Annotated in this window: 56 protein-coding genes, 1 tRNA gene and 1 other RNA gene (2 of these 58 only partly in view); 19 read left to right on the forward strand and 39 right to left on the reverse strand. The window is 63.6% G+C overall.

The genetic code is table 11. The features are described from left to right. The 3 genes from Q0844_RS19100 to Q0844_RS19110 all read left to right on the forward strand — a co-directional run. Positions 1 to 186, forward strand: partial view of a TauD/TfdA family dioxygenase gene (locus Q0844_RS19100; protein WP_299048344.1) — the 3' portion only. 690 nt of this gene lie to the left of the window's left edge; the window shows 186 of its 876 coding nt (coding positions 691-876); its start codon lies off the left edge, out of view; its stop codon occupies positions 184 to 186. Positions 187 to 317: 131 nt separating this feature from the next. Continuing rightward, entirely contained in the window at positions 318 to 1,976 is a 1,659-nt protein-coding gene (locus tag Q0844_RS19105) for an ABC transporter substrate-binding protein (RefSeq protein WP_299048345.1), read from the forward strand. Between the two features lie 83 nt (positions 1,977 to 2,059). After that, positions 2,060 to 2,545 (forward strand): DUF2165 domain-containing protein, encoded by a 486-nt coding sequence (locus Q0844_RS19110; protein ID WP_299048348.1) that lies wholly within the window; start codon positions 2,060 to 2,062, stop codon positions 2,543 to 2,545. A gap of 33 nt (positions 2,546 to 2,578) precedes the next feature. On the opposite strand, the gene Q0844_RS19115 is transcribed toward Q0844_RS19110, so the two are convergent. The 17 genes from Q0844_RS19115 to Q0844_RS19195 form a co-directional block, all read right to left on the reverse strand. Beyond that, positions 2,579 to 3,046 (reverse strand): 3-hydroxyacyl-CoA dehydrogenase family protein, encoded by a 468-nt coding sequence (locus Q0844_RS19115; RefSeq protein ID WP_299048349.1) that lies wholly within the window; start codon positions 3,044 to 3,046, stop codon positions 2,579 to 2,581. After that, positions 3,043 to 3,933, reverse strand: coding sequence for a helix-turn-helix transcriptional regulator (locus tag Q0844_RS19120; RefSeq protein WP_299048350.1), 891 nt, complete (start codon positions 3,931 to 3,933; stop codon positions 3,043 to 3,045). Before Q0844_RS19120 ends, Q0844_RS19115 begins: the two co-directional genes overlap by 4 nt. A 59-nt stretch (positions 3,934 to 3,992) precedes the next feature. Further along, a complete protein-coding gene (locus tag Q0844_RS19125) occupies positions 3,993 to 4,415 on the reverse strand; it encodes a thioesterase family protein (RefSeq protein WP_299048352.1) in 423 nt (140 codons plus the stop codon). Then, entirely contained in the window at positions 4,412 to 4,873 is a 462-nt protein-coding gene (locus Q0844_RS19130; protein ID WP_299048355.1) for a flavodoxin family protein, read from the reverse strand. Before Q0844_RS19130 ends, Q0844_RS19125 begins: the two co-directional genes overlap by 4 nt. Positions 4,874 to 4,883: 10 nt before the next feature. Beyond that, the gene (locus Q0844_RS19135) at positions 4,884 to 5,057 is read right to left on the reverse strand and encodes a hypothetical protein (protein WP_299048358.1); all 174 of its coding nucleotides are present in this window, start codon (positions 5,055 to 5,057) and stop codon (positions 4,884 to 4,886) included. An 11-nt stretch (positions 5,058 to 5,068) separates the two neighbouring features. Continuing rightward, positions 5,069 to 6,517, reverse strand: coding sequence for a benzoyl-CoA 2,3-epoxidase subunit BoxB (gene boxB, locus Q0844_RS19140; RefSeq protein ID WP_299048359.1), 1,449 nt, complete (start codon positions 6,515 to 6,517; stop codon positions 5,069 to 5,071). 112 nt (positions 6,518 to 6,629) lie between these two features. Beyond that, positions 6,630 to 8,288: a 2,3-epoxybenzoyl-CoA dihydrolase gene (gene boxC, locus Q0844_RS19145; RefSeq protein WP_299048361.1), complete on the reverse strand. Its 1,659-nt coding sequence runs from the start codon at positions 8,286 to 8,288 to the stop codon at positions 6,630 to 6,632. Between the two features lie 99 nt (positions 8,289 to 8,387). Next, positions 8,388 to 9,197: an alpha/beta hydrolase gene (locus tag Q0844_RS19150; protein ID WP_299048364.1), complete on the reverse strand. Its 810-nt coding sequence runs from the start codon at positions 9,195 to 9,197 to the stop codon at positions 8,388 to 8,390. Continuing rightward, the gene (locus tag Q0844_RS19155) at positions 9,197 to 10,723 is read right to left on the reverse strand and encodes a benzoate-CoA ligase family protein (RefSeq protein ID WP_299048365.1); all 1,527 of its coding nucleotides are present in this window, start codon (positions 10,721 to 10,723) and stop codon (positions 9,197 to 9,199) included. Before Q0844_RS19155 ends, Q0844_RS19150 begins: the two co-directional genes overlap by 1 nt. A gap of 85 nt (positions 10,724 to 10,808) precedes the next feature. Next, positions 10,809 to 11,681 (reverse strand): amidohydrolase family protein, encoded by an 873-nt coding sequence (locus Q0844_RS19160; RefSeq protein WP_299048367.1) that lies wholly within the window; start codon positions 11,679 to 11,681, stop codon positions 10,809 to 10,811. Next, entirely contained in the window at positions 11,678 to 13,450 is a 1,773-nt protein-coding gene (locus Q0844_RS19165) for a feruloyl-CoA synthase (RefSeq protein WP_299048369.1), read from the reverse strand. Before Q0844_RS19165 ends, Q0844_RS19160 begins: the two co-directional genes overlap by 4 nt. After that, positions 13,447 to 13,908, reverse strand: a complete 462-nt coding sequence (locus Q0844_RS19170; RefSeq protein WP_299048371.1) for a MarR family transcriptional regulator — start codon at positions 13,906 to 13,908, stop codon at positions 13,447 to 13,449. The genes Q0844_RS19165 and Q0844_RS19170 overlap by 4 nt, the downstream gene beginning before the upstream one ends. Continuing rightward, positions 13,905 to 14,666, reverse strand: coding sequence for a crotonase/enoyl-CoA hydratase family protein (locus tag Q0844_RS19175; RefSeq protein WP_299048373.1), 762 nt, complete (start codon positions 14,664 to 14,666; stop codon positions 13,905 to 13,907). Before Q0844_RS19175 ends, Q0844_RS19170 begins: the two co-directional genes overlap by 4 nt. Positions 14,667 to 14,915: 249 nt before the next feature. Further along, entirely contained in the window at positions 14,916 to 16,232 is a 1,317-nt protein-coding gene (locus Q0844_RS19180) for a TRAP transporter large permease (RefSeq protein ID WP_299048601.1), read from the reverse strand. Positions 16,233 to 16,274: 42 nt separating this feature from the next. After that, positions 16,275 to 16,832, reverse strand: a complete 558-nt coding sequence (locus tag Q0844_RS19185; protein WP_299048376.1) for a TRAP transporter small permease — start codon at positions 16,830 to 16,832, stop codon at positions 16,275 to 16,277. A gap of 75 nt (positions 16,833 to 16,907) precedes the next feature. Next, positions 16,908 to 17,915 (reverse strand): TRAP transporter substrate-binding protein, encoded by a 1,008-nt coding sequence (locus tag Q0844_RS19190; RefSeq protein WP_299048604.1) that lies wholly within the window; start codon positions 17,913 to 17,915, stop codon positions 16,908 to 16,910. A 156-nt stretch (positions 17,916 to 18,071) separates the two neighbouring features. Next, entirely contained in the window at positions 18,072 to 20,486 is a 2,415-nt protein-coding gene (locus tag Q0844_RS19195; RefSeq protein WP_299048379.1) for an FAD-dependent oxidoreductase, read from the reverse strand. Between the two features lie 161 nt (positions 20,487 to 20,647). Here Q0844_RS19195 and Q0844_RS19200 point away from each other — a divergent pair, with 161 nt between their 5' ends. Continuing rightward, positions 20,648 to 22,171 carry a trimethylamine methyltransferase family protein gene (locus Q0844_RS19200; protein ID WP_299048382.1) on the forward strand — a complete coding sequence of 508 codons (1,524 nt, stop codon included), beginning with the start codon at positions 20,648 to 20,650 and terminating at the stop codon, positions 22,169 to 22,171. Between the two features lie 9 nt (positions 22,172 to 22,180). After that, on the forward strand, positions 22,181 to 22,534 hold the full coding sequence (locus tag Q0844_RS19205) for an ACT domain-containing protein (RefSeq protein WP_299048385.1): 354 nt from the start codon (positions 22,181 to 22,183) through the stop codon (positions 22,532 to 22,534). Positions 22,535 to 22,779: 245 nt separating this feature from the next. Here the strand turns inward: Q0844_RS19205 and Q0844_RS19210 are convergent. Together Q0844_RS19210 and hemE are read right to left on the reverse strand one after the other, a co-directional pair. Next, positions 22,780 to 22,856 (reverse strand) — tRNA-Met (locus Q0844_RS19210). A 47-nt stretch (positions 22,857 to 22,903) separates the two neighbouring features. Then, a complete protein-coding gene (gene hemE / locus Q0844_RS19215; protein ID WP_299048388.1) occupies positions 22,904 to 23,953 on the reverse strand; it encodes a uroporphyrinogen decarboxylase in 1,050 nt (349 codons plus the stop codon). 65 nt (positions 23,954 to 24,018) lie between these two features. Here hemE and hemC point away from each other — a divergent pair, with 65 nt between their 5' ends. Both hemC and Q0844_RS19225 read left to right on the forward strand, forming a co-directional pair. Beyond that, on the forward strand, positions 24,019 to 24,975 hold the full coding sequence (gene hemC, locus Q0844_RS19220; protein ID WP_299048393.1) for a hydroxymethylbilane synthase: 957 nt from the start codon (positions 24,019 to 24,021) through the stop codon (positions 24,973 to 24,975). Between the two features lie 177 nt (positions 24,976 to 25,152). Then, on the forward strand, positions 25,153 to 26,733 hold the full coding sequence (locus tag Q0844_RS19225; RefSeq protein WP_299048396.1) for an acyl-CoA dehydrogenase family protein: 1,581 nt from the start codon (positions 25,153 to 25,155) through the stop codon (positions 26,731 to 26,733). Positions 26,734 to 26,805: 72 nt separating this feature from the next. Here Q0844_RS19225 and hemF read toward each other — a convergent pair whose 3' ends face one another. From hemF to clpS, 4 genes are all read right to left on the reverse strand, one after another. Then, positions 26,806 to 27,699 carry an oxygen-dependent coproporphyrinogen oxidase gene (gene hemF, locus Q0844_RS19230; RefSeq protein ID WP_299048398.1) on the reverse strand — a complete coding sequence of 298 codons (894 nt, stop codon included), beginning with the start codon at positions 27,697 to 27,699 and terminating at the stop codon, positions 26,806 to 26,808. 82 nt (positions 27,700 to 27,781) lie between these two features. Next, entirely contained in the window at positions 27,782 to 28,585 is an 804-nt protein-coding gene (locus Q0844_RS19235; RefSeq protein ID WP_299048400.1) for an SDR family oxidoreductase, read from the reverse strand. 3 nt (positions 28,586 to 28,588) lie between these two features. Continuing rightward, the gene (locus Q0844_RS19240) at positions 28,589 to 29,536 is read right to left on the reverse strand and encodes a methyltransferase (RefSeq protein ID WP_299048606.1); all 948 of its coding nucleotides are present in this window, start codon (positions 29,534 to 29,536) and stop codon (positions 28,589 to 28,591) included. 36 nt (positions 29,537 to 29,572) lie between these two features. Then, positions 29,573 to 29,914: an ATP-dependent Clp protease adapter ClpS gene (gene clpS / locus Q0844_RS19245; RefSeq protein WP_299048401.1), complete on the reverse strand. Its 342-nt coding sequence runs from the start codon at positions 29,912 to 29,914 to the stop codon at positions 29,573 to 29,575. A gap of 111 nt (positions 29,915 to 30,025) precedes the next feature. Here clpS and Q0844_RS19250 point away from each other — a divergent pair, with 111 nt between their 5' ends. Together Q0844_RS19250 and Q0844_RS19255 are read left to right on the forward strand one after the other, a co-directional pair. After that, positions 30,026 to 30,724, forward strand: a complete 699-nt coding sequence (locus tag Q0844_RS19250) for an HAD family hydrolase (RefSeq protein WP_299048404.1) — start codon at positions 30,026 to 30,028, stop codon at positions 30,722 to 30,724. A gap of 266 nt (positions 30,725 to 30,990) precedes the next feature. Continuing rightward, complete coding sequence (locus Q0844_RS19255; protein WP_299048406.1) at positions 30,991 to 32,373, forward strand: D-alanyl-D-alanine carboxypeptidase family protein; 1,383 nt, start codon at positions 30,991 to 30,993, stop codon at positions 32,371 to 32,373. An 11-nt stretch (positions 32,374 to 32,384) separates the two neighbouring features. Here the strand turns inward: Q0844_RS19255 and Q0844_RS19260 are convergent, their stop codons facing one another. Both Q0844_RS19260 and Q0844_RS19265 read right to left on the reverse strand, forming a co-directional pair. Beyond that, on the reverse strand, positions 32,385 to 33,194 hold the full coding sequence (locus tag Q0844_RS19260) for a M90 family metallopeptidase (protein WP_299048409.1): 810 nt from the start codon (positions 33,192 to 33,194) through the stop codon (positions 32,385 to 32,387). Next, positions 33,191 to 34,066, reverse strand: coding sequence for a LysR family transcriptional regulator (locus tag Q0844_RS19265; RefSeq protein ID WP_299048412.1), 876 nt, complete (start codon positions 34,064 to 34,066; stop codon positions 33,191 to 33,193). The genes Q0844_RS19260 and Q0844_RS19265 overlap by 4 nt, the downstream gene beginning before the upstream one ends. A gap of 224 nt (positions 34,067 to 34,290) precedes the next feature. On the opposite strand from Q0844_RS19265, the gene Q0844_RS19270 reads away from it, so the two are divergent. Next, on the forward strand, positions 34,291 to 34,530 hold the full coding sequence (locus tag Q0844_RS19270) for a DUF6552 family protein (RefSeq protein WP_299048414.1): 240 nt from the start codon (positions 34,291 to 34,293) through the stop codon (positions 34,528 to 34,530). Here Q0844_RS19270 and Q0844_RS19275 read toward each other — a convergent pair. The 6 genes from Q0844_RS19275 to Q0844_RS19300 all read right to left on the reverse strand — a co-directional run bounded on the left by Q0844_RS19275 (position 34,513) and on the right by Q0844_RS19300 (position 42,013). Then, the gene (locus Q0844_RS19275; protein WP_299048417.1) at positions 34,513 to 35,481 is read right to left on the reverse strand and encodes an ABC transporter ATP-binding protein; all 969 of its coding nucleotides are present in this window, start codon (positions 35,479 to 35,481) and stop codon (positions 34,513 to 34,515) included. The genes Q0844_RS19270 and Q0844_RS19275 overlap by 18 nt on opposite strands. A gap of 31 nt (positions 35,482 to 35,512) precedes the next feature. Next, a complete protein-coding gene (locus Q0844_RS19280) occupies positions 35,513 to 37,090 on the reverse strand; it encodes an ABC transporter ATP-binding protein (RefSeq protein WP_299048419.1) in 1,578 nt (525 codons plus the stop codon). After that, positions 37,090 to 38,268, reverse strand: a complete 1,179-nt coding sequence (locus tag Q0844_RS19285; protein ID WP_299048421.1) for an ABC transporter permease — start codon at positions 38,266 to 38,268, stop codon at positions 37,090 to 37,092. The genes Q0844_RS19280 and Q0844_RS19285 overlap by 1 nt, the downstream gene beginning before the upstream one ends. After that, positions 38,268 to 39,359, reverse strand: coding sequence for a microcin C ABC transporter permease YejB (locus Q0844_RS19290; protein ID WP_299048422.1), 1,092 nt, complete (start codon positions 39,357 to 39,359; stop codon positions 38,268 to 38,270). The genes Q0844_RS19285 and Q0844_RS19290 overlap by 1 nt, the downstream gene beginning before the upstream one ends. A 4-nt stretch (positions 39,360 to 39,363) precedes the next feature. Beyond that, on the reverse strand, positions 39,364 to 41,316 hold the full coding sequence (locus Q0844_RS19295) for an extracellular solute-binding protein (RefSeq protein ID WP_299048423.1): 1,953 nt from the start codon (positions 41,314 to 41,316) through the stop codon (positions 39,364 to 39,366). Positions 41,317 to 41,506: 190 nt separating this feature from the next. Then, on the reverse strand, positions 41,507 to 42,013 hold the full coding sequence (locus tag Q0844_RS19300) for a c-type cytochrome (RefSeq protein WP_299048425.1): 507 nt from the start codon (positions 42,011 to 42,013) through the stop codon (positions 41,507 to 41,509). Positions 42,014 to 42,150: 137 nt separating this feature from the next. Between Q0844_RS19300 and Q0844_RS19305 the strand changes: the two genes are divergently transcribed. Then, the gene (locus Q0844_RS19305) at positions 42,151 to 42,981 is read left to right on the forward strand and encodes a prephenate dehydratase (RefSeq protein WP_299048427.1); all 831 of its coding nucleotides are present in this window, start codon (positions 42,151 to 42,153) and stop codon (positions 42,979 to 42,981) included. Between the two features lie 4 nt (positions 42,982 to 42,985). Here Q0844_RS19305 and Q0844_RS19310 read toward each other — a convergent pair whose 3' ends face one another. Together Q0844_RS19310 and nudC are read right to left on the reverse strand one after the other, a co-directional pair. Beyond that, positions 42,986 to 43,453, reverse strand: a complete 468-nt coding sequence (locus Q0844_RS19310) for an SRPBCC family protein (protein ID WP_299048429.1) — start codon at positions 43,451 to 43,453, stop codon at positions 42,986 to 42,988. Positions 43,454 to 43,491: 38 nt separating this feature from the next. Then, the gene (gene nudC, locus Q0844_RS19315) at positions 43,492 to 44,463 is read right to left on the reverse strand and encodes an NAD(+) diphosphatase (RefSeq protein ID WP_299048430.1); all 972 of its coding nucleotides are present in this window, start codon (positions 44,461 to 44,463) and stop codon (positions 43,492 to 43,494) included. A gap of 138 nt (positions 44,464 to 44,601) precedes the next feature. Between nudC and Q0844_RS19320 the strand changes: the two genes are divergently transcribed. Then, entirely contained in the window at positions 44,602 to 46,410 is a 1,809-nt protein-coding gene (locus Q0844_RS19320; protein ID WP_299048433.1) for a 5'-nucleotidase C-terminal domain-containing protein, read from the forward strand. A 41-nt stretch (positions 46,411 to 46,451) separates the two neighbouring features. Continuing rightward, an RNA gene (ffs, locus tag Q0844_RS19325) (signal recognition particle sRNA small type) lies at positions 46,452 to 46,549 on the forward strand. Between the two features lie 108 nt (positions 46,550 to 46,657). Here the strand turns inward: ffs and Q0844_RS19330 are convergent. Next, complete coding sequence (locus tag Q0844_RS19330) at positions 46,658 to 47,521, reverse strand: alpha/beta fold hydrolase (protein WP_299048434.1); 864 nt, start codon at positions 47,519 to 47,521, stop codon at positions 46,658 to 46,660. An 84-nt stretch (positions 47,522 to 47,605) separates the two neighbouring features. Here Q0844_RS19330 and Q0844_RS19335 point away from each other — a divergent pair, with 84 nt between their 5' ends. From Q0844_RS19335 to Q0844_RS19355, 5 genes are read left to right on the forward strand one after another with little or no spacing between them, the layout of a single operon-like run. Beyond that, a complete protein-coding gene (locus Q0844_RS19335; protein ID WP_299048435.1) occupies positions 47,606 to 48,154 on the forward strand; it encodes a TetR/AcrR family transcriptional regulator in 549 nt (182 codons plus the stop codon). 47 nt (positions 48,155 to 48,201) lie between these two features. After that, the gene (locus Q0844_RS19340; protein ID WP_299048438.1) at positions 48,202 to 48,564 is read left to right on the forward strand and encodes a DUF202 domain-containing protein; all 363 of its coding nucleotides are present in this window, start codon (positions 48,202 to 48,204) and stop codon (positions 48,562 to 48,564) included. A 41-nt stretch (positions 48,565 to 48,605) separates the two neighbouring features. Further along, positions 48,606 to 50,390, forward strand: coding sequence for a DNA polymerase III subunit gamma/tau (locus tag Q0844_RS19345; RefSeq protein ID WP_299048441.1), 1,785 nt, complete (start codon positions 48,606 to 48,608; stop codon positions 50,388 to 50,390). Then, positions 50,390 to 50,827: a hypothetical protein gene (locus tag Q0844_RS19350; protein ID WP_299048443.1), complete on the forward strand. Its 438-nt coding sequence runs from the start codon at positions 50,390 to 50,392 to the stop codon at positions 50,825 to 50,827. The genes Q0844_RS19345 and Q0844_RS19350 overlap by 1 nt, the downstream gene beginning before the upstream one ends. Then, positions 50,828 to 51,172 carry a YbaB/EbfC family nucleoid-associated protein gene (locus tag Q0844_RS19355; protein WP_299048446.1) on the forward strand — a complete coding sequence of 115 codons (345 nt, stop codon included), beginning with the start codon at positions 50,828 to 50,830 and terminating at the stop codon, positions 51,170 to 51,172. Here the strand turns inward: Q0844_RS19355 and Q0844_RS19360 are convergent. Beyond that, complete coding sequence (locus tag Q0844_RS19360; RefSeq protein WP_299048449.1) at positions 51,169 to 51,768, reverse strand: hypothetical protein; 600 nt, start codon at positions 51,766 to 51,768, stop codon at positions 51,169 to 51,171. The two genes, Q0844_RS19355 and Q0844_RS19360, sit on opposite strands and share 4 nt — an antisense overlap. A 113-nt stretch (positions 51,769 to 51,881) precedes the next feature. Between Q0844_RS19360 and recR the strand changes: the two genes are divergently transcribed. Further along, positions 51,882 to 52,475 carry a recombination mediator RecR gene (gene recR / locus Q0844_RS19365; protein WP_299048454.1) on the forward strand — a complete coding sequence of 198 codons (594 nt, stop codon included), beginning with the start codon at positions 51,882 to 51,884 and terminating at the stop codon, positions 52,473 to 52,475. On the opposite strand, the gene ltaE is transcribed toward recR, so the two are convergent. The 4 genes in view from ltaE to Q0844_RS19385 are tightly spaced (at most 42 nt apart) and all read right to left on the reverse strand, a layout consistent with a single transcriptional unit that may run on beyond the window. Continuing rightward, the gene (gene ltaE, locus Q0844_RS19370; RefSeq protein ID WP_299048457.1) at positions 52,476 to 53,519 is read right to left on the reverse strand and encodes a low-specificity L-threonine aldolase; all 1,044 of its coding nucleotides are present in this window, start codon (positions 53,517 to 53,519) and stop codon (positions 52,476 to 52,478) included. Positions 53,520 to 53,548: 29 nt separating this feature from the next. Further along, positions 53,549 to 54,904, reverse strand: a complete 1,356-nt coding sequence (locus tag Q0844_RS19375; protein WP_299048460.1) for a trehalose-6-phosphate synthase — start codon at positions 54,902 to 54,904, stop codon at positions 53,549 to 53,551. A gap of 16 nt (positions 54,905 to 54,920) precedes the next feature. Beyond that, a complete protein-coding gene (otsB, locus tag Q0844_RS19380; protein ID WP_299048463.1) occupies positions 54,921 to 55,661 on the reverse strand; it encodes a trehalose-phosphatase in 741 nt (246 codons plus the stop codon). A 42-nt stretch (positions 55,662 to 55,703) separates the two neighbouring features. Next, positions 55,704 to 55,925 carry the 3' portion of a DUF1013 domain-containing protein gene (locus tag Q0844_RS19385; protein ID WP_299048465.1) on the reverse strand. It continues 531 nt past the right edge of the window, so 222 of the gene's 753 nt are visible here — the last part of the coding sequence; the start codon falls outside the window, past its right edge; the stop codon is at positions 55,704 to 55,706.

The raw sequence follows: 55,925 nt of genomic DNA on the forward strand, positions 1-55,925 counted from the left end.
TTCGTGACGCAGCCTGACTATGTCTATTCCCATAAATGGCAGGTCGGAGACGTGCTGATCTGGGATCAAAGGGCGGTTTTGCACCGGGGAACGGCGTGGAATCACAAAGAACCGCGTGTTTTGTCTAGTATTTGTGTATCTGCAACCCCGGATGACGGGGTTGACGCCATGCGCCTGATCGTTTGAACTCCGGGCGTCTCCCGCCACGGGATGGCGATAAAACGCAGGTTAACTGCAACACCAAAAAAGGTCGGGCACTCACCCCGGCCGCATAAGGGCGCAAACCGATGTTTGCGACGCCAACAGAGAGGAAGAACATGACCTTCACAACCCGTTCCGGCAAGCCGCTGCCGCAGTCCATCGTGGATTCGGCCGGCAAAGTCGGCACCGATCCGATCAACCGCCGCGAGTTCCTGGCCACGGCCAGCAGCTTTGGTGCCTCGGCCGCCGTCGCCTACGGCATGCTTGGCCTGACCGCACCTGCAGCACAGGCCGCTGCCCACAAGCAAGGCGGCACCGTCCGCATCCAGCAGGAAGTCCGCGCCCTCAAGGACCCCCGCACCTATGACTGGTCGCAGATTGCGAACGTGTCGCGCGGTTGGCTGGAATATCTGGTCACCTATGAAAACGACGGCACCTTCCAGCCTTCGCTGCTGGAAAGCTGGGAAATCAATGACGACGCGACGCAATACACCCTCAAGGTGCGTCAGGGCGTCAAGTGGAACAACGGCGACGACTTTACCGCCGAAGACGTGGCACGCAACATCACCGCATGGTGCGACAAGGACGTCGAGGGCAATTCGATGGCCGGTCGTTTCGCGACCCTGATCGACGCCGACACAAACAAGGCCATCGACGGCGCCATCGTCGTCGTGGACGCAAGCACCGTGCAACTGAACCTGCCCGCATCGGACATCACGCTGATCGCCGGTATGGCCGACTATCCTGCGGCCATCACGCACCCCGACACGTCGATCGACAGCATCGACAGCCCCATCGGCACCGGCCCCTACCTGCCGGAAACGCTGGAAGTCGGCGTGAAGGCCGTTCTGGTCCGCAACGAGGACCACGCATGGTGGAACGCGGGCAACGGCGCCTATCTCGACCGGATCGAGTTTATCGACTACGGCACCGACCCGTCGGCATTTGTCGCCGCCGCCGAAGCCGAAGAGATCGACATGACCTACTCGATCGAGGGCGATTTCATCGACATCTTCGACACGCTGGACGGCTGGCAGCGCAACGAAATCGCCACCGCGGCGACCATCGTGATCCGCCCCAACCAACTGGCCGAAGTTGACGGCAAACAACCCTACGCCGACCCACGCGTGCGTCAGGCCCTGACCATGGCCGTCGACAACGAAGTGCTGCTGGAACTGGGCTATGCCGGTCGCGGTATTCCCGCTGAAAACCACCACGTTGGTCCGATGCACCCCGAATACGCGGAACTGCCCCCCCGCAAGGTGGACCCCGCAGCGGCCAAGGCCCTGATGGACGAAGCCGGCATGGGCGACTTCGAGCACGAGCTGATCTCGATCGACGACGCGTGGCGCAAGGACACCACCGACGCGGTGGCGGCCCAGCTGCGTGACGCGGGCATCAACGTCAAGCGGACCATCCTGCCCGGGTCGACCTTCTGGAACGACTGGGCGAAATATCCGTTCAGCTCGACCAACTGGAACCACCGTCCGCTGGGCGTGCAGATCTGGGCGCTGGCCTACCGGTCGGGCGAGGCGTGGAACGAGTTCGGTTACGCGAACCCGGAATTCGACGCCCTGCTGGAAAAGACGCTGGCCACAGCCGACGTCGAGGCGCGCCGCGCCCTGATGGCCGAGGGTCAGGCCATGATCCAGAACGACGGAGTCACGATCCAGCCCTATTGGCGGTCGCTCTACAACCACACCAAGGAAGGTCTGGTGGGCGGTGCGCACCACATCTCGTTCGAGATCCGCCCGGCCGAACTGGCCTGGACCTGATCCGACCAGGAACCGATCTGAAAGGGGCCGCCATCGCGCGGCCCCTTTTTTATGGAACGCCCTGAAACGCCAAAGGACACAAGATGGACCAGATGCTGATCGCCGCCCAAGCCCTTGCCACCGGACTTGTCGCGTCGTGGCTGACGCTTGGCGTGCGCGACAACATCCTGCATCCGTCCGTGAACGAAACCTACACCGCCGAGGTCATGGAGATGTCGCGCATGAGGGCGGAATACCCCGAGGCCTTTGCCCATGTGGCGCACCGCGCCGTCACCAACCGCCGCCAGCAACACTTGGCCTTTCGGATCGTGGTTGCGGCGGAACTGGTTGCCACGCTTGTGCTGTGGGCCGGGGTGATCGGGCTGGGCATGGCCCTGTTCGGCTTCGGCAGCGCCGAGACGGGGCGCAGTATCGCGCTGGCTGGCGCGATGCTGTTTACCGCCGTCTGGGGCGGCTTTCTGGTGGTTGGAAACCACTTTTGCTATTGGTTCTGCCATGAAGGGGCGCAGAACACGCATTATCAGATGACGCTGTGGGGCGTGGGCACGATGATCTTTCTGGCGCTTTGACGGGACGGTACGCGGCGCGTCCGGTCAACGGCCTCAGATCAGCGCCAGACGCTCTTTCGGAACGTGCAAAAGCGCCATGGCTGCTGACGGATCGGCCCGCAGGTGCGCCCCCATTTCGTCATGCAAACGTGCAACCAAGGTGTCAGCGCGCACCTCTGTGCGCGTCACCTTGGCAAACCATGCCTCTTCACTGATCAGATCCTCGATCAGCGGGTCGATCACCGCGCCACCCCCACCGGGATAGCGGTAATACCCCCAGCCGTACCGTTTGCCCAATCGCCCTTCGGCCACCATGCGGGCCAGAACGGGGCTGACCTGATCCGCACGTCGCGCGGTCAGCACGGTGTCCAATCCGACAAGGTCCTGCGCCTCGAACGGGCCAAGGCCATAGCCCCAGGCCACAAGCGCCTCGTCCAGCTCCCACGGCGTCGAATGCAGATAAACCAACCGCTCGCACACACGCCAAAACAGGTCCTGCAACGGGGCAACCGCCAGCGTCACGGCCCAAGGCCCTCGAGAAAGCGATGCTTGGCAATGATGGCCAGCAGGTCATTCAGCGAGGTGGACACAGGCTTGGCCGCGGTGTCGACCTGCGCCAGCGCCCGTTCATAGGACGGGGTGCGCTGGTCCAGCAGCGCCTTCAACTGCTCCATCGCGGCCGGATTGCCCTCCATCGGGCGCAGATCGCCCTGCGCGCGCACACGGGCCATGTGTTCACCGGGGCTGGTGCGCACCCAGACGGTGTGGAACCTTTCCAGCACGATGTCAAAGGCGGCGTCATCGCCCACGATACCCCCCGCCACCGCAAGAATCAGCTTGTCATGCTTGTCCACGATCCGCGCCACCGCCTCGGCCTCAAGCGCGCGGTATCCGTCGTGGCCATACAGTGCCATCACCTCGGACAACGGCATGCCCGCCTCGGCTTCGACCTCGTGGTTCAGTTCGATGAAGGGCACTTTCAGCTTGTCCGCGGCCATCCGTCCCAATGTCGATTTGCCCGCGCCGCGCAAGCCCACCAGGCAAATGCGCTGCGCCCGCAGCGCCACCGGGTTCTGCGGCGCCAAGAGCGCCCGAACGCGCCCCTGCACCTGCGCAGGCGCGACCTGGTACAGACGGGCCACACGGGCCACGTCTCCGGCCATCGGGGGCGTTTCGGACAACAGGTCTTCGATGCGGACATTCAACGCGGCGGCAACACGGTCCAGCAGAATGACGGAAATGTTGCCCTCGCCCGCCTCCAACTGCGCGAGATAGCGGGGCGACACGCCTGAGCGTTCCGACAACTCACGCCGCGGCAAACCCAATGCTTCGCGGGCGGCGCGAACGCGGGTGGCAAGGCGTGCAATCATCGGGATTGCGCCGTCAGGGATTGGTTTTGGTGATGTCATGCGCACATTGTCTGGTATTATCAACTTGTTGTAGGGCGCATCACGCGCCGATCAACGGATCAAATGTCGCAGATGTGGGCGGCCAGAAGGGCGCGCAACTCTGGCGGCGCAGGCTGGCTTTTGAACTGGTCCGCAATGATGAACACACAGGTGAACGTGCCTTCGAAACACAACACCCCGTCCTGGTGCCCATCGACCCGAAAGGTGACGGATGTGTCGCCCAGACGGGAGGGCCACACCGCGCAGATCAGCCGATGGCGGGGCGTAACGGGTGACCGGAAGTCCATGCTCATATGCACAAACGGCGTGCCGATATTGCGGTCCAGTTCCAGCTGATACCAGCCGTCACCGCCCAGATGCGCCTCCCACCAGGCGTTGATAGCATCCAGCGCAAACCACGGCAGGCGGGCGGTATAGGCGATGCGCGCCGGGTCGCAGTCGCCCCACGTCACCCGGATTTCATGTTTGAAACGGTCGCTCAAGCGGCCTTGTCCGCCTGCATCAGACCCATGATCCCCTGCACCCACGGCAGTGCGATGTCCTCGGGCATGTCGAAACCGGACGCATCATGAATGCCGCGCTCGCCCACTTGCGTGGCCCCCTGGGCCTTCATCATGTCGGCCAGCTTCATCGACCCATGGGCAAAGGTTTCGGCAAACACCATGTCGCCCAGACCGAAGATGGCAAACCGGATCCCGTTGAGGTCCGGCTTGCCCTCCGTCAGCGCCTCTTCGAACGGCAGCGCGGTCGAGGGCAAGTCGCCATTCCCGTAGGTCGACGTCACGATGATATAGAAGACGTCCTTCTCCATCGCGGCGGGGTCCACGTCCGCAAGGCTCTGGATATCGCAGTCGAACCCGTCGCCCAGTTCCGCCTCGATATCCTCGCACAGCATCTCGGAATTGCCGGTCTCGGACCCGTAGTAAATACCAACTTTCATCACATACTCCTCAATGCACGCGGGGGTCCGCGCCCGCCCTGTAACGGCGGCACATCTCGTCCTGTTCGTCCCGGTTCAGCATCATGTAGAGCGCAAGGCACATTCCGGTACATCCATCGCATTCCAGCGCGCAAAACGGGCGCTGGGGGGCGGTGTCGGTCAGGGCTGTTCTGTTGATCTGCATGGGTGCCTCCCTCAGGCCATGTGCAGTTTCACATATTCGAAATCGCCCGGCTTGTTGTCGATCCCGACCTTGGGCGGTGCGATCCAGCTGGCGTATTTGCCGGGCTCATAGCACGGCTTCATCAACGACTGGATAAACGCGCCATCTTCCTTGGTCGGCAACCACTCGGTCTGCCGCGCATCCCAATCCGACTGGCTGATAAACTCGCCCTCCGGCGTGATTGGCTGGTTCGCGAACACGCCGATCTTGCGGTGAAACCCCTCATGCGGCAGCTTCAGTTCAAAGTCGATACCGGTGCGCGAAATCTGCTTGTTCCAGCGGCGCAGACCGCCGGACGCATCGCGCACATAATCATCGCGCAAACGCATGTTGATGGCCGTCAGCGCAGGCACATCCTGCGTGACAATCTTGCCGTCCACGATGCTGGCGACGGCATAGGTGTCGTTCGTCAGCTTGTGGTCGTCATCAATCCGCTGCTCCATATACCGGCCCTTGATGCCGGCGTTGAACGCGTTGGCGGCATTGGTCGAAACCTCCTGCCCGAACAGGTCCAGTGACAGGGTATAGTGCAGGTTCAGCTTCTTCTGGATCGTCGGCAGGTCGATGACCCCCAGATCGCGGATCTTGCCGATGTCATAGGGATCGTCGATCCCATGCTCCTGCATCGCGGCCAGCGTCGCCTGAATCGTGCGCGTCACGCCCGTTTCGCCCACGAACATGTGGTGCGCTTCCTCGGTCAGCATGAAGCGGCAGGTGCGCGACAGCGGGTCAAAACCGGATTGCGCCAGCGATTCAAGCTGCATCTTGCCATCGCGGTCGGTGAAGTACGTGAACATGAAGAAGGACAGCCAATCCGGCGTCTCCTCGTTGAAGGCCCCCAGCATCCGCGGCGCATCCTCGTTCCCCGAGGACCGGACCAGCATGTCATCCGCTTCCTCGCGCCCGTCCTTGCCGAAGTATTTTTGAAGCAGATACACCATCGCCCACAGGTGCCGCCCTTCCTCGACATTCACCTGGAACAGGTTGCGCATGTCATAGAGGCTCGGTGCCGTCAGGCCCAGGAACCGCTGCTGCTCGACCGACCCCGGCTCCGTATCGCCCTGAATGACGATCAAGCGTTTCAGCATGTTGCGATACTCGCCCGGCACTTCCTGCCAGGCAGGTTCACCATAATGCTCGCCCATCGGAATGCGCCGGTCCTCCACGGCGGGGGCCAGCAGAACGCCCCAGCGATATTCCGGCATCTTCACATAGTCGAACTTGGCCCAGCCCTTGGGGTCCACGCTGACGGCGGTGCGCAGATAGACCATGCTTTCCTGGAAATTCTGCGGGATCAGGTCATTCCACCAGTTGATATAGCCGGGATGCCACTTCTCCAGCGCTTTCAGTACCTTGCGGTCCTGGCTCAGCCCCACATTGTTGGGGATTTGGGTGTCATAGCTGACGTTCATCACAGTCATGTCTTCATCTCCTCCGTCGGTGGTGGGCACATTGCCCACCCTACCCATTTTGCCGAGAACCGGCAGCGCCGGGACCTCGTAGGGTGGGCAATCTGCCCACCAACCGCGCGGGTCAGACCCGCTCCATGTTGAAATCACCGCGCACACCGGTCCCGTACCGCTGCAACGCGCCATCTTGCCCAACCGCATTGGGGCGGTTGAAAATCCAGTTCTGCCAGGCGGTCAGACGGCCAAAAATGCGCGTCTCCATCGTCTCCGGCCCGGCAAAGCGCAGATTCGCCTCCATCCCCGTCATCGCGTCCGGACTGAACGAAGCGCGCTCTTCCAGGAAGATGCGGATCTCATCCTCCCAGTCGATGTCATCGAGGATCATGGTCACCAAACCGGTCTCATCCGCCTCTTCGGCCTCCAACGCCGCGCCAATGTGCCCGCGCAAACCATCCCCGTCGTCCGAGCCATAAAACCGCGTCTGCAACCGCGTCAGATCATTGCCCATCGGGTAGGCCCCGAAATTCCCCTCGCTCAGTGTGATGGTCGCAAGGGGCCGATTGTCGCCCTCGAATTCGTCTTCCATCATGTACGACCGGTCGACCGCCCACAGCAGTTCGGCCAGCACCCCGGCAAAGCAGCTGCCATGCTCGACCAGCGCCACAAGCGAGCGCGAGGTCACATCGACCCGCTTCAACACCCGCTTCCAGTAGTGGCGGATCTCGTTGCACAGCCAGTGCTCCGGGTTGTCCAGAACCAACGCCTCGTGCGCCAGCACCGCCTGCGGGTCGCCTTGGCTTCGGATCACCCAAACGCCTGCCTCCATCTCGTTCAAACGCAGATGCAGCACCGCATCTTCCAGTTCCCGCGCCAGCCGCAGGATATAGGACTGATCGCCCTGCGCCACCAACGCCTCGACATCCGCAGGGGCCTCTCCTTCGGGCCCCTTGATCAAAATCTCGGCCCGACGCGCATCCCGGTCCACGGTCACCTCGACCAGACCGTATGACACCGATCCATCCTCGGAAATCGTCCGCGCGATCGGCCCCAACGCAATGCCCTGCGCCACGTCCGGCTTGGGCGACGCCGCCGCAAACTCCGCCGCCCGCTCGGCCACAACCTCGTCAAAGCGGGCATTTGGCACCGCCTCGTCCACCAGCTTCCATTGCACGGCCCGCTTGCCCTTTACGCCCTCTTCGGTCGAACAGAACACATCGGCCCGGTCCCGCCGCACCATGCGCTTGTCGGTCACGCGGGTCAGACCCCCGGTGCCCGGCAACACCGCAAGCAAGGGCACCTCGGGCAGCGCCACGGACGACGTGCTGTCATCCGTCAGCATGATATGGTTGCACGCCAGCGCCAGTTCATACCCGCCCCCGGCGCACGCGCCCTTCACGGCTGCGACATACTTCTGGCCGCTTTCGGCCTCCGCCGCCTCGTAACCGTTGCGCGTCTCGTTCGTGAACTTGCAGAAATTCACCTTGTGGGCATGCGCAGCCCCCCCAAGCATCCGAATGTTGGCCCCCGCACAGAACACCCGGTCCTTGGCCGATTTCATCACCACGACCTTCACCTCCGGGTGCTCGAACCGCATCCGCTGGACCACGTCGTTCAACTCGATGTCGACGCCCAGGTCATAGGAGTTGAGCTTCAGCTGATAGCCATCGAACAGCCCGCCATCCTCATCCACATCCATCCAAAGCGTGGCCACAGGCCCGTCATAGTCCACCCGCCAATGGCGATAGCGGCTGGGATCGGTGCGAAAGTCGATGATCTTGGTCATGAATCAGGTAAGCCTTTCAGGGGCTGAAGTAGCATTATGCTACATCACAAGTAGGGAAAAATGCACATAAGGCCCAAAAATATCGTGTTTTTGTGCACTTTAATGCGCTTCTGACGGCGCATCTTCCAATGCCATCAGCGTGGCGCAGAACCCGGCAACGGCCGGCGTGACAATCTCCGGCGCATCCCTGTGCGGCGCATGCCCGGTCCCATCGACAATTAGCGCCTCGACCGGGGCATAGGCACGGCCCTCCACCTCGCGCACCTGCGCCAACGTGCCATAGGGATCTTCGGACCCCTGCACGACCAGCGACGGAATGCGCCAGTGATCAATGGCATCCCCCACATTCCAGTCGGCAAAGCCCGGATCGGTCCATGCGTCACGCCAGCCGTAAAACGCCACATCCGGGTGATCGTGATGCCGCGCCAAGCGGTCCTTCAGATCACCGCTCTCATAGGCCGATTTCGCCGCCCGAATGGCCGCCAGCCCCTCCGGCTCGGTAAAGAAATGCGGCGCGATCAGGATGAGGCCCCGGACGCGCATGTCCGACACCGACCCGGCATAGATGGCGGCAATCGTCGCCCCGTCCGAATGGCCCAGCAGCACAGCCGACGTCACGCCCGCCGCGTCCAGTAGCGGGCCCAGCACATCCTCCGCCTCGCGCGTCATGTAATCCAACGGGCGCGGCAACTGTACAGATGACGACCGACCATACCCCGCACGGGAATAGGCCAGCACACCCATGCCCGTGGCCTCCGCCAACGCCTCCGGCCAATCGCGCCACAGGCCCACGGACCCAAGGCCCTCATGCAGCATCACAAGCGTCGGCGCGTCCCCGGGCGCAGGCCCCCAGCACGCGTAGTCCAGATCATGCCCCGCAACCGAAACCGTGCCCGCACGCCACTCCATCACGCACCCTCCCGCAGCTTGAAGCGTTGGATCTTGCCCGTCGCCGTCTTGGGCAGGCTGTCCACACACTCGACCCAGCGCGGGTACTTCCACTTGCCCACACGGTCCTTCACATGGGTCTTCAGCATCTCCTCCAACCCCTCGGGTCGGTCGCCATGGGGCACGACAAAGGCCTTGGGTTTTTCCAACCCATCCTCGTCCCGCGCGGCGACAACAGCACATTCCAACACGGACGCATGGGACGAAATCGCCTGCTCCACCTCGAACGGGCTGACCCAGATGCCGGACACCTTGAACATGTCGTCCGTCCGCCCGCAGTAGACAAACCGCCCATCCGCGCGGCGCTCGTACTTGTCACCGGTTCGCGTCCATACGCCTTCGAACGTCTCGCGCGTCTTGTCCCGCCGGTTCCAATACCCGCCAGCAGCGGACGCGCCATTGACCAGCAGCTCACCCACCTCGCCCACGCCGACATCTGCGCCATGTTCGTCGACCAGCCGCACCTCGTATCCGGGCACCGGCACGCCCGACGTGCCATAGACCACGGCGCCCGGCGCATTCGACAGAAAGATATGCAGCATCTCGGTCGACCCGACACCGTCCAGGATCGGCACACCGGTCAGCTTCTCCCACCGCGTGCCCACGTCCTCGGGCAATGCCTCGCCTGCCGAAATACAGGTCCGCAAGGGCGCTTCAGGCGCGCCATGCGCTTCCATATGCGCCACCATCGCGGCATAAAGCGTGGGCACCCCGCAGAACACGGTCGGCTGCGCATCGGCAATCACCTGCACCATGCCGTCCGGCGTGGGCCGGCCCCCAAAGATCACCACGGTCGCGCCAACGGACATCGGAAACGTCATCGAATTGCCAAGCCCATAGGCGAAAAAGAACTTGGCCGCGGAAAACACCACGTCGTGTTCGCGCACCTGCAACACCTGCGCGCCATAGGTGTCCGCCGTCGCCTTCAGCGCGGAATGGATGTGATACACCCCCTTCGGCTGTCCGGTCGAGCCCGAAGAGTAGAGCCAGAATGCCGTCTCATCATCCGTGGCATCAAGGGTGTCAATCGGTGCCTCCGCCCGCGCCATGAACGCGTCATAGGTCTGTGCCCCGTCGCGCGCGCCGCCGATCACCACAACACGGCGCAGGTACGGATTGCCCTTCAGCGCCGGGGCCACCACGTCCCACAGCGCCTCTGACACGACCAGCATCGTGGCGCGGCTGTCCCGCAGGATCGCATCATAGACCGGCGTCGCCAGCAACGTATTCAGTGGCACCGGAATCACCCCGGCCTTCAGCGCGCCCCAGAACAGCACCGGAAACTCGATCTGGTCCAGCACCAGCATCGCCACCCGCTCTTCGGGCCGGATGTCAGACGCCAGGAACGCGGCACCGGCGCGGCCCGACGCCTCGGCCAGCGTGCCGTAGGTCAGGCTGCGCCCCGTGCCGACCTCGCGAAAGGCAACCTTGTCGCTGCGGCCCTCGGCCACGTGACGGTCCACAAAGTAAGATGCTGCGTTTGCCACGTGTCCCCTCCCAAAGACTCATGAAGATGCTTTATCGTGCATCCTGCGTCAGGCTGTCGCAATGTCCAGGCCGCGATCACGCACTTTACTGCAACCCCAACACCCGCGCCGCGTTGTCTTTCAGAATGCCGGGGCGCACTTCGTCCTTGATGTCGATGCCTTCGAAATCCGCCAACCACCGCTCGGGTGCGATCATCGGCCAATCCGACCCGAACAGCATCTTCTTGCGCAGGATAGAATTGCAATACCGCACCAGGATCGGCGGGAAATACTTGGGCGACCAGCCACTCAGATCGATATAGACGTTCGGCTTGTGCTGCGCGACGGCCAGCGCTTCCTCCTGCCACGGGAAACTGGGATGGGCCAGGATGATCTTCAGATCGGGAAAATCCACCGCCACGTCATCCATATACATCGGGTTCGAATACTTCAGGCGCATCCCGTTGCCGCCACGCATCCCCGACCCGACACCAGTCTGCCCGGTATGAAACAGCGCAATGCCGCCCTCATCCTCGATCGCGCGATACAGGTCATAGGCCATGCGGTCATTGGCATAAAACCCCTGCATGGTCGGATGAAACTTGAACCCCTTGATGCCAAACTCGCGCATCAGCCGCCTGGCCTCGCGCACGCCCATCTTGCCCTTCCACGGGTCAATGGACGCAAACGGGATCAGGATGTCACTGTTCTCGGCGGCAATCTCCGCGACTTCCTCGTTGGCATAGCGGCGATAGCCGGTCTCCCGCTCCGCATCGACGGGAAAGATCACGGCGGCAATGTTCTGCGCCCGGTAATGCGCCGCCGTCTCGGGCACCGTCGGCGGGTGTGTCCAGGGGGCGCGAAAATACGCTGCCATGGTGGATTGCAGGTCGTCATAGCCGTCATCCGGGTGACACCCGCAGGGCTCCTCGGCATGGGTGTGGATGTCGATGGCGCGGATCTTTTCAAGGTCAATCACAGGGCAATACTCGCGGGATCAGTGTTGTCATAAAGCCGGTCCACCAGATGGGCCCGGCGCTCCAGCAGCCTGGCAAAGTTGATGTTGCCCTTGGCGGTCACTTCGCCCGCGCCCATATCCGGCGGGTCGGCCAGAACGAGGGCACGCACAACCCTTCGGGCCGTGCCGGTGATGCCGTCGGAATACGTTTCCATACGCTTGCGTATTTCATCGGATGCTGCGCAGCATAGCGCGGCCTCATCCACCACACCGTCCTGCGCGTCCGGCCCCGGAACAATCAGTATGCCGACCTCATCCCGCCCCGCGCCGCAGACAACAACATCCTGTGCCAGGGGGCCAAGCACGGCCAGCATATCCAGACGCAGTTGCGCCGCCTGAACCCAGGTTCCCGTGCTCAGCTTAAAGTCCTCGGACAGCCGCCCGTCAAAGCGCAACCCCTTGTTCATATCCGCCGGGTCCACGAAACGCATCGCATCTCCGGTGACAAAAAAGCCCTCGATATCAAACGCTTCTGCCGTCTTTTCCGACGCTTCGTGGTAACGCGAAAAGACATTGTCGCCCTTCACCCGCACATCCATGCGCCCCGTCCCGTCATCGACAAGTTTCACAGACACGCCGGTCATCGGGACACCGACAATCCCGGCACCCTTGGCCGGAACATGTTGCAACAGGGCGGCGGGGGCGGTCTCGGTCAGCCCCCAGCTTGACGTGATCAGCGGCATGCGTCCCGCCGTCTCAAGCGCCATACGCTCAAGTACGCTCCACGTCTCCTGCGGCAGCGACGCACCTGCATAAAAGATCATGTCGAGGTCGCGGAAATACGTCTCGCGCAAGCGTGCGTCGCGTTCCATCGCCGCCACCAATTGCGCAAACCCAATCGGCACGTTGAACGAGATCGTGCCCGACACCAGCCCCAGATTCTCGACCGTCCGCCCGAATTTCGCCGGGATCGGCGCACCGTCATCAATGTACAGCGCCCCCCCGTTGGCCAGCACCAGATTGAAGTTATGCGATCCGCCAAAAACATGGTTCCACGGCAGCCAATCCACCAGCACCGGGGGGCGCGCAGCGACAAAGGGCAGGCCATCGCGGATTTGCGCCTGATTGGTCGTCATCATCCCGTGGGTTGTCACAACCGCCTTGGGATCAGAGGTCGACCCGGAGGTCAGCAACAGCTTTGCCACCGTTTCGGGGCCGACAGCCGCATGGGCGGCATTCACATCCGCCGACCCGTTCAAACCGGCCAACGCCTCACCGCGCCCGGACACCACGCGCGACACCAGTTTCGGGCAGTCAAACAGGTCCAAAGCCGGCCCAAACGCGTCATCATCCGCCGCATAGACCAGCGCGGGTTTCACCAGATCACGCACATATTCCAGCCGTCCATGCGCCGCCGCGATCAGGCTGTACTGCGCGGCCACGGGCACCGTCACCAGCCCTACATACTGCGCCGCCAACGTCAGCAGTGCATGATCCACCGCATTGCCCGACAGGATCAGGATCGGCCCCGACACACCCCGCGCCAATAGCCCGGCGGCCAGCACGCGCACACGCTCCAATGCGTTTGCATACGATACTGTATGCCACCCGTCCTCGGATCGCTCCGCCAGAAACACAGCGTCGGGCGTTTGTGCCGCCCATCGGTCCAACCACACGCCCGTCGACCGATCCACCGCCGACAGCTCATGGCCCGATCGCAGCACAATCGACCCGTCCGGACGGTCCTCGCGCACCACCTTGTGCGGCAACAATCCCAGATGATCGGTCATCCCCGCCCCTCGATCCGCGCCAGCGCCTTTTTCACCGCCGCAATTTCCACCGCGCGCAATCCGTCCAGCATGCGCCGATCATGGGCGCGCACCGCCGCCACGGCCTTGTCATATACCCGCCGCCCCGCAATCGTGCATTGCAGCGCATAGGCGCGACGGTCGTCAGCGCAGGGCGCGCGGGTGACCCAACCCGCCTCCTCCAACCGGTCCACATAAACCACCACATTCGCCCGCTCGACGGACAGGGCCCCCGCCAACTGGCTGGGTCGCAGGCCGGGATTCTCGACAATCATCGACAGCGCGGAAAAGGTCAGCATGCGCAGGCCAAACGGCTCCAACGTGCGCGCCAGATCGGCCTGAAGGACGTTGAACGCGCGCTTCATGTTGTACCCCACGAACTGGCGCAGGGCGGCATCGGTAACATCCGACTCCGTATGTTGCTCTACCTTCCGCATCATCGAAACCTCGGCGCGCGCTTTTCAAGGAAGGCCGCCAACCCCTCCACCGCATCGGGCGAGGTCTGGGCCAGCGCGGCCGCCATGCTTTCGACAAACAGCCCATCCTGCCGGGACATATCGGCAATCCGCGCGATCCCCTGGATCATCATGTAATTGGACAGCGGCGCGTTCCCGGCGATCTGCGCCGCAATCTCCATCGCCCGCGGCAGCGCCTCTCCGGTGCCAACGGCATAATGCGCCAACCCCAGGGCCACGGCCTCCTCGGCGCCATATTTGCGCCCCGTCAGCATCATCTCGGTCATCCGGTCCGGCCCCAGAATGCGCCCCACACGCACCGTCGCGCCACCGCCGACAAAGATGCCGCGCCGCCCCTCGGGCAATTGGAAAATACAGTCCGGTTCCGCAATCCGCACATGGGTCGAGGTCGCCAGTTCCAATCCGCCCCCGATCACCGCGCCCGTCATCGCCGACACGACAGGCAGGCCCGATCCCTGCACCCGGTCCATGACCGCGTGCCAGCCACGCGAGTGATGCAACGTGCCTTCGGCATCCCGGGCCACGTGTTCCGACAGGTCCAGACCGGCACAATAATGCCCACCCGCACCGGTGATGACGGCCACGCGCACGCCGTCGGGCGGGGCACGGAAAAACGCGTCAATCTCGGCCAGCAGCCCGTCCGACATCGCATTGCGCTTGTTGGCCCGGTTCAGGGTCAGCACCGCAATCTTGTCCTGCACATCAACCAAAAGATCGGGCATGCGCACCTCGTTAGTTATGGATCATAACTATCCAAGCACAGGACGGCCGATTCCAGCAAGTCCCGCCATTGACCCAGCATTAAGGTTAATACGCCGCCCGCACCGTTAACCGGAAGTCGCGTGCACCATCGGTGTACGCACGGTGCACAGTCTGTGCATAGGTTGTGCATCGCCCAAACCCCCTGTTTTGCAGGCGTTAACCCGCATCGCGACGCCCATGCGCCGCACAAGGCACCGAACGCCCTCGCCTCAGGGGATCAAAAACAGCGTGATCGCCGGAAATGCGACCAACAGGATCACGCGGAAAATGTCCGACCCGACAAAGAACAGCACCGCCTTGTACGTCTCGGTCATCGGTGTTTCACGGTCCATCGCGTTGATGATGAACAGGTTCATACCCACCGGCGGTGTGATCAATCCCACCTCCACCACGATCAGGACAAGGATGCCGAACCAGATCGCCACATGTTCCGGCGACATCCCGAAATCAAGGCCCGAGATCACCGGGAAAAAGATCGGAACCGTCAGCAGGATCATCGACAGGCTGTCCATGACACAGCCAAACACCAGATAGAAAAACAGGATCACGCTCAGCACAAGGATGGGCGTAAACCCTTGGGACAAAACGAAATCCGCCAGCCATTGCGGCGCGCCGGACAGCGCGAGAAAACCATTGTATTGCGACGCGCCAAACACGATGAAAAAGATCATGGCCGTTGTCTTGGCCGTCCCGATCAGCGACTCGCCCAGCACCCGCCACGTCAGATTGCCGCCAAAGAACGCAACCAGCCCGGTGCCCGCCGCGCCGACCGCCGCACCTTCCGTCGGCGTGAACCACCCGGCATAGATGCCGCCCACCACCAGCGCAAAGATCGCCAGCACCGGCCACGTCTCGGCCAGCGCCTTCCAGCGTTCCGCCATCGGAACGGCGGCGCGCGTGCCGGCGCTGCCCGGATACAGGCGGACGTAGATCGAGATGGTGATGACATATCCAATCGCGGCCAGAATGCCGGGAATGAACGCGGCCAGGAACAGTTTTGCAATGTTCTGTTCGGTGATGATCGCATAGATCACCAAGATGACCGAGGGCGGGATCAGGATGCCCAATGTCCCCCCGGCGGCCAGCGTCGCGGTCGAGAAACCCCCTGAATATCCATATCTTTTCAGCTCGGGCAGGGCCACGCGGCTCATCGTGGCGGCCGTGGCCAACGACGATCCACAGATCGCGCCAAAGCCCGCGCAGGCGCCCACGGACGCCATCGCAACGCCCCCCCGGCGGTGGCCAAGGAAGCTTTCGGCCGCCTTGAACAGCGACGTGGACATGCCCGAAAGCGTCGCGAATTGCCCCATCAACAGGAACATCGGGATGATGGTTAACGAGTAATTAGAGAATGTGGTGTATGTCTCGGATTTCAGCTTGGCGAGGATCGGCGTGGGGTTGCCGTTCATCGCGAATATCCAACCCACCAGCCCCATCATGAACATGGCCAACCCGATCGGCGCGCGCAAAAAAATCAGGCCCAAGAGGATCGGGAACGACCAGAACCCCAACTCCAACCGGGTCAGGCCCAGAAATTGGACGATATCGCGGACCCATTCCATCAGCCGTTAACCTTCCGGTAAGATCTGGCGTCCGGTGGCCGCTTCGACCACCCGGATCCAGGCGCAATAGATCGCCGTAAGGCCTGCGATGGCGGCGGCCCCCACGCTGGCGGCATAGGCCCACCAGACCGGGAATTGCAGAAACAGCGTCGTCTCGCCATTGCCGAGATAGCGCAGCATGCCGTCATAGAGGCGCAGTCCGATGAACACGATCACGGCGGCCAGCACGACCTCCCAGAACGCGCGCAACCAGCCCAGCGGGCGGCGCGGCAGGGCAGAGGTGAACACATCCACCGTCGCATGCTGGCCATAGAACTGGCAGACGGGAAAGAAGGCAAAGATGGCAAAGGCGACACCGGCCTCGGTCAGCTCATAGGTGCCCCTGATCTCGTCCACACCGGACGCAATCAGAAACTGGCCCAGCCACCCGTCGCCCAGCGCATGGCCCAGCTTCGACAGCTCGCGACCGATGATCGACAGCGTCGTCAACAGGACCAGGGCAACCAGAACAATCCCCCCGATCACCGCAGACATCCGCGACAGCCATTTCACGACGCTGTACATACTTGCCTCAAATCCTTGGAAAAATCGGGCCGCAGCATTCCTGCCACGGCCCGACTTTCAATTGCGTTAAGCGGATCAGCCCTCGTAGGCATCCATCAGCGCACGCGCCTCGTCGATCAGGGCCTGACCGTCGATACCCTTGCTTTCCATATCCGCGACCCATTCGTCATAGATGGGCTGCGCAGCCGCCCGCCATGCGTCAAGATCGGCGCCCGACACGGTCACGATGTTGTTGCCGTTGTCCACGGCCAGCTGACGCGCGGGCCCATCGGAATCGGCCTGTGTGCCTCCGGCAAAGATGCTGAATTCAAGGCCCGAATTGTCGTCGATGACCTTTTGCAGATCCGCAGGCAGGCTTTCGTACCGATCCTTGTTCATCGCCAGCACGAAGGTCAGCGTATAAAGGGCCTCGCCCTCGAACTCTGTATGGTTGCCCACCAGTTCCGGCACCTTCAGCGCGGCGGTCACTTCCCACGGGATGGTGGTGCCGTCGATCACGCCCTTGCTCAGGCCCTCGGGCACTGCGGGCACAGGCATGCCCACCGGCGTGGACCCCATCTTTTCCAGCAGGTTGTTCACGGTGCGGGACCCGCCCCGGATCTTCAGGCCCGCCATGTCCGCAGGCGTGCGCACTTCCTTGTTGGTGTGGATCATGCCCGGTCCGTGCACCCATGTACCCAGGATATGCACATCCTTGAACTCGGTGTCTTTCATATGTTTTTCAAACATTTGCCAATAGGCAGACGACATCGCCCGGGCATTTGTCATCATGAAGGGCAGCTCGAACACCTCGGTGCTGGGATAGCGACCGGGGGTATAGCCGACCACGGTCCAGACGACGTCGGCCACGCCGTCAATGGCCTGGTCCATCAACTCCGGCGGGCGTCCCCCCAACTGCATGGACGGGAAACGGTCGATCTTGATCCGGCCATCGCTGGCCTCTTCGACATTGTCGGCCCAGACATCCAGAACCAGCTTGGGCACATTGGCCTGCGCCGGCAGGAACTGGTGCAGGTTCAGCGTGACCTCCTGCGCCATGGCGGCGGTGCCCGACCCGATGGCAAGGGCCGCAGCACCCACCATGTTCAGAAATGATTTGCGTGTGAGTGACATGAATTTCCTCCCTAATCCGGTCAGGCATCCATGGCCTGACTCGCTCTTCCGAGGGAATTGTTATGCAACGCAACTAAATCTGTCACCCGCCTTTGTAACTATATCGCCGCTTTGTGCATCGGCCCCTTATCCGCGCGGCAGGGTGGTTTCGGGGTCATAGGGACCCGGCGCGATGACACGGCACGGTACCAGTTCCCCCAGCATATCCACAGTCATTTCAGTGCCTTGCACAGCGAATGCCGGGTGAACAAACGCATAGGCCAGGTTCAACCCCACCCGGTGCCCCCAATCACCCGAAGTGACAGTGCCCACAACGGCACCATCCTGCATAATGGATGCCCCGGGATGCGCACGCGACGTCGTGCCATCCACCACCAGGCTCACCAGCTTGGCACGTGGCCCGTTCGCCTGCCGCTCCTCCAGCGCCGCCTTGCCGACAAAACCCTTGTCCATCTTCACAAAACGGTCCAGCCCCGTCTCAAAGGGATCGAACTCGGTGATCAGGTCCGCTTTCCAATGCAGATAGCCCTTTTCCATCCGCATGGACTCAACCGCACGCGCCCCGAACAGGCGCAAACCATGCGCGTCACCCGCCGCCCGCAACGCCAGATAGGCTGCGTAAAGCTGGTTGTTCGGCACATGGATTTCATAGGCCAACTCGCCCGAGAAGCTGACCGACATCACCACGGCAGGCGCAATCCCGACAAAGGCCCGGCGCACCGACAGCCATGGGAACGCGGCCTTCGACCAATCGCCCCGCGACGCCGCCGACAGTACATCGCGCGCCTTTGGCCCCGCCACTACAAGAATCGTGTAGTCATTGGTAAGCGACTGAAACGACACATCAAACGCGTCTGCATGGGTGCGCAGCCAATCCATGTCGTGCCACTCCGACGCTGCCGCCGATCCGTACCACACGGGTCCACCGGGGATGTTGGCAATCGTCGCCTCGCCCTTCACACAGCCATGGTGGTTCAGCAGATAGCCAAGCCCCACCTTGCCCTCTGTCCGCGTCACGCGCCCGCAGATGACATGGTCCAGAAAATCATGCGCATCCGGCCCCGCGATCTCGATCCGGTTGAAGCCGTTGACCTCGGCCAGCCCGACACCGGTCTGCACCGCCGCCACCTCTGCGGCCACCACATCAAAGGCTTCGTCAAACCGAAACCCATGCGTGACCCCGAACTCCGGCGTGGGCTTGATGTAGTCCACCCTCTCCCAGCCATTCACGACCGTGAATTCCGCCCCCTCAGCCGCCAGCACAGGCGTCAAAGGCGTGGTCTTCATGGGCCGACCCGCAGGCCGATGCTCGTTCGGAAAATGGAACCGAAATTCGTTCTGATAATCCTCGATAGCCTTGAGTGCCGTCAGTTCCACATTGCCATGCCCGGTAAAGCGGCGGGGGTCCAGAACCCAGGTGTCATAACATGCCTCGCCATGCACGATCTGCTGCGCCAGCAGCCAGCCATGGCCGCCCCCCTCGCCCAGTCCAGCCCGCAAGCCTATGATACAAAACGCATTCCGCTTGCCCGGGATCGGTCCGACCAGCGGTGCACCGTCGATGGTATAGGTGATCGGCCCGTTCACCACAGTCTTGATCCCCACCTCGGTCAGCGCCGGCATCCGGGCAAAGGCGCCCTCCAGCACGTCCGTGATCCGGTCCAGATCATCGGGGCACAGGTCATTGGAAAAATCGGGCGAAATCCCATCCATGCCCCAGGTCTTGCAGTCCTGTTCGTAAAACCCCAGAAGCAGCCCGTTCTTCTCCTGCCGACAGTAGTAATCGCTGATCGGACAGCGCAGCAGCGGCATGCGATGCCCCGCCGCGACAATGCCGGGGATATCATCGGTGACGAAATACTGGTGCTCCATCGACATGACGGGATGGTGCACACCCATCATCGCGCCCACCTCGTTCACCCTGTAACCGCACGCGTTCACGACCACCTCGCAGGCGATATCCCCCTTGTTCGTATGGACAATCCAACTGTCATCCGGCCGCTGGGTCAGCCCCGTCACGTTGGTCTGCCGGTACACCTCGGCCCCCGCCCTGCGCGCCCGCCGCGCCAGCGCCTGGCACAGCGAGGCCGGATCGATATCCCCGTCATTGCCATCCCACAGCCCGCCCAGCAGATTGTCGGTCGAGATCAGCGGATGCCGTCGCGCGCATTCCTCGGCGTCGATCACCTCGAACGCCACGCCCATGCCCCGCGCCATGGACGCGAAATGGCGATACCCATCCATCTGGGCCTCGGTATTCGCCAACCGTATGCCGCCGTCGCCATGGTTGTACTGCACCGGATAGTCGGGATCGTCGCGCAATTCCCGGTACAGCTTGATGGAATGAGTCTTCAGCCCCACCATCGTCTGGTTCATGCCGAAATTCGTCACCTGCGCCGCCGAATGCCACGTGGTGCCACTGGTCAACTCGTCCCGCTCGACCAGCACAACATCGGTCCACCCTTCCTGCGTCAGATGGTACAGGGTCGAACTCCCCGCAATGCCGCCACCGATCACGACGGCACGGGTCTGGGTCTTCATGGCACATCTCCGGATTTGCATATTTGCCGGAACAATGAAGACACGCCGTCGCCCGTCAATCGTACCTTCATACCTTCATTGTTCCGAAAATATGCATTTGCAGAGGCCAAAACCACGGGCCGACGCTTGCGTGATGCACCAACATGCCCACCCCTGACCCCATGTCCGACCCCAAGCCGACACGACAGGGCCGTAGCGCCCGGAAAAAGGCCCGCGCCGCAGGCCCGCCAATGAACCCGGCCCCGCCCGGGCAAGCGGGCGGGCAATATCGCCCGCTGTCCGATGCGGACATTCAGCACATCTATGCCGCCGCCCTGAAACTGCTGGTCGGTCTCGGCATGGGCGAGGTGCCGGACCGCCTGCGCGCGACCCTTGAAAACGCTGGCGCATTCAGCCTGCCAAACGGACGCGTCTCGATCCCGCGGGCATTGGTCGAAGAGGCCATCGACCAGGCCCCCACGACCTTTCCCCTGCATGGCCGTGACCCGGCCCGCACCATCGAAGTGGGTGGCACGGCGGTGCATTTCGGCACAGGCGGGGCCGCGGTCCAGACCCTCGACCGGAAAACCCGGCTCTACCGCCCCTCGACCCTGGCCGATCTCCACGATTTCACCCGCCTGCAAGACACGCTCACCAATGTCAGCTGGTTCACGCGCTGCTGCATCGCGGGTGACATGACGGACGAATGGCTTTTGGACATCAACACCGCCTATGCCCTGATGCGAAACACGACCAAACCTGTGGCCACGGCCTTCACGCTGGCCAAACACGTCGCCCCCATCGTTCACATGTTCGACATGGTGGCGGGGGGCGAAGGCACCTTTGCGCAGCGCCCCTTCGTCAAGGCGCATATCAGTCCCGTCATTTCACCCATGCGCTTTGGCGCAGACGCGGTCGACACGACCTATGAATGCATCGCACACAACATCCCGCTGTCCTGCATCACCGCCGCACAGGCCGGGGCCACGGCCCCCGCGACGCTCGCGGGCTTTCTTGCGCAATCGCTGGCCGAAACGCTCGCCAGCCTGGTGATGGTGCACGCGATCAAACCCGGCCACCCGATGGTGTTCTCAAACTGGCCACTGGTCATCGACCTGCGCACCGGCGCCTTCGCGGGCGGAGGCGGAGAGATCGCCGTCATGAATGCGGCCTCCGCCCAGATCATCAACCATTTGGGCCTGGTGTCCGGCGTTGCGGCGTCGATGACAGATGCCAAGGCGCTCGACGCGCAATACGGCATCGAAAAGGGGCTCACGTCGCTGGCCGCAGCGCTTGCAGGCGGCAACCTGATCTACGAAAGCTCAGGCATGACGGCGGCCCTGCTGGGCGCCAGTTTCGAAGCCTTCGTGCTGGATGACGAAATGCATGGCCTGACCTACCGCATCCTGCGCGGGATCGAGGTGTCGGCTGACACGATCGACCTGCCGGGCATCCACGCGGCCGTTCTGGGCGAAGGCCACTTCCTGGGCGGTCCCGCCACCATTGCGGCCATGGAACGGGACTATGTCTATCCCTCCCTCGCCGATCGCGAGACCCCCAAGACATGGGAAGACAGCGGGGCCCAAACGGCATGGGACCGTGCGGCAGCACGCGTGGACGACATCCTTGCCACGCACCACCCAACCTACATCGATGACGCGACTGACGCGGCCATCCGCGCGGCCTTCGACATCCGGCATCCATAGGATCGGCCCATGACCGTCAAGGACACCGCCGCCATGATTGCAGGCATCCAGCCCGTGCTGAACCCCGGCGCATGGTCGTTTTGCGCCGTGACGGGCGGCGGCACCTTCCCGCCGGACGTCTTCGTGGCGATACAGGCGTCCGAAGGAACACCCCTGATCCTGTCACAGGCCAGCGCTGCCCTGAAAATGATCAAATTGCAGGTCCAGTCCGACTTCGAAGGCGTCGGCCTCCCAGCCGCCGTCGCCACGACGCTCAGCAGGCAGAGCATCCCGTGCAACGTGGTGGCAGGCGATCCCCACGACCACATCTTTGTGTCCGAAGACCAGGCCAGTCTGGCCCATGACACATTGCTGAAACGTTGACAGACGCCAACCAGGCACCAGCCCCCATTTTCTTCTGGCCAAAAATATCCCGGGGTCTGGGGCAGCGCCCCAGCCAGCGCGCCGCACAGCGGCGCGCATCGCCCCGGCAGCGTATCGGCGCAGCCGATGCGCGAGAGGGGCCATGCGTGTTCGGTCAGGCCAAGCCCCTCGCGCGGGCTCGGGCCATTCACATTTTTTGAACCGTCCACCGGACGCTTCAATTTTCTTCCAAAACCAAAGGTGAATGGTGGCGTGGGGGAGACTTGAACTCCCGACCTCTCGATTATGAGTCGAGCGCTCTAACCAGCTGAGCTACCGCGCCATGGGGGCGTCACCTATGCCAGCGCCCCAGAGTCGTCAAGCGCGAATTCAGGACTTTGTCGACCGCACCGTCTCGATCATCAGGGACACATTGTCAGGGTCCGCATCGGGCGTGATCCCATGGCCAAGATTGAAGATATGCGGCCCCTTCGAAAACGCGCGCACAATCGCCTGCGTCTCGTCCACCAGCGCCTGTCCGCCCGTCACCATGTGGGACGAGGCCAGATTGCCCTGTACGCACCCGTCCACCTGCACATGTTCCGCCGCCCACTCCGGTGAAATGGAATTGTCCAGCGCCACGCACTCCACGCCCGTCGCCTTGTGAAACCCGACATAGCCATCGCCCGCCTCACGCGGGAAGCCGATGACCGGGATATGAGGATACCGCGCCTTGAGCGCGCCGGTGATCTCGGCACAGGGGGCCACGGCATATTTCTCGAACGCCTCGCCCTTCAGCGACCCGGCCCAGCTGTCAAAGATCTTCACAACCTCGGCGCCTGCCTCGATCTGCGCCGCCAGATATTCAATGGTGGCCGCCGTGATCCGCGCCAACAACGCCTCGAACGCCGTCACATTGCCTTGCATCAACGCATGGGCCGGTCCCTGGTCCGGCGTTCCGCGCCCCGCGATCATGTAGGTGGCCACCGTCCACGGCGCGCCGGCAAAGCCGATCAGCGTGGTTTCTTGCGGCAGCTCCCGCCGCAGGATGCGCACGGTCTCGTAAATGGGATTCAGCGTCTCGTGAATGTCGTCCACGGGTTTCAGCGCATCGACACCCGCCTGATCGGTGATGGTCGACAGGCGCGGCCCCTCGCCCGTCACAAACCACAGGTCCGCGCCCAATGCCTGCGGCACAAGCAGAATGTCGGCAAACAGGATCGCCGCATCAAAACCATAGCGCCGGATGGGCTGCAACGTGACCTCGGCGGCCAGGTCCGGGGTGTAGCACAGGGACAGGAAATCCCCGGCCTGCGCACGCGTGGCCTTGTATTCGGGCAGATACCGTCCCGCCTGTCGCATCATCCAGATGGGCGGTGTCGGCAACACCTCACCCGCCAAAGCCCGCAAAATCGTCTTGCCGGTTCCGCCGTCTTTCATCACTACGCCCCTGTATGATCGTTTCCAGTTGTCAACATAAGTTGACACATCTAAAAGATAAAGCCATGACTGTGCGCCTACCTTCTCCCGCCGCTCCGCTCAAGATCGGAACCCGTGGCTCTCCCCTTGCCCTGGCCCAAGCCCACGAGACGCGCCAGCGTCTTGGCACGGCCTTCGATCTGCCCGACGCGGCGTTCGAGATCGTGGTGATCAAGGTGCAGGGCGATGACCGCTCCATGATCGCCGCCGACCGCCCGTTGAAAGAGATCGGCAACAAGGGCCTGTTCACCCGAGAGATCGAAGACGCCTTGCTGGAGGGCGGTATCGACATTGCCGTCCACTCGATGAAGGACATGCCGACCGTGCAGCCGGACGGCCTGGTCCTGGACACCTACCTGCCGCGCGAAGATGTGCGAGATGCGTTTGTGTCGCCCCGTTTCAAGACCATCGCAGACCTGCCCGCCGGGGCCACGGTCGGGTCGTCCTCCCTGCGCCGGCGCGCGCAGCTGCTGCACAGACGGCCGGACCTGAACGTCGCCGAATTTCGCGGTAACGTGCAGACACGGCTGAAAAAACTGGGCGACGGTGTGGCCGATTGCACCTTCCTCGCCTGTGCGGGTCTGAACCGTCTGAACATGACGGACGTGCCCGCCACACCCGTCGATCCCACCGACATGCTGCCCGCTATCGCCCAGGGGGCCATCGGCATTGAACGTCGTGTGTCGGATACCAACACCGCAGACCTGCTGGCCGCCATCCACGACGCCCCGACAGGTCACCGCCTTGCAGCGGAACGGCACTTTCTCTTCACCCTCGACGGCTCTTGCGAGACCCCCATCGCCGGGCTCGCGACCCTCGACGGTGCCACGCTGACCCTTGTCGGAGAGGTCTTGCGCCCCGACGGATCTAACGCCATCAGCGGCACCCGAACAGGGGCCATCGCAGATGGCACGGCCATGGGCGCCGACCTGGCCCAGGACCTTCTGAAAACCGCAGGCCCCGGCTTTTTCGACTGGCACTGATCCTCTTTCACTTGGCCAGGCAAACTCCGGGGGAGGCCGCAGGCCGGGGGCAGAGCCCCCATGGTCGGCGCAGATCGCCACCGCGCCCTTCGCAGAGGGCCTCTTGAAACACAGAAGTGATGGACCTGGTGCGCTCTGTCCTTGACCGACTCAAGGCCGGGACATCACGCTGGTGCCATGTCCATGCCGCGCAGCCAGCTGTCCACCCATGAGGTCGAAAACCAGCCCGACCCGCTGGGCGATGTGAACCTTTACGCCTCTGATCCGATCCTGCGGGCCACCGCGCCGGACAGCCTGTCGGACTATGGTGCATCGCTGGGGCGGGCAAAGACGCGCGCCCTTGGACGCAGCGCCCAACGGCATGGGCCCGCATTGCAGCTGTTTGACACTGGGGGGCGGCGGCTGGACGAGGTGGCCTTCCACCCCGCCTATCACGAGATGATGACGCTGAGCCAGGGTGCGGGCTATGCCGCGACCGCCTGGGATGGTGGCAGTCACGTGGCCCATGCGGCGATGGTGTACCTCGCGTCCCAGGTCGAGCCTGGCCATTGCTGTCCCCTGACCATGACCTATGCCGCGGTGCCTGCGCTACAGGTCAACACCGACATCGCGGCGCACTGGGTGCCAAAGCTGATCGCGCGCGACTATGACCCGCGCACCCTGCCCATCGGGCACAAGCGTAGCGCCACCCTGGGCATGGCGATGACCGAAAAACAAGGCGGATCGGACGTGCGCGCCAACACCACGCGGGCCGTGCGGGATGGCGCGGCCTGGCGGTTGACCGGCCACAAATGGTTCTGTTCGGCGCCCATGTCCGACGGGTTTCTGACGCTTGCGCAGACTGACACGGGCCTGACCTGTTTTCTGGTGCCGCGCTGGTTGGAGGGGGACCGCAATGCCATTCACCTGATGCGCCTGAAGGACAAGCTGGGCAACACGGCGAATGCGTCTTCCGAGATCGAATATCACGACGCCCTCGCCTACCAGCTGGGCGATGCGGGGCGTGGGGTGCAGACGATCATCGAGATGGTGCACCACACCCGCCTGGATACCGCCATGGCCCCTGCCGGCTTGATGCGGGGGGCGTTGATGCATGCGATGCACTGGGCGCGGCACAGGCGCGTGTTTCAAAAGACATTGATCGACCAGCCGTTGATGCAATCGGTGCTTGCGGACCTGATTCTGGATTGGCAGGCGGCAACCCGTCTGGGCCTGTCTGTGGCGATGGCCTTTGATGATCCTGAGGCGCGCCCCTTTGCCCGGATCGCCGTGGCGCTGGCGAAGTTCCTCAACAACAAGCTGTGCCCGCGCGTCACGCTTGAGGCGATGGAGACCTTGGGCGGCATGGGATATGTCGAGGATACACCGATGCCGATGTTTTACCGCGAGGCGCCGCTGAACAGCATCTGGGAAGGGTCGGGCAATGTGATCTGCCTGGATATCCTGCGCACGCTGTCGCGCGATCCCGACGCGTTGGAGGCGTTGCGTGCGCGGCTGGATGCGTCCAAGGGTGTCGACGCCCGATACGATCAGGCGCTGAAGGATCATCGCGAGCGGTGGTCCAGGCTGCCCCAAGAGGGGGATGCACGGCATTTTGCAGAGCGGACGGCGCTGTTGCTGGCGGCCTCGGTGCTGGTGCGGGATGCCCCTGCCGCGGTGTCTGACGGGTTTGTCGCGACGCGCCTTGAGCCTTCGCGGGGGCATATTGCAGGGTCCATTGCCGGGGTCGATGTCGCAGGCATTCTGGACACGTTCTGAGGTTACCCATGGGTAACCATTAAGGACCATTAAGTTACTTATACCAAAGGTTAATTCAACGCACGCGGGCCGTCAGACCCACTTGGCCAGCGGCGGCAAGGACATCAGCACCGCATTGGCATCATGGCCGGTTTCGAGCCCGAATTTCGTACCGCGATCATAGACCAGGTTGTATTCGGCATAGAGACCCCGATGCACCAGTTGCGCATCCTTGTCGGCGTCATCCCAATCCTGCACCCGACGCTTTTCCACCAGCGGCACATAGGCGGGCAGGAAGGCACGCCCGATGTCCTGGGTCAGGGCGAAATCCGCCTCCCAATCGCCGGTATTGTGATCATCCATGAAGATGCCGCCCACCCCGCGCGCGCGGCGGCGGTGGGGGATGTAGAAATATTCGTCCGCCCACTCTTTCAGCCGGGGGTAATGCGTTTCTCCGTGCGGGTCGAGATGCGCCTTCTGCTGCGCGTGGAAATGGGCCGTATCCTCGGCGTATTCGATGCAGGGGTTCAGGTCGGACCCGCCCCCAAACCACCACGCGTGGGGCGTCCAGAACATGCGGGTGTTCATGTGCACGGCGGGCGCGTGCGGGTTCTGCATGTGAGCGACAAGAGAGATGCCCGAAGCCCAGAACCGCGGGTCGTCCTTCATCCCGGGAATGCCCTTGCGCGCCGCCATCGCCATCTGCGCGCGTTCGCCCAGCGTGCCATAGACGGTCGAGACGTTCACACCGACCTTTTCGAACACCCGGCCCCCGCGCATCACGCTCATCAGCCCGCCGCCTGCGTCCGACCCGTCATCGGAGGTGCGTTTGGTTTCCGTCACGTCGAACCGGCCCGGCGTGCCATCCGACATGGGGCCGGCGGCATGGCTGTCTTCCAACCCCTCAAAGGCCGCGACGATATCGTCGCGCAACTGCCGGAACCATGCGGCGGCACGGGTTTTCTGGGTGTCGAAGTGTTCGGTCATCGCGCACTGTCCTGTTTGGTTGACACTTTTCTAGCGCACCTGCGGGGATGCGGCAAAGGGCAAAGTGCCGGACAACCAAGGCTTAGTGCGCGGGCGCCTCGACCGGGTCGAGCAGGCTGCGCCCGCCATCCACGGTCATCACGTCGCCGGTGACAAAGCCGGACCCGTCCGAGGCAAGGAACTGGACCGCGTCCACCAGTTCGGTGGGGCTGGCGATGCGGTGCAGGGGGGTGTGGTTTTGGATCTCGTCCCGCCATTCGGGATTGTCCCCGATCGACGACTTGAGCGAGGCCGACATCACCGACCCGAACGCCACGGCGTTCACCCGAATGCGCTGTGGCGCGAGAGCCAGCGCCATGGAGCGCGTCATCTGTTCCAGCCCCGCCGACGCGATGGAATAGCCCAGCAGTTGCGGCCGGGTCTGGTGCGCGGCGATGGAGCTGAGGTTGATGATCGAGCCGATGCTGGTGGCGTCCGTATTGTCCTTGGCCTGTTTGATCATGCGCCGCGCCACTTGCTGGCTGAGGCGCAACGCGGTCATCAGGTTCTGTTCCAGCAAGGTTTCCACCGACGCATCCTCGGGGTCCAGCGCGTCGGTTTCCATGACCTGACGCGAGGCGTTCACGAGGATGTCGATCTGATCGAAGGCGTCGATGGTGGCCGAGACGAGGTTGGCGATTGTCAGGCGCTGGCGCAGGTCGCCGGCGAAGTAGCGAATGTTGCCTTCTTCGGCGACGTCGCCCAGTTCGTCATGCAACCGCTTTTCATCCATGTCGGCGCACATGACATTGGCGCCCTGATCCGCGAAATGCCGTGCGATGGCAAGGCCGATGCCATTGGCCGCCCCCGTGACGATGGCCGTCTTGCCGTTGATGGAAAAGGACATGTGCTACCTTTTGGGTTGCTTGGGGCGTTCGGCCCGCACCAGTTTGAACCGCGCATCGCCGTCCAGATCAACCACTTTGGCAAAATGCGACGCGAGGGCATCTTCGTAGGGCAGGTGCCGGTTGGCGACCATCCACAGCGCCCCGTGCGGTTTCAGGATGCGCGCGGCCGCCGCGATAAAGGCGCGGCCCAGCGACGGGTCGGCGCTGCGTGATTTATGAAAGGGCGGGTTCATCACCACGGCGTCCACCTTGTCCGGCGGGGTCCAGGTGGTGGCGTCGGCCCAGTGGAAACGGGCGCGGGTGTCGGTGACGTTGTGGCGGGCGCATTGCAGGGCCATGTCATGCGCTTCGACCAGATGCACGGTTTGCACATCGCGGGTAAGCAGGTGCGCCGAGAGGTACCCCCAGCCTGCGCCAAGATCGGCGATGGTCCCCACCATGGTGTCGGGCAAGGCGTCGGCCAGCAGGGCCGAGGCCGGGTCCACGCCGTCGGCGGAAAAGACGCCGGGAGCGGTCCAGAACCCGCCCGGGTGCAGTTCGGGGCCGCGCGCCCAGTCGCTGAGGTCAACGCCCCCGCGGGCCCAGTAGATCTTGCCATGGGATTTGGAGATGGGCGCGCTGACATCGGTGTGCTTGCGCAGGGCTTTGAGCATGCTGTCCGCGCCATCGGTTTTTTGTCCGTCGATGATCACAGGTCCATCCGTCCGGGCCATGGCGGCGGCGACCAGCGCCTGCGCTTCGGCCCGCGCGCGGGTCAGGCAGGTGACGCTGGCCGCGAACCGCGTGTCGCCGGGCAGTTCGGGCGACACGCTGTAGCCGCGCCTTTCGAAGCGCGCGCATACGGTGACGAGGGGGGACACGACATGGACGTTGCCCATGGGCAACGCCGACAGGTCGGCATCCTCGGCTGGGTGCAGAACGGCCACAGGGCCATCGCCCCAAGCGTCCATCGCCTGAAGCGCCAAGGGCAAGCGATCACCGATCACCTACTCTTCTTTCTCCATCGTGCATTGCAGCGGGTGCTGGTGCCGGCGGGCAAAGTCCATGACCTGGGCCACCTTCGTCTCTGCGATCTCGTGACTGAAGACCCCCACAACAGCGAGGCCCTTCTTGTGCACGGTCAGCATGATTTCGAACGCCTGGGCGTGGTTGAGCCCGAAAAAGCGTTCAAGCACGTGCACGACGAATTCCATGGGCGTATAGTCGTCATTCAAGAGCAGCACCTTGTAGAGAGGCGGGCGCTTGGTCTTGGGCTTGGTTTCGGTGACGACGCTGGTGTCCCCATCGTCGTCCATCGGTCCGGCCATCATATGCATGTCAGACTGCATGCGCGTCCTCATAAACGGGAATCTCTTGGTGAGCTTGGACCACCCTATATAACGCGCGGGACAGTTTAGAAAAGAGGGCGGCGCGGGATTGTCGCGGCGTTGCGGGACAGGATGGCCTTTGACACGGCATGTATTGCCTTTGATGCAGACGACACGCTTTGGCACAATGAACGGGTGTTCAAGCTGACGCAGGAGCAGTTCGCCGAGCTGCTGGCCCCCCATGTGCAGGCGCCCGATCTGGATGCGCAATTGCTGGCCGCCGAGCGGCGCAATATCGGGCAGTACGGCTTTGGCGTGAAGGGGTTTGTCCTGTCGATGATCGAGACCGCGCTTGAGGTGACACAGAACCGCGTGCCGGGGTCCGTCATCGGCGATCTGATTGCCGCGGGGCAAGAGATGCTGGCCCATCCCACGGACCTGCTGCCCCATGCCGAAGAGGCGGTGCGCGTTGCCCGGGAACGCGGTCCGGTTCTGCTGATCACCAAGGGCGACCTGCTGGATCAGGAGCGCAAGCTGGCGCAATCGGGCCTGGGTGATCTGTTTGACGGGGTCGAGATCGTGTCGGACAAGACCGCGTCGGTCTATGCCCGCATCTTTGACGCCTTCGGCGGCGCGGACCGGGGCATGATGATCGGCAATTCGATGAAATCGGATGTGCGTCCCATGATTGATGCGGGTGGCTTTGGTGTCTTTGTACCCCACGATCTGGCGTGGGATCTGGAACATGCGGACGCGCCCGAGGACCATCCGCGTTACGCGACCCTGCCCGATCTGGGGGCGCTGCCCGATTTTCTGCGCCTGCGCGATTAGGCGCCGCCACATTGCTGCCACAATCGCCCTGATGGTGCCATGCGCCCCCGCATCCCCAAGATATTGAACACTGCGGGTGCAGAAAAACGGAAACGTGAGGGACATCAACACTTTAATGAAAAAGCATCCTGTGTTAGCGTGCAGGCAATTACAAAAAAGGTCAGTCGAATAATCGACGGCCAGAGGCAGACATAGGCAGGTTTACCGTGAAGGTTCGGCGCGCACAGCCGGCCCGGCTAGGGCTCATTCTATTCGCACTTCTCTGGATGATCGTGATCGTCCCCGCCTCGGTCATGGCGGCCCCGTATGCGGCGTTCGTGATGGACGCGCGCACGGGCGAGGTCTTGCATTCCCGCAACGCCGACACGCGGTTGCACCCGGCATCGCTGACCAAGATGATGACCTTGTACATCGTCTTTCAGGCGGTCGAGCGGGGCGAGATCACGATGGACACCAAGGTGAAGGTGTCCCAGAAGGCCGCCGCCGAAGTGCCGTCGAAGCTGGGCCTGCGTGCAGGGTCCAGCATCAAGCTGCGCTACCTTGTGCGGGCCGCAGCGGTGAAGTCCGCCAATGACGCGGCCACCGCCATGGCCGAAGCCATCTCCGGATCCGAGGCCGCCTTTGCCCGCCGGATGAACCGCACGGCCAAGTCGCTGGGCATGACCCGCACCACCTTCAAGAACGCGCATGGCCTGACCGAAAGCGGGCACCAGTCCACGGCCCGCGACATGTCGATCCTGGGGCGGCACCTGCTGTATGACTACCCGCAATACTACAACCTGTTCTCGCGCACCTCGACCAATGCGGGCATTGCCGAAGTGCGCAATACGAACCGGCGCATGCTGGCCAATTACAAGGGCGCCGACGGGATCAAGACCGGCTATACCCGCGCGGCGGGCTTCAACCTTGTGGCATCCGCCGAGCGTGGCAACGAACGCATCATCGCCACCGTCTTTGGCGGCAAATCGACCACGTCGCGCAATGCGAAGGTGGCGGAATTGCTGGACCTCGGCTTTCGCCGCGCCCCGAGCCGCGCGCCTGTGCGCAAGCCGCAGAAACCCGGATACGTGCCGGGCGACGATCCCGTTGTCATCGCAGGCAATCAGGACGCGCCCAAGGGCGCAGGCAAGATCATCCGCCTGAGCGGCGCGGTCAAAACCAGCTATCGCCCCAAGATGCGTCCGGGCAGCGCAGCCCCGGTTCTGGTAGCCGAAGCACCGGTGGCGACCACTGTGTTGCCGGATGACATCCAGACCGCGCTGGTCGCGGCACAGACCAACGAAACCACGTCGCAACTGGCGGCATCGGCGCTGTCGGCGGCCCTGGTCCCATCGGTGCGGCCCGAAGCGCGGCCCACGCAGGTGGCATTGAGCCCCGAGCCCGAGGTTGTGACCCGCGTGTCCACATCCGGCGGACGGCACTGGGGTGTGAACATCGGGCGCTATGCCAGCCGCTACAAGGCCGAAAAGGTGCTGCTGCAAACGGCCCTGGCCGAGATGTCGTCGCTGGATGGCAGCCTGCGCAAGGTGGTGCGCCGCCCAACCGGCTTTGACGCCAATTTCATGGGCATGACGCGCGATGGCGCTGATCTGGCCTGTCGTCGCCTGCAATCGCGCAACGTGACCTGTTTCATGATCGGACCGTCCTAGGCGCGGGCCGGTCAGGTCCACGCCGCCGGATCGACATTCAACAAAAGGGCAAGCTGGTCGTAGACCTCAGGCTCTGCCCCTTGCAGCGCATCGGGGCGTTCAAAGAACAGTTCGACCGCGACGGCAAAGAATTCTTCGTGATTGGTGGCGCCATAGGCGTCGATGACCGTGCGCCGCCCCGCCTCCACACGTGCGACGTGACGGTCGTAGGCGGCGACGATGACCTGCGCCCAAGTGGCAAAGTCCTGCCCCGGTGCCATGGGCGGTGCGCCGTCCGTCTGACCCGACAGGTCATCCAGCTGGTGCGCGAATTCATGCAGGGCGACGTTCATCCCGTCCTGGCCGTTCAGCCCGCCCTGATGCGTGTCCTGCCAGGACAAGACCACCGGCCCCCGTGACCAGCTTTCGCCCAGGCGCACCACCTCTTCTTCGGTCACGACATAGCCGTCCTGCCGGGTCTGTTTCGATTTGAACGCACCGGGGTAGACCAGCACGGTGCTGAGGTGGCGGTACCAGGCGTCCGTACCCACCACCAGCAAGGCCGCCTGTGCCGCGATGCTCAGCGCCATCTCGTCCGTGACCTCGAGCCCGTTGCAGCCTACCAGTTCGACCTGGTTGAGAAACAGCGCCACCTTGCCCTCGAACGGGGCCTTGAGGGCGGGCGGCAGCTTGCGGATCAGCGGCACCTGGCGTCGGATGATCTGCCATTCCGTGTCCGTCAGGCGCGACGCGAGCACCTCTTGCTGCCATTGGCGCTTGCGCCAGGCGCGCCATGCCAGGGCGCCGCCGATAAGCGCGATGAGGCCAAGGAACCAGATCATGTCCGGGCCGCCTTTCTGATCCAGCGGACAAAGTCCCGCAGCGGCGGGCGTTGGACCCCGGGCCGGGTGACAAGGTGATACCCCGCACCGTCAGTCGCATCCTCGTGCAGCACGCACAACCGCCCGGCGGCGATGTCCGCCTCGACAAAGGTGCGGACCGTGACGGCCACCCCCTGCCCGTCGCGCGCCCCGTCCAGCATCAGGTTGCCGGGCACCTGCGTGACGGGGCCGCGCGGCATGTCCGCGCCGCCGCGCCGCGCCAGCCATTTGGAGCTTTCGGTGGTGCCCACCTCTTCCAGCCAGGGCAATGCGCCAAGGCGGGACGCGTCCGACACATCGCGCCCCGTGATCAGGTCGGGGGCCGCGACCACCACCATGGACGTGGGCACGATGAGTTCATTGTCGAGCCCGTCCCACCCGCCGGTGCCATAGCGGATCGAGACGTCCACGCCCCCCGGCGCCAGCGTGACCAGATCGGCGGTGGGGTTCAGGACCAGGTTGATGTCGGGGTGCTGCGCGCGGAATTCGGACAGGCGGGGCATCAGCCAGGCGGCGGCAAAGCTGGGCGTCGGCGAGATATGGAGCGGGCGCGCGGCCTCTGCCCCGGTCACCATGGCGATCGCGCGGGCAATGCTGGCAAAGCCGTCGCTGCATCCCTGTGCCAGGATATCCCCGTCATCCGTCAGCGTCATGGCGCGGCCCGACCGGTCAAACAGGCTGACGCCCAGATGCACTTCAAGCGCGCGCAATTGCTGGCTGATGGCGGCGTGGCTGACCGACAGGGCCTGCCCGGCCGCCACCACGCTGCCCGTGTCGACAAAGGCGGCAAAGGCGCGCACCGCGGCCAGCGGTGGAAGGTTTCGCCATTCCATATGTCAGCCCAACTTACACATCAGAATTCCAATTGAGTCGCATTGCGCCCTTCATTGTTCAATAAATATGCAATAACCCCCTTGTTCAAGAGGCTCCCCATGTTGGACATATATGCTCAAACTTTCATGACTGCGACCCGCAATCGCCCCTGCACCCGCGTGGCACTGCCCCGGACCCGGTGGTGGCAGGGCAAGCGGACCAAGTGCATCGACCTGAACCGGCTATGATCGCGGTATTGCGGCGCTCTGCCGACACGGACACGATCAAGTGGACAGCCTCCATCGTTCAGATCCTCGGCTACGGGGCGACGGCGATGGGGCTGACGCCCTGGAACATCTACTTTTTCCTGGTGGGCATTCTGGGTTGGTTCGTTGTCGGCTGGCGGTGGAATGACCGGGCCATCATGCTGATCCACGTCGTGGCGCTGGCCGCGATGATGGTGGGCCTAGCTGCGGGCGGGTGACGCGTCTCCCCCGTCGAAACTGTCCCGCAGCAACCCGTAGCGCATCCGCGCATCGGCAATGGCCCGGTAGGACCCGATCAGATCCCGGATCGGGTCCCCGATCCGTTCAAGGCCCGAGATGAACGCCACGATCACACCGACCTGCACCTCTCCCTGGATCACCAGATAGCCGCCATAGGCGATGACGCCGAAGGGGCCCAGCGCGATCAGCAGGTTGTTGATGGTTTTCATCACGTGTTTGGTCAGGACAAACTTCCTGCGCAACACCTTGATGCGGTCGGCCATGGTGACAAAGTCGTCGGGCGGATCGCGGTCGAACAGGTCCTCGTCCGGCTGGTCCACCATGAAGTCGCCAAGGTCGCGCGTTTCTTCGGCCTTGGCCTTGGCCAGGCGGTTCATGCGGGCCTGCGCGATGGGCACGATCACGAATTGCGGCAGGTAAAGCCCGATGGCAATGGCGGCAATCGCCGGTTCCACGAACACCATGTATCCCAGAACGGCGATCAGGGTACCCGCTTGCAGCAGGGGGGCGGAAATCGCCTCGCCCGCGAAGCCGCCCAGCTTTTCCACCTCGTTTGACAGGATCGACACCACCGCGCCGCTGTCGACGCCACCGCTGTCGTCCTTCCGGTACTTGGGCGGGCACTGGTCGGTATAGATGTGGGTGTAGGTGTCTGACCGCAGCGTGCGCGTAAGGTCTGCTGACAGGTAGTCGCGCCACAGGCGGACACCGAACTTGACCGCAGCGGACGCAAGGATCGCCAGAAGGTACAGCCCACACAGAAGTGTCAGCAGGTTCAGGTCACTGTTTGCAACCGCGTCATCCAGCGCGCGGCGTTGCAATTCCAGCGGGACGGGTTGCAGAAGCGCGAGCAGCAGCGTCAGCAGGGCCAAACCGATCTGCTGGCGGCGCGCGTGGGACAGGATGTAGCGATAGAGTGACCTGGGCATGGGGCGCACCTAGCGCTCCGTACGGCTTCGCCTAGTGCGTGGCTTGCAACAACAGGCGGGTATAATCCGTCTGGGGCCGTTCAAACAGATCCTCTGCCGCGCCCTGTTCGACCACATCGCCCTGTTTCATCACCAGCACCTTGTGGCTCATGGCGCGCACGACCTTCAGGTCGTGGCTGATGAACAGGAAGGCCAGGCCGTATTTCTGCTGCAACCCGCGCAAGAGTTCCACGATCTGCACCTGCACCGTCATGTCGAGGGCCGAGGTCGGTTCATCCAGCACCACCAGCTTGGGCCGCAGCACCATGGCGCGCGCAATCGCGATGCGCTGGCGCTGGCCGCCCGAAAATTCGTGCGGGTAGCGGTCCATCGTGGTGGGATCAAGGCCCACTTCGCTCATCACTTCGGCCACGACCTCGCGCGCGCTGCGCCCGTCGTCGATGCCGTGCACGCCCAACCCCTCGGCAATGATCTGCATGGCCGTCATACGGGGTGACAGCGACCCGAACGGGTCCTGGAACACAATCTGCATGTCCTTGCGCAGGCGGCGCAGTTCGCGCACCGACCATGCGCGAATGTCCTGCCCCATGTAGACAATCCGCCCCTCGGACGAGATCAGGCGCATGATCGCCAGCGCCAGGGTCGTCTTGCCCGAGCCGGATTCGCCCACGATGCCCACGGTTTCGCCCGCATGCACCTGAATGGTGGCGTCATTCACGGCCTTCACGTGCCCCACCGTCCTGCGCAACAGGCCCGCAGTGATCGGGAACCAGACCTTGAGGTTCGCGGTTTCCGCCACCAGTTCGGCATTGTCCGGCACCGGCGCCGGCTGGCCCGTGGGTTCGGCACTCAGCAGTTTCTGGGTATAGGGGTGCTTGGGCGCGTCAAAGATATCCTTGGTCGGACCGGTTTCCACGATCAGACCGTGCTGCATGACACAGACCCGGTCGGCAATCCGCCGCACGATGCCCAGATCGTGGGTGATGAACAGCAGTCCCATGTCCTCTTGCGCCTTCAGGTCGGCCAGAAGGTCAAGGATTTGCGCCTGGATGGTCACATCCAGCGCTGTGGTCGGTTCATCGGCAATCAGGATGTCGGGCTTGTTCGCCAGCGCCATGGCAATCATCACCCGCTGGCGCTGTCCGCCGGACAGTTGGTGGGGGTACGCGTTCAGGCGGCTTTCCGCATCGCGGATGCCAACCTTGTCCAACAATTCGAGCACACGCCCGCGCGCATCTTCACCGACGATGCCCTGATGCAGGGCCAGGCTTTCGCCCAATTGCTTGGCGATCGTGTGCAGCGGGTTCAGCGACGTCATCGGTTCCTGAAAGATGAACGAGATGTCGTTGCCGCGCACCTTGCGCAAGAGCCGGTCATCGGCCCCGATCATTTCCTGCCCGTCATAGGTGACGGAGCCGGACACTTCGGCGCTGTCGCCCAACAGCGATACGGTGGACAGGGCCGACACGGACTTGCCCGACCCGGATTCGCCCACCAGCGCGACAGTTTCGCCGCGGTCCACATGGAAGGACACCCCCTTGACCGCTTCGGTCAATTGGCCGTCCTGTCGGAAGCCGACACGCAGGTCATTCACTTGGAGAAGCGCCATTACGAGAACGTCTTTCTTGGGTCGAACGCGTCGCGGATGCCCTCGAAGATAAAAATCAGCAGGCTGAGCATGATGGCGAACACGGTAAAGGCGGTGAAGGCCAGCCAGGGGGCTTGCAGGTTCTGCTTGGCCTGCAAGGTCAGTTCCCCCAGCGACGGGGCCGAAGACGGCAGGCCAAAGCCGAGGAAGTCGAGGACCGCAAGCGACGAGATGGTGCCGGTGATGATGAAGGGCAGCATCGTCAGCGTCGCCACCATGGCATTGGGCAGCATGTGCCGGAACATGATGGTCAGGTTGCTGACGCCCAGGGCCCGTGCCGCACGCACATATTCAAGGTTGCGCGCGCGCAGGAATTCGGCGCGCACCACGCCCACAAGGCCCGTCCAGCCAAACAGGATCAGCAGGAAGACAAGCAGCCAGAAACTGCGCCCCAGGATCGCGAACATGATGATGATCACGTAAAGGCTGGGCGTCGAGGACCAGATTTCGATAATGCGTTGAAAGATCAGGTCCGTGCGCCCGCCAAAATACCCCTGCACCGCGCCCGCGATGATGCCGACGAGGGCCGACGCGCCCGTCACGACAAGCGTGAACAGGACCGACAGGCGGAAGCCGTGGATCACACGGGCCAGCACATCGCGCTTGGTCCCATCCGTACCCAGCAGGTTTTCCCCGTTGGGCGGCAGCGGCGCCGCACCGGGCCGGTCCACCGCAGTGTCAAAGCTGTAGGGAATGAGCGGCCAGATGGTCCACCCCTTGGTGATCGCCGCGCCATCGACCTCGCCGTCCTGCGCATCGGCAATCACGCCCTCGGGGTCGTCAAAACAGCTCTCCAACCCGCCGGACACGATCAGGCATTCCACCTCGGGATCGCGATAGCTGGCTTCGGTCCGGAAGTCCCCGCCAAAGGCGGTTTCGGGATAGAAGTTCCAGATCGGCGTGTAGAGTTCACCCTGGTATCGCACAAGGATCGGTTTGTCGTAGGCGATGAATTCGGCCATCAGCGACAGACCGAACAGGATTGAGAAAATCCAGAGCGACCAATACGCGCGGCGGTTCTTCTTGAAGTTCCGCCAGCGGCGGTGGTTCAGGGGCGACAGCGAAAAGAACGGGCGCCGTGGGGCCGGAGCGGCCGCAGGCGTCGGTTCCACCTCGATGACGGGGTCCGGCATGGCCATCAGCCTTCCCTCCGCTCAAAGTCGATGCGGGGGTCCACCAGCACATACATCAGGTCCGAGATGATCCCGACCAGCAGGCCCATGAGGCCAAAGATGTACAAGGTGCCGAAGACGATGGGATAATCCCGCGCCACCGCCGCCTCGAACCCGAGCCGCCCGAGGCCATCGAGCGAAAAGATCGTTTCGATGATCAGCGAACCGCCAAAGAAGACGCCGATGAACACCGCCGGAAAGCCCGCGATCACGATCAGCATCGCGTTGCGGAACACGTGGCCATACAGCACCCGGCGCTCTGACAACCCTTTGGCCCGGGCGGTCATCACGTAGAGCTTCTTGATCTCGTCCAGAAAGCTGTTCTTGGTCAGCAGCGTGAGCGTGGCAAAGGCCCCGATGGTTCCGGCCAGCACGGGCAACGTGATGTGCCAGAAATAGTCCAGCACTTTGCCCACCGTCGTCAGGTCATCGAAATTGTCCGAGGTGAGGCCCCGCAGCGGGAAGATCTGGTAATAACTGCCCCCCGCGAACAGAACCAGCAGGAGGATCGCAAACAGGAACCCCGGAATGGCATAGGCCGCGATGATCGCGCCCGATGTCCAGGTGTCAAAGGGCGTGCCGTCCTTGACCGCCTTGCGGATGCCCAGCGGGATCGACACGAGATAGGCAATCAGTGTGGACCACAGCCCCAGCGATATGGACACCGGCAGCTTTTCGATCACAAGGTCCACGACCCCGATACTTCGGAAATAGCTTTCGCCGAAGTCGAAGCGCGCATAATTCCACACCATGTTGAGGAACCGCTGCACCGGTGGTTTGTCAAAGCCGAATTCGCGTTCCAGTTCCGCGATGAATTCGGGTGGCAGTCCGCGCGCGCCCACATAGGTGCTGTCAGACGCGGTATTGAGTTCGTCGGCCCCTGCATCATTGTTGCCGCCGGCAAAGCCGCCAAAGACGTCCCCGCCCCCCTGTGCCCGCGCGATGGCCTGTTCGACAGGGCCGCCGGGGACAAACTGTGTCAGGGTAAAGTTGACCAGCAGGATGCCCAGTAGGGTCGGTATGACCAACAGCAGCCTGCGCAGGATGTAGGGGCCCATCGGCTTACCTCAGCGCGCCAGAGGACCGTAGGGCGGCGGCCTTGTCTGCGTTCGACCACCAGAAATCCAGATAGCCAAGGTTGTAGGGCGGGATTTCTTCGGGGTGCTCGTACATGTCGTAGTAGGCCACCCAATGGCTGGGGTTGTACCAGACCGGCACCATGAAGAATTCATACCGCAGCGCCCGGTCCAGCGCCATCAGGGCAGCCTCTTCTTCCTCGCGGGTTTCGGCCCGCAGGGATGCCTCGATGATGGCGTCGACCAGCGGGCTGGCCAGATTGGCCGGGTTGAACAGCGAAAAGTCCGCGTTTTCCGAGCCATAGCGCTGCAGAAGCCCCGTGCCGGTGCCCTGAAAGGCCGCATAGGCATCATAAAGCAGGTCATAATCGCGGTCGCGTTCCCGCGACGTGAATTGCGAGGAATCGACCCGTTCCAGCGTGATGTCGATGCCCATGTCGGACACGTTGGACACGAAATTCTCCATCACCCCTGTCAGGGTCGGAGAGGCGGAGCTGTTGAACAGGTAATTCAGCTTGAGTGTTTCACCGGCGGCGTTGCGGCGGAGGCCGTCATCGCCCACGTCCCAGCCCGCATCGTCCAGCAAGCGCATGGCGCGGCGCAGGTTGCGACGGTCGCGCAAGGTGTCCGCGTTGGAGGTGTGCGGCATCACGGCCGGTTCCGTCATCATGTCTTCGGGCACCAGATCGCCCAGCGATTGCAGCAACTCCAGTTCCAGACCCTGCGGCGCGTCACCGGCCATCAGCGGCGTATCCTGCGTGAACGACGCGCGTTGCGAGAAGAGGCCGTATTGCAGGCTTTCGTTGGTCCATTCGAAGTTGTAGCCAAGCGCCACGGCCTGTCGCACCCGCTTGTCCTTCAGGTTTTCGGACGCGAGGTTGAAGACGATGCCCGTGGGCGACGGCGGGGAGCCGTTTGGCAGTTCCTTTTTCACCACCGACCCGTTCTGCACCTTGGGAAAGTTGTATTGCGTGGCCCAGATGCGGCTGTCGCCTTCGGCGCGGAACGTGTATTCGCCTGCCTTGAACGCCTCGAACGACGCGGCGCTGTCGCCGAACATCTCGACCCGCAGCCTGTCAAAATTGTTGCGGCCCACGTTGAAGGGCAGATCGTTGCCCCAATAGTCCGGGTTCCGCTTCAGCACGATCCGACGCGAGATATCCACGTCATCAACCATGTACGCACCCGATCCCGGCGGGATATCCAGACGGCTTTCGTTCAGCTTGGCGCCGGTTTCATCGTACCACTTTTTCGACCATGCAGGCACGCCACCCACCTGTTCAATCAGCGACCGACGCGAGATACCGTCGGCGAAGTAGAACTTGATGGTGTAGTCGTCGATCACCTCGACCTTGGGGATGCGCTTGCGCACCGCGTCGGCATAGGATTTCAGGCCCTGATCCAGCAGCAGGTTGTGCGAAAAGGCGATGTCATGCGCGGTGACCGGGCTGCCATCGGAAAACCGGGCCTCGGGGCGCATGTAGAAGGTGACCCAGGATTTGTCTTCGGGGTATTCAAGGCGCTCGCACAGCAGGCAGTAATATTCGGAATACACATCCGCGGGGGCCGCGCCGCCGCCCGGTGCCTCGCCCAGCAGGCTTTCATACATCCAGACCGAAAACGCATGGGCCCGGCCCTGGCGGGCATAGGGGTTCATGGAATCGAGCGTGCCGACAAAGGCAATCGCCATCTCGCCGCCCTTGGGGGCATCGGGGTTCACATAGTCGAAATGTGGATAATCGGCGGGATAGGTCAGATCGCCATAAAACGAATAGCCATGCGAAGACGTGATGTTTTCGTGCCCATCGGCCTTCGCGATGCCGGACCAGGCCAGCGTTGCAATCAGGCCCAGGGCCCCCAGACCGCCCCACAACAGGTTTTTGTTTCGTTCCGCTTTCACACGGGCCTGTGCGGTTTGGCGTTTGGGGGTCTGTCGCATGGAAATCCTCCGGTGGGTGGCATTCAGGGCCGTCTTGTCATTGGAAATAAGCTAAATGCGCAGCACGCCAATATGCAATCGCAGAATCCCCTGTCACGATCCCTTGCATGTGAGGCTGTTGTAACATTTGGCACGAAAAAAGCCGCGGGCAAGGCGCGCGCGGCTTTCATCATGCAGGATTTTGAAAGGATCAGTTGCCGATGCTGTCCAGATAGGCAATCAGGTTGGCCCGATCCTCGACATCGCGCAGCCCGTTATAGCCCATGGATGTGCCCGGGGCCCAACCGCGCGGATTTTCAAGGAACGCGTTCAGGTTTTCAGGCGACCAGACGTCGGCCACCTCGTTCAGTGCACCGGAATACGACCCGTAGTCCGTGGACCCGACATCGCGCCCGACCACGGCATAAAGGTGCGGGCCAACAGCGTTCTCGCCGTCTTCCAGCTTGTGACAGGCGCTGCACTGGCGGAACACGCGCTGGCCTGCGCTTGCATCTGCTGCCGCAAACACATCGGCAAAGGCCACTTCAACCGTTTCCTCGGCTTCCTCGTCATCGGCACCGGTATCAACGACATAGGCCTGCTCTTTGCCGCCGCTGACGTGATACAGTTCTTCCGCGGCCCACTGGCCCAGCAAAAGCACCAGCAGCGCGCCACACAGGCTGGCCGCAATCTTGGTAAAGGTCATGGTGTCGAGCATTGGCTTGCGATTCCGTGGCTTTTGTTGTCGTTCCGGCGGGTATCTACGGCTTCCCCTTGGTACTGGCAAGGTATAGATACCGCGACCAATCGCCCTGCCTGACCTTCCGGGCGCGGGCCGGGAGCAGAGGACGAACTATGCCAACACGGATTGCGTTCCAGGGTGATTTGGGCGCGTACGGCCACGAAGCGGTTCTGAAGGCCCGTCCCGAAGCAACACCTGTCCCGTGCCACGCCTTCGAAGATGTCATTGCCGCGGTGCGCGGCGGTGATGCGGACATGGCGATGCTGCCGGTTGAGAACACGACATATGGCCGGGTGGCCGACATCCACCGGCTGCTGCCCCAAAGCGGTCTGCATATCGTGGACGAGGCATTTGTGCGGGTGCGTATCGCGCTGATGGCCATGCCCGGACAGGACCTGTCCGATATCAGATTGGTGCGGGCCCATCCCGTACTGATCCCGCAGGCGCGCGCCTATCTGGACGCCAACGGCATCGCCGCCGAAGCGGCCCCCGACAGCGCAGGGGCCGCCGCGGCCATTTCCGCCGCCCAAGAGATGGGCGTGGGCGCGCTGGCCTCGGCAGTGGCGGGTGACATTTACGGTCTGACCGTTCTGGCCCGCGATATCGAGGATCAGGGCCACAACACGACCCGTTTTCTGCTCATGTCGCCGGACCAGGACCGCGCGCGGCGGGCCGACACGATGATCACCACCTTCGTGTTCGAGGTGCGCAACATTCCGGCCGCCCTGTACAAGGCCATGGGCGGTTTCGCGACCAACGGTGTGAACATGACCAAGCTGGAAAGCTATATGGTGGGCGGGGCGTTCACGGCGACCCAGTTCTATGCCGATGTCGAAGGGCATCCCGATGACCCGGCGCTGGCCCGTGCACTGGAAGAACTGGATTACTTCACCAACCGGCTGGATATCCTGGGCGTCTACCCGGCTGCGGCCAAGCGCGACTGATCGGTCAGGCGCTGCGCTGCAGCCGCTCTTCGAGCCCTTTGGCATATTCCGCCACACGCAGCTTGAACCGCTTGTTCAGCGACGATTTCGCCAGTCTGAGCGATTGCACGAACAGGCGTGCCGACAAGGTCAGCGGCAAGATGTCCAGCGCCAGCGACATGCGCGTGCGGCTGCGCGACAGGGCCAGCAATTCAATGCCAAATGTCCCCGTGATACCGGTCGAGGCAACGTCGAACACCATCTCGTTGGGCGCGTCATAGCGGGTCAGTTCAAGGTCCAGTTCACGGCGGCGGCCCCGCATCTTGAAATACACTTTCCAGCGCATGCCCACCCCGGCCTGGGTCAACGGGTCCACGCGCTGCACGTCGGCACCGCGCCGCATTGCCTGCCGTTCAAACCCCTCAAAGTCATTGAGGGCTTCGAAAACCTTGTCGATCGGTGCCGCGACGTCCTCTCGGGCCGAGAATTTCATGCCAGATGCCTGCTGTTTTTTCAGGGCGCAGTGTTCCCTCAATCGAGGGTATCCGCAAGCCAGTTCTCAATTAAAAAGTGTGCAATTGCCCCTTTCCGTGCGGGCAGGATCGCCTCGTGCTCGCCCGCGAAGATCGCCAGCATCTCTTCCCGTGTGATCCAGACGGCATCCTCGATCTCGGCCGGGTCGATCGTGATCTCGCGGCCCAGCGCGGTCCCGCGGCAGCCAAACATGAGGGACGCCGGGAACGGCCAGGGCTGGCTGGACAGGTAATCGACCGGACCGACGCGCACGCCTGCTTCTTCAAACACCTCGCGCCGCACCGCCGCTTCGAGTGTTTCACCGGGCTCAACAAATCCGGCCAGCAGGGAATACATGCCCTCGGGCCAACCGGGAGACCGCCCCATCAGCACCGAATTGCCATGGGTGATCAGCATGATCACCACCGGGTCGGTGCGGGGAAAGTGGTGCGCGCCACAGGCCGGGCACGTGCGTTGCCATCCGGCCAGCACCATGTCCGACGCCGCGCCGCAGCGGGCACAAAAGCCATGGGTGTCATGCCAGGCGAACACCGCCTTGGCCGTCGCTGCCAATTCCGCATCACGGGGCGACAGCCAGGTCATCACGCGCCGCAGTTCGGCGAAAACCTCGTCCTCGGCGCAGGCGGGGTGGCGCTGTTCGGTCGGGTCCAGAAATCCGCCCAGTTGCGATGGGTCCAGATCGGCCGGTTCCCATGCCGACAGGTCCAGCGCAAAGCGGGGGGCGCCGTCTTCGCGCCCCAGGAAGATGGCCGTTTCTGCCGTGGCATCAGCACAGGCGGGGTGGTCCAACGGCAGGCGCATCAGCGCAGCCGGACGCGTCCGGTGGATCAGGGGTTTGCCGCGCCACAGCAGGATGGCACGGGCCATCGGGTCGGCCCTGGCCGCCGCGATGGCCGCTTTGTCGCCGCGCAGTTCCGCCGCGCGGTCCAGGGCCGATCCCCCGAATGTCACCGTTTCCGCGTGTTTCATCCCTGCCCCCGCGTCATTTTTTCCGTTTGCCGTGCTTGGCATGGGGGACGCAGTGACGCAATGGGATGGCGTATGGCGGACCTACACGCATGACGTTTTTACTTGCGTTTCGCTCAACCTTGGGATGCAAGATGGGCCATGTCTTGTCCCACAGCGCATCTTTGCATCGCGGCCACCACGGATGTGCACATGCACCTGACGGGCTGGGACATGCTGCGCGACGTGCCCGACCCTGCGCGCGGTATGGACCGGCTGGCGACGCTGATCCGCGCCGCCCGCGCCAGCGCGCGGGGGGCCTTTCTGCTGATCGACAACGGCGATGCGTTGCAGGGCACGCCCCTGGGCGATGTCTGCATGACGGCGCCCGACACAAACCCGTGGCCCGAGATTTTGAACGACCTTGGCTATGACGCGGTTGGCCTTGGCAACCACGATTTCGACTTTGGCCTGTCCGTGCTGGACCGCGTGATGGCACGGATCAACTGCCCCGTCCTGTGCGCGAATGTGGCCCCCGGTTCGGTGCCCCGTGCCGCCCCGACCGCGATCATCGACCGGACCGTGCCCTGTTCCGACGCACAGTCGCGATCGCTGCGCATCGGGCTGACATCGGTCCTGCCGCCCCAGACAGCGGTCTGGACCGAACGGTGCCTGAACGGCGCCGTCGCCTTTCACGGCGGGGTTCAGGGGGCGCGCGCCGCCGTGGCCGACCTGCGCAAGGCGGGTGCGGATGTGGTGATCGTGCTGTGCCACAGCGGCCTGTCCGACGGGCTGGACCCCACGGGCGAAAACTTTGGCGCCGCCATCGCGCAGGGTGTGGACGGGATCGACGCCATGATCCTTGGCCATACGCACCTGCGCTTTCCCGGGGCCGATCACGCCGGCTTTGACGGGGTCGACGTACAGGCAGGCACCGTGCACGGCGTGCCGTCCGTAATGCCACGCCATGCCGGGCAAGAGATCGGGCTGATTGACCTGGACCTCAGCCATGGCCCGGAGGGCTGGACCGTCGGCCCGGCCCGGGTCCGCTGCGCGGCGGCGCGGGAACATGTGCTGCCGGATCCGGCCGTTCTGCGCATGACCGATGCCGCGATGACCGCGACGCGTGCGCATCTCGATACGCCCATCGCGACGGTGCGGGACCACCTGCGCACCTGGTTTTCCATGCTGCGCCCGTCGCGCGCCGAGGCGCTGGTGGCACGGGCCCTGTCCAGCACCATCGCCAGGGTCGTCGCGGGCACGGAACTGGCGCGCCTGCCGCTTTTGGCCAGCGTCGCGCCGCCGGCCATGGGCGGCCGGACCGGGGTGCACAACTACGTCGACATCGCGCCGGGCACCCTGCGCGAACGGCATGTGGCGATGCTGTGCCCGTATCCCAACACGGTCTGGGCCGCCGTCCTGACCGGGGCCGAGATCTGGGACTGGATCGACCGCAGCCTGGTGTATTTCAATGGCGACACCCGCGCGGACAGCCCCCTTGTCCGCTCGGACATCCCGTCCTTCAACTTCGACGCCGTGCACGGGGTCGAGGCCGAGATCGACGCGTTCGCCCTGTCCCCTTTTGACGTGAACGGGCACCGGGTGCGCCGCGATACCAGCCGCGTCCGGCGCTTGACCCATGACGGGCGCGACATCCGGGCCGAGGATCGTTTCGTGCTGGCCATGACCAGCTTTCGCTGCGCGGGTGGCGGCAACTTTCCGGGCCTTGGGTCCGAAACGCCAACGCTGCGTACAGGTGTCGAATTGCGCGACGCCGTGCGACGCGAGGCCGCGCGGACCCCAAGCGCATCAAACGCGGTGCCGTGGCGCTTTGCCCATGCGGGCCGTCATCGCCGGATCATCCACACCGCCCCGGCGGCCGAGGCATTTCTTGGCGACATTGCCGGGTTCGAGCCGCAGGCGCTGGGCGTGGATCAGACCGGTTTTCTCAAGGTTGCGGTCACCGTGTGACACCACTTGCACAGGCGCCCATCGCCAACTATGTACTTGATCGAGAGGTTGGCGCGGGCAGGCGCCTCGCCAACCCGGTCAGATCCGGAAGGAAGCAGCCGTAACGAGCCCCGCTTGGGTCGTTGTCAATCTCTCACCTAAGCGTACCGCGCCACGTGCGGCGCGCGTAAGCCCGGCAGCGCATCAAGGATGCGCGAGAGGGCAAGCTTGGCCACCTGACCGACCATTCGAACGCGGCGGCTGAACCCTACCCTTCCAGCAATATCGGCCAGATTGCCTTGTTCCTGCGCGAAAACGCGCCCAAGTGGCCAATCTTGGCCAACCCGTGGTCCCCGGGGTCAATCACCACCGCATCCGTTCCGAACACCTGCGCCAACCGCCCCACCTGTGGCGGCGGTATCAGATCGTCATCCGCAAAGGCATGCAGACGCACCACCGCATCACTGTTCCAATCGGGCGCCGGCAAGCGATCCCCGATATCGGCATCGTAAAAGTCGCGCGATGTGCACCACTTGCGCCATTGCCAGAACACGCCTGCGGGCAGGTCCTCTCCGACCCGCAGGGCCTTGCCCGGCAGGTAACCGCACACAAGCGTCGCAAGCGGCCCGAATGTGAACCAGAAGTTCAAGGCAACCGCCCGGTAGGGCCAGGGGTGGTCGTGGTGATGCACCATGCCCGATGCCACCCCGATGACACGCACGACATCCTCCATCTCTGGCTGATTCGGCAGCAGCATCGCGCCCAGGGAATGACCCACGATCCACAAGGGTGTGTCCGGCACCTCGCGGCGCATGGCACGGCGGGCCGCCACCTGATCGCGGATGCCCCAATCGCTCATATCGGCACGCACCTTGCGCAAGGGCCCGGCATAGGACCGCCCGGATCCACGATAATCATACGTCAGCACCGCCAGCCCGCGTTCCGCGGCCAGCCAGCGGGCAAAATGGGTGTAAAACGTCTGTGGCACACCCGTGGCGCTGTTCAGAACCACCGCGGCAAAGGGGCGCTGGTCCGGCCGGTACATGCGCCCGACCAGTTCCGCGCCATCTTCGGTCTTGAAGGCCAGCGACCGTTCCGTCACCGCGCGCTGCACCGAGGTTGCGTCAAGCATCGGGTATCTCCCTTGATCCGCACTAGACCACTTGGTCTATTTACCACGCTGGACCAATCGGTCTAATCCTGTCAAGGTCAAAGAATGAACGATCGTGCCCTGCCCACCAAAGACCGGTTGATCCTGTCCGCCGCCACATTGTTCCGCACGCGCGGTTATCACGGGGTCGGGCTTGCGGACCTGTTGGCCGACGCCAAGGCACCCAAGGGGTCGCTTTATCACCACTTTCCGAACGGAAAGTCGGACCTTGCCATGGCGGCGGCCACCTGGGCCTCGGACGAGATGCTGCGCCTGATCGCGGCCAGTTTCGACGGGGCCGACACGTTCAAGGACGGCGCCACGACGCTGTGCTACAAGCTGGCGAAACTCTTTGACATCACCGGCTGGGACACCTGCCCGATCGCGGCCACGCTGTTCGAGGGGCCGGACAACGACGCCTTTCGCGCCCATGCGACCCACATCTACGAAGGCTGGATCGCCGAGGTGCACGATCATGCCGCGCGCCTGGGCCTGCCCCCGGAGGAGGCGCAGGCCAAGTCGGAACATCTGTTCATGCTGATACAGGGCGGCTGGACACTTGCCCGCGCGCGGCGCAGTTCGGACGTCATCCGCCAGATGACGGATCGTCTGTAGATACGCCTGCGCTTGCCTGTGGCGACGGGCGAACCATGTGGTGTGGTATGTCAGACAACAACCAACTTGCCGAAGATCGTACCGATTGGGCCGAGGATCGTACCAGCCTGGCCAATGAACGGACGTTTGCGGGATGGATGCGCACCGGCATGGCGTCCGTGGCCGTCGCCATTGGTCTCAAGGCGGTGTTCGGGGCCACCGACCCGACATGGCTTGCAAAGGCTGTCGCGTCGGTGTTCCTGCTGGCGGCTCTCTATATCTTCTGGTCGGCGCGGCAACAGGCCTGTGCCTCTTATGCCCGGCTGTCACAAAAGGACGCGCAGGTGCAGGGGCATCGCGCCTTCACATTGATCGCCGTTGCAATGACGCTGGGCACGCTGGCAACCGGCATGATCCTGTGGCTGATCTGACGGCAGCGGTGGACGCCGCCCGCCCTGCCCCGTAGTGTCCAGTGGTTACGGCGATTCCGCCCGCAAGCACATCGAGGCCCATGTCAGACGAGACCCAGAAGTACCAGGTACTGGCCCGGAAATACCGGCCCGAAACCTTTGCCGACCTCGTGGGTCAGGACGCGATGGTGCGGACGCTGAAAAATGCGTTCCAGGCGGACAGGATCGCCCAAGCCTTTGTCATGACAGGCATTCGTGGGACCGGCAAAACCACCACGGCCCGGATCATTGCCAAGGGGATGAACTGCATCGGTCCGGATGGCCAGGGCGGCCCGACGACAGAACCCTGCGGCGTATGTGAACATTGCACGGCGATCATGGAAGGACGGCACGTTGACGTTCTCGAGATGGACGCGGCCTCGAACACGTCGGTCAACGATATCCGCGAGATCATCGACAGCGTGCACTACCGCGCGGCCTCGGCCCGGTACAAGATCTACATCATCGACGAGGTGCACATGCTGTCCAACAGCGCGTTCAACGCGCTGCTGAAGACGCTGGAAGAACCCCCCGCCCATGTGAAATTCATCTTTGCCACGACCGAGATCCGCAAGGTCCCTGTCACCGTTCTGTCGCGCTGCCAGCGCTTTGATCTGCGCCGCATCGAACCCGAGGTGATGATTGCCCTGCTGCGCAAGATCGCGGCGGCCGAAGGGGCCGAGATTGCGGATGACGCCCTGGCCCTGATCACCCGCGCCGCCGAAGGGTCCGCGCGGGATGCGACCTCGCTTCTGGATCAGGCGATTTCCCATGGCGCCGGTGAGACAACCGCCGATCAGGTGCGCGCGATGCTGGGTCTTGCGGACAGGGGCCGCGTGCTGGACCTGTTCGACATGATCCTGAAGGGCGATGCCGCCGGTGCGCTGACTGAACTGGGCGCGCAATATGCCGACGGGGCGGACCCGATGGCCGTGCTGCGCGATCTGGCCGAGATCACGCATTGGACCTCGGTGGTCAAGATCACACCCGAGGCGGCGGATGATCCCACCATTTCGCCCGACGAACGCAGTCGTGGCCTGCACATGGCCGAGGCGTTGCCGATGCGCGTGCTGACCCGCCTGTGGCAGATGCTTCTTAAGGCGCTGGACGAGGTGGCGGGCGCGCCAAACGCGATGATGGCGGCCGAGATGGCAGTGATCCGTCTGACCCACGTGGCCGACCTGCCCAGCCCAGAAGACCTTGTGAAAAAGCTGCAAAGTGCAACGCCGCCGCCTGCTGTCCCCGCGGGGACAGCGCCGCCTGCCGGATCGACCGGCGCGCAGGCGGTCCATCAGGCACAGGCGCGCATGGCGGCGCAGCCCAACGCGGCAGGACAGACGACGGCACTGGCCCAAGACACTGACGTGGCGCTGGCGCGCTACCCGACTTTCGATCACGTGATCGAACTGATCCGCGCAAACCGGGACGTGAAGCTGCTGGTCGAGGTGGAAACGACCCTGCGCCTGGCCGCCTATCAACCCGGTCGGATTGAATTTGAGCCCACCGAAAACGCCCCCCGCGATCTGGCCCAGCGGCTGGGCGCGCGCCTGCAGGTCTGGACCGGCAACCGCTGGGGCGTGTCCGTTGTCAGCGACGGCGGGGCCAAGACCATTGCGGAGGTGCGCGACGCCGCCGACCTGGAACTGAAGGCCAAGGCCGAGGAACACCCGTTGGTGCAGGCCGTTCTGGCGCAGTTCCCAAAGGCCAGCATCACCGCGATCCGCACTCCGGAGGAGATCGCGCAAGAGGCCCATATCGAAGCGTTGCCAGAAGTGGATGACGAGTGGGACCCGTTCGAAGAGGACTGATGCGCAGTGGTTTGTCCCCGCGGGGACAGGGTTATGGCATTGGAATCACAGCAACTTTATTTTCGACCCCCGCGCTGGCCGAAGTCTGCGACAAGGTACGGCCCCTGTGGCAGCCCGGCACGCAGGCCACGGCGCTGACCGAAGCGCTGCATTTCTTTGCGACACCGCTGGGTCTGATCCTTGTTGCCCTGTCCGCTGTTGCCATTGCGCGGCGGTGGCAGTGGGTTGGGCTGGCAACCATTCTTGGGTGGACCGGCTTAGTAAGCCTCGTGGCGTTGGGCGCGTCTATCGATCCGACCAGTGTGCATGCGCTTGCCGTTGCCGAAGGCTGTGTCGGTCCACCCACCTTGTTCATCGTCGCAGTCGCTGCAATATGTGTGGGGATTGTTTTGTGGACCAAGCCGCGCACCAGCGGCGCAGACGGATCGGAGAGTTGAATGCTCAAGGGACTTGGCGGGCTCGGCGACATGGCCGGGATGATGAAGAAAGCGCAGGAAATGCAGACCAAGATGGCAGAGATGCAGGACCAGCTGCACTCGGTCCTGGTTACGGGCGAAAGCGGTGCCGGACTGGTCAAGGCGACGGCCACGGCCAAGGGTGAATTGACCGCGTTGGACATCGACCCGTCGATCTTCAACGGCGACGACAAGGAGGTGGTCGAGGACCTGATCCTGGCCGCCATCAAGGATGCACAGGCCAAAGCGCAGGAACGCGCGCAGGAAGAAATGGGCAAGCTGACCGAAGGTCTGGGCCTGCCGCCGGGCATGAAGCTGCCCTTCTAGGTTCGCTTGCGTTCCAGCTGTGGTATGGTGCCGGTGGCCGGCGCGGCGCGAGAGCGTTCGCGCCATTGCCGTCGCAGCCCCAGCAAGAATGCCAGAAAAGCCAGATAGAGGGTGAATGTCAGGCTGAGCCGCGCGACCCCTTCCCGAAAGGTGAGCCCGCGCCCGCCCTGCCCTTCGCTGCGGTCGGTGCCGTGTTCGGCCCCGTCTGCCTGTTCAGGTCCGACGGCAACGTCCGTGCCCCCGGAACAGGCGGCATCGACCGCATCCGACACGCGCCGCAGATCATCGCGCAGCGCGCCGTCCACCTGCAACCCGCGCCCGTCCGCCAACGCCTGGGCCGTGGCCAGCACTGCACCTGCGGCACGCGCATCGCGGCGCGACACGTCCTGATCAAGCGATTGCATCACTGCCGCCGGGTTGATCTGATCCAGATGCCTGCGCAGGGTCTGGCGGTGGTGCACCGACACGGTCCCGCCTGCGTCCAGTATCGCCAAAAGCGCCGAATTCGTGGCCCGCAACCCGCCCGGATAGGCACAGGCGATTGCGACGGCTGGCGCCAGCATCAGACCAGCCAGCACTGCAAGGAACATGCGCATTCGACACCCGTGTCTGTTGTCATCAACGCCCGTTCTAGGGGCCGGGGATTGAGAAGTGGTGAACCGCATTAGACCCTTTTTGTTCTGCTCAAACCGCAATAGGGTCATGCCTGATGAGCAGCACCCGTGACATAGACAACCTGATCGAATTGATGGCCAAGTTGCCGGGGCTTGGGCCACGGTCCGCGCGCCGGGCGGTGTTGCACCTGATCCGCAAGCGGGCGCTGTTGCTGACCCCGCTGGCCGGCATGATGCAGACGGTGGCCGCCACGGCGCGCGAATGCCTGAATTGCGGCAATGTCGGCACCAGCGACATCTGCGATATCTGCACGTCGGAAAAACGCGCCACGGGCGAATTGTGTGTGGTCGAGGACGTGGCCGATCTGTGGGCGATGGAGCGGACGGCCGTGTTCAAGGGCCGCTATCACGTGCTGGGCGGCACCCTTTCGGCGCTGGATGCGATTGGCCCGGATGAATTGCGCATTCCGCGCCTGATCGACCGGGTGCAGACCGAAGGGATCACCGAGGTGATCCTGGCCCTGAACGCCACCATCGACGGTCAGACCACCGCCCATTACATCGCGGATCAGCTGGAGGGTCAGGTCACGCTGACGTCGCTGGCGCAGGGTGTGCCGATCGGGGGCGAGCTGGACTATCTTGACGACGGGACCATCAGCGCCGCCTTGCGCGCGCGCAAGGCCCTGTAATCACCCGCCAAAGAAGCTGCGGAGTCCGGTGACTGCAGCGTTCAGCCCATCATCCGTCACGTCCTTGTGCACCACAAGCCGCGTTGTTCCGGTCGCGCCCGTCAGGTGCACGCCATGGCGCGCCATGTGCTGCGGGAAGGCATCGGTGACCCCGCCCGGCGGGGTGAAGAAGATCATGTTCGTTGCCTGCTGCACGTCGCCGTAGGGGCGCAGCGCATCGGCCAGCGTCGCGGCGCGCGCGTGATCTTCGGCCAGCCGGGACACGTTGTGGTCCAGCGCATGTAGCGCCGCCGCCGCCAGAATGCCCGCCTGCCGCGTGCCCCCGCCCAGCATCTTGCGCCAGCGGCGGGCCCGGTCAATCACGTCCTGCGGTCCAACCAGAACCGACCCCACGGGTGCCCCCAGCCCCTTGGACAGGCAGATCGACACGGTATCGAACAGATCGGCCAAGGCCGCCTCGGCGCAATTGAGGGCCGCAACGGCGTTGAAATAGCGTGCGCCGTCCAGATGCACGGCCAGACCCGCGTCGCGGCCCGCCTGCACTGCGTCCCCGAGACGGGTCAGGGGAATGGCGATGCCGTTATGGGTGTTTTCGAGGCTGAGCAGCCGCGTGATGGGCATGTGCGGATCGTCGTCCTTGACCGCCGCGGTGATGTGCGCAGGATCAAGCGCACCGTCAGCAGCAACGTCCAGCGGTTCCAGACCGATCCCGCCAAGGACCGAGGCGCCTTTCGCCTCGTATTTGTAGATGTGGTAGGGGCGACCGGTGATGACCTCTTCGCCCCGGGCGCAATGGGACAGAAGGCCGACAAAATTGCTTTGCGTGCCCGAGGTCAGGAACAGGCCCGCCGCCTTGCCCAGCCGTTCGGCCAGCGTCGTTTCGAGCCGGTTGACGGTGGGATCGTCGCCGAAAACGTCGTCGCCCACCTCGGCCTTGGCCATGGCAGCACGCATGGCAGCATCGGGGCGCGTGACGGTGTCGCTGCGCAGGTCGCAGAGGATGGGTGCGGTGGGCCCGTCGGGCAGGGATGCGTATTGGTTCATGGGGGGCCTCCGGTCAGAATGCCCCTATCCTATGACGTCCCGCGCAGGGCCGAAAGGTAGCTTTGTGTCCACCACGAGATGTCTTCGCGCATGACGTTGTCGAACAGGGCGGCGTGCCGGTCCTGCCGTTCGCTTCGCGGCATGGTCAGGGCCTGTTCCACCGCTGCCCCCACTTCCGCGGTGTCGTAGGGGTTTACCATCAGGGCGTCGGTCAATTGTTCGGCGGCCCCCGCGAAATGCGACAGGATCAGAACGCCGGGATTTTCCGGGTTCTGGGCGGCGACGAATTCCTTGGCCACCAGGTTCATGCCGTCCGCCAGCGGTGTGACCATGGCGACATCGGCCCGACGGTAGACACCGGCAAGCATGTCGCGGTCAACGGCGCGCCGGATGTAGCGGATGGGGGTCCAGTCCAGTTCCGAATGTGCGCCGTTTATGGTGCCAGCGGTTTGCTCAAGTTCGGTACGGATGTCACGGTAGGCATCCACATCCTCGCGCGAGGGGGGCGCGATCTGCAGCAGCGTGGCCTTGGGTGTGTCGGGCTTGCGGGCGTCAAGATACGCGGCGAACCCTTCGAAGCGGTGCACGAGCCCCTTCGAATAATCGAGCCGGTCAACGCCCAGCACCAGCTTTTGGCCAAGTGTCAGGGCCAGGGAAATGTCCGCCTCGTGTGTCTGGGCGAGTGACGCGAATTCGCGCGCGTCGATGCCGATGGGGAAATGCCGGGGCGCGGCACCGTTGTTCAGCGCGACCATGTGCCCTTGCGTGTCGAAAATCGCGTGGGGGTCGTCGCGGTAGTGCGCCATGACGCGGCCAACGTCGCCTTTGGTCTGCACGCCGAAGACGTCATAGGCGGCGACCCAATCCTTGAGGTCATTGGCCTGCGGCAGGGCCAATATGTCGGCCACGACGGGGAAGGGAATGTGCAGAAAGAACCCGATGCGGCACGACACGCCGCGGTCACGCAGCAACTTGGCAAGTGGAAGAAAGTGGTAGTCATGTATCCACAGAAGGTCATCGGGACCGGCGAACTCCGCCAGCATGTCAGCAAGCCGCGCGTTTACCGCGAGATAGTTGTCGGCATAGTCGGGTCGCAGATGCACAAGATCGGCGCGCCGGTGAAAGAGCGGCCAGAGGACCGAATTGGCATAGCCGAGATAGTACCCTTCTTGCTCGGACGGGGAGATGTCGAAAACCATGCGCGTATAGTCGCCGCGGGCGATTTCGCGCAACTTGGGTTCGGGCTTTTCCACGGGCGTGCCGCTGGTGCCGATCCAAACACCGCCTTCGGTGGTCAGGCAGTCGTGCAACGCAACGACGAGGCCGCCGGAGGGCTGTGCCTCGGTCGGGATGCGGTTCGAGACGACGATCAGACGACCGGACATGGGACCCCCTGTTTCATCATTGCCAATGACCAAGCAGCGCGCGCACGGCGCCCGGGTCGGGCAGGCGATGATGCGCCGCGCTGTCACCAGGCCCCACCTTGATGGCGATGCCGCCATGTGCCTGTGCCCAGGCCATGGCGGGTTCGTCGGTGGTGTCATCGCCCATCATGACGGGCGCGCGCCCCTGAAAGCCCGGCATGTCCATCACATCGGCCAGCGCCAGATCCTTGCCGACACCGCGCGGTCGCATCTCGACCGCCATCTTGGCGGGATGGGCTTCGAACGCCGGGTGCGAAAGAGCGAGGCGGCCCGTAAAGTCGTGAACGGTGTTTTCAAGGTCGGGCTGCGCACGGTAGTGCAGCACGAGGCCGGTGGGTTTCTCTTCGAGCAGCAGTGCCGGCTGTGTGTCGGCGAATGCGCGCGCCGCATTCCGCAGCATGTGCAGCGCATCGGGCGGCAGGTCGACACGCGACGCAAACGTGCCGTCGCGCCGCCATTCGGCACCGTGCCCACCAACGATCAGACCGGCATAGTCCGGCAACCACCGCGCGAGGTCACGCACGGCGCGACCCGAGACAAGCGCCAGCGCACCGCCTGCCCTGTCTGCAACGGCGTGCAGGATCTGCGGCAGATCATCGGGAATGTGGATCGCATCGGGGGTCGGCGCGAGATCAACCAGGGTGCCGTCGAAATCAAGAAAAACTGCCGCCCCATCACAGGGCGGCAGAAACGATGTATCGGGCGTGTGAGCGTCCATGATAGAGGTACGTCCGGCCCGCCGCTTTGGTTCCGCTTTTCGTCAGGGCTGTTCGTCGTCGTCGCTGCCACCCTTGGGCAGGTTGAAGAAGCTGTCGGCATCAACCAGCGTGCTTTCGTCTTCCTTGTCGTCGTCCCCGTCATCGGCCAGCGAGAAGGTTTCAAGCCCTTCGATCGCAGTCGGGATCTTGGGCTCGGCCTCCATGCCCAGCGATTGTTCCGTGCTCACCAGCTTGCGCCGTTCGTCATCGGACATGACAGAGCC

The organism is uncultured Tateyamaria sp. (genome assembly GCF_947503465.1).
Lineage (GTDB): Bacteria > Pseudomonadota > Alphaproteobacteria > Rhodobacterales > Rhodobacteraceae > Tateyamaria.

Bases quoted from the DNA above. Each gene is read 5' to 3' on its own strand.
- Q0844_RS19105 (WP_299048345.1), top strand. From the start codon at position 318: ATGACCTTCACAACCCGTTCCGGCAAGCCGCTGCCGCAGTCCATCGTG.
- Q0844_RS19110 (WP_299048348.1), top strand. From the start codon at position 2,060: ATGGACCAGATGCTGATCGCCGCCCAAGCCCTTGCCACCGGACTTGTC.
- Q0844_RS19120 (WP_299048350.1), bottom strand. From the start codon at position 3,933: ATGACATCACCAAAACCAATCCCTGACGGCGCAATCCCGATGATTGCA.
- Q0844_RS19130 (WP_299048355.1), bottom strand. From the start codon at position 4,873: ATGAAAGTTGGTATTTACTACGGGTCCGAGACCGGCAATTCCGAGATG.
- Q0844_RS19135 (WP_299048358.1), bottom strand. From the start codon at position 5,057: ATGCAGATCAACAGAACAGCCCTGACCGACACCGCCCCCCAGCGCCCG.
- boxB (WP_299048359.1), bottom strand. From the start codon at position 6,517: ATGACTGTGATGAACGTCAGCTATGACACCCAAATCCCCAACAATGTG.
- boxC (WP_299048361.1), bottom strand. From the start codon at position 8,288: ATGACCAAGATCATCGACTTTCGCACCGATCCCAGCCGCTATCGCCAT.
- Q0844_RS19150 (WP_299048364.1), bottom strand. From the start codon at position 9,197: ATGGAGTGGCGTGCGGGCACGGTTTCGGTTGCGGGGCATGATCTGGAC.
- Q0844_RS19165 (WP_299048369.1), bottom strand. From the start codon at position 13,450: ATGACCGATCATCTGGGATTGTTGCCGCACAAGGTGGTGCGCGAGGAC.
- Q0844_RS19170 (WP_299048371.1), bottom strand. From the start codon at position 13,908: ATGATGCGGAAGGTAGAGCAACATACGGAGTCGGATGTTACCGATGCC.
- Q0844_RS19175 (WP_299048373.1), bottom strand. From the start codon at position 14,666: ATGCCCGATCTTTTGGTTGATGTGCAGGACAAGATTGCGGTGCTGACC.
- Q0844_RS19185 (WP_299048376.1), bottom strand. From the start codon at position 16,832: ATGTACAGCGTCGTGAAATGGCTGTCGCGGATGTCTGCGGTGATCGGG.
- Q0844_RS19190 (WP_299048604.1), bottom strand. From the start codon at position 17,915: ATGGTGGGTGCTGCGGCCCTTGCCATCGGGTCGGGCACCGCCGCCATG.
- Q0844_RS19195 (WP_299048379.1), bottom strand. From the start codon at position 20,486: ATGAAGACCCAGACCCGTGCCGTCGTGATCGGTGGCGGCATTGCGGGG.
- Q0844_RS19200 (WP_299048382.1), top strand. From the start codon at position 20,648: ATGTCCGACCCCAAGCCGACACGACAGGGCCGTAGCGCCCGGAAAAAG.
- Q0844_RS19205 (WP_299048385.1), top strand. From the start codon at position 22,181: ATGACCGTCAAGGACACCGCCGCCATGATTGCAGGCATCCAGCCCGTG.
- hemE (WP_299048388.1), bottom strand. From the start codon at position 23,953: ATGAAAGACGGCGGAACCGGCAAGACGATTTTGCGGGCTTTGGCGGGT.
- hemC (WP_299048393.1), top strand. From the start codon at position 24,019: ATGACTGTGCGCCTACCTTCTCCCGCCGCTCCGCTCAAGATCGGAACC.
- Q0844_RS19225 (WP_299048396.1), top strand. From the start codon at position 25,153: ATGTCCATGCCGCGCAGCCAGCTGTCCACCCATGAGGTCGAAAACCAG.
- hemF (WP_299048398.1), bottom strand. From the start codon at position 27,699: ATGACCGAACACTTCGACACCCAGAAAACCCGTGCCGCCGCATGGTTC.
- Q0844_RS19235 (WP_299048400.1), bottom strand. From the start codon at position 28,585: ATGTCCTTTTCCATCAACGGCAAGACGGCCATCGTCACGGGGGCGGCC.
- Q0844_RS19240 (WP_299048606.1), bottom strand. From the start codon at position 29,536: ATGGACGCTTGGGGCGATGGCCCTGTGGCCGTTCTGCACCCAGCCGAG.
- clpS (WP_299048401.1), bottom strand. From the start codon at position 29,914: ATGCAGTCTGACATGCATATGATGGCCGGACCGATGGACGACGATGGG.
- Q0844_RS19250 (WP_299048404.1), top strand. From the start codon at position 30,026: ATGGCCTTTGACACGGCATGTATTGCCTTTGATGCAGACGACACGCTT.
- Q0844_RS19255 (WP_299048406.1), top strand. From the start codon at position 30,991: ATGATCGTGATCGTCCCCGCCTCGGTCATGGCGGCCCCGTATGCGGCG.
- Q0844_RS19260 (WP_299048409.1), bottom strand. From the start codon at position 33,194: ATGATCTGGTTCCTTGGCCTCATCGCGCTTATCGGCGGCGCCCTGGCA.
- Q0844_RS19265 (WP_299048412.1), bottom strand. From the start codon at position 34,066: ATGGAATGGCGAAACCTTCCACCGCTGGCCGCGGTGCGCGCCTTTGCC.
- Q0844_RS19270 (WP_299048414.1), top strand. From the start codon at position 34,291: ATGATCGCGGTATTGCGGCGCTCTGCCGACACGGACACGATCAAGTGG.
- Q0844_RS19275 (WP_299048417.1), bottom strand. From the start codon at position 35,481: ATGCCCAGGTCACTCTATCGCTACATCCTGTCCCACGCGCGCCGCCAG.
- Q0844_RS19280 (WP_299048419.1), bottom strand. From the start codon at position 37,090: ATGGCGCTTCTCCAAGTGAATGACCTGCGTGTCGGCTTCCGACAGGAC.
- Q0844_RS19285 (WP_299048421.1), bottom strand. From the start codon at position 38,268: ATGGCCATGCCGGACCCCGTCATCGAGGTGGAACCGACGCCTGCGGCC.
- Q0844_RS19290 (WP_299048422.1), bottom strand. From the start codon at position 39,359: ATGGGCCCCTACATCCTGCGCAGGCTGCTGTTGGTCATACCGACCCTA.
- Q0844_RS19295 (WP_299048423.1), bottom strand. From the start codon at position 41,316: ATGCGACAGACCCCCAAACGCCAAACCGCACAGGCCCGTGTGAAAGCG.
- Q0844_RS19300 (WP_299048425.1), bottom strand. From the start codon at position 42,013: ATGCTCGACACCATGACCTTTACCAAGATTGCGGCCAGCCTGTGTGGC.
- Q0844_RS19305 (WP_299048427.1), top strand. From the start codon at position 42,151: ATGCCAACACGGATTGCGTTCCAGGGTGATTTGGGCGCGTACGGCCAC.
- Q0844_RS19310 (WP_299048429.1), bottom strand. From the start codon at position 43,453: ATGAAATTCTCGGCCCGAGAGGACGTCGCGGCACCGATCGACAAGGTT.
- nudC (WP_299048430.1), bottom strand. From the start codon at position 44,463: ATGAAACACGCGGAAACGGTGACATTCGGGGGATCGGCCCTGGACCGC.
- Q0844_RS19320 (WP_299048433.1), top strand. From the start codon at position 44,602: ATGTCTTGTCCCACAGCGCATCTTTGCATCGCGGCCACCACGGATGTG.
- Q0844_RS19330 (WP_299048434.1), bottom strand. From the start codon at position 47,521: ATGCTTGACGCAACCTCGGTGCAGCGCGCGGTGACGGAACGGTCGCTG.
- Q0844_RS19335 (WP_299048435.1), top strand. From the start codon at position 47,606: ATGAACGATCGTGCCCTGCCCACCAAAGACCGGTTGATCCTGTCCGCC.
- Q0844_RS19340 (WP_299048438.1), top strand. From the start codon at position 48,202: ATGTCAGACAACAACCAACTTGCCGAAGATCGTACCGATTGGGCCGAG.
- Q0844_RS19350 (WP_299048443.1), top strand. From the start codon at position 50,390: ATGCGCAGTGGTTTGTCCCCGCGGGGACAGGGTTATGGCATTGGAATC.
- Q0844_RS19355 (WP_299048446.1), top strand. From the start codon at position 50,828: ATGCTCAAGGGACTTGGCGGGCTCGGCGACATGGCCGGGATGATGAAG.
- Q0844_RS19360 (WP_299048449.1), bottom strand. From the start codon at position 51,768: ATGCGCATGTTCCTTGCAGTGCTGGCTGGTCTGATGCTGGCGCCAGCC.
- recR (WP_299048454.1), top strand. From the start codon at position 51,882: ATGAGCAGCACCCGTGACATAGACAACCTGATCGAATTGATGGCCAAG.
- ltaE (WP_299048457.1), bottom strand. From the start codon at position 53,519: ATGAACCAATACGCATCCCTGCCCGACGGGCCCACCGCACCCATCCTC.
- Q0844_RS19375 (WP_299048460.1), bottom strand. From the start codon at position 54,904: ATGTCCGGTCGTCTGATCGTCGTCTCGAACCGCATCCCGACCGAGGCA.
- otsB (WP_299048463.1), bottom strand. From the start codon at position 55,661: ATGGACGCTCACACGCCCGATACATCGTTTCTGCCGCCCTGTGATGGG.